The organism is Mesobacillus boroniphilus JCM 21738, from assembly GCF_000517385.1.
GTDB classification, from domain to species: Bacteria; Bacillota; Bacilli; order Bacillales; family Cytobacillaceae; genus Mesobacillus; species Mesobacillus boroniphilus.
Map to the genome: position 1 here is coordinate 57,672 of NZ_BAUW01000002.1, position 57,671 is coordinate 115,342.

The 57,671-nt window shown below is 42.4% G+C and carries 48 protein-coding genes and 13 pseudogenes (1 of these 61 only partly in view); all 61 read left to right on the forward strand.

The annotated features are described in order from the left end of the window. Window positions 1–2 precede the first annotated feature (2 nt). Window positions 3–632, forward strand: coding sequence for a flagellar hook assembly protein FlgD (gene flgD / locus JCM21738_RS01185; protein WP_023614889.1), 630 nt, complete (start codon window positions 3–5; stop codon window positions 630–632). 17 nt (window positions 633–649) lie between these two features. Further along, window positions 650–1,039 carry a TIGR02530 family flagellar biosynthesis protein gene (locus JCM21738_RS01190; RefSeq protein WP_023614888.1) on the forward strand — a complete coding sequence of 130 codons (390 nt, stop codon included), beginning with the start codon at window positions 650–652 and terminating at the stop codon, window positions 1,037–1,039. Between the two features lie 81 nt (window positions 1,040–1,120). Continuing rightward, window positions 1,121–2,287 carry a flagellar hook protein FlgE gene (locus tag JCM21738_RS01195; RefSeq protein ID WP_035208727.1) on the forward strand — a complete coding sequence of 389 codons (1,167 nt, stop codon included), beginning with the start codon at window positions 1,121–1,123 and terminating at the stop codon, window positions 2,285–2,287. 62 nt (window positions 2,288–2,349) lie between these two features. Beyond that, complete coding sequence (locus tag JCM21738_RS01200; RefSeq protein WP_023614886.1) at window positions 2,350–2,571, forward strand: flagellar FlbD family protein; 222 nt, start codon at window positions 2,350–2,352, stop codon at window positions 2,569–2,571. Next, window positions 2,561–2,989, forward strand: coding sequence for a flagellar basal body-associated protein FliL (gene fliL, locus JCM21738_RS01205; RefSeq protein ID WP_023614885.1), 429 nt, complete (start codon window positions 2,561–2,563; stop codon window positions 2,987–2,989). The genes JCM21738_RS01200 and fliL overlap by 11 nt, the downstream gene beginning before the upstream one ends. A 42-nt stretch (window positions 2,990–3,031) precedes the next feature. Further along, window positions 3,032–4,030 (forward strand): flagellar motor switch protein FliM, encoded by a 999-nt coding sequence (gene fliM / locus JCM21738_RS01210; RefSeq protein WP_023614884.1) that lies wholly within the window; start codon window positions 3,032–3,034, stop codon window positions 4,028–4,030. Then, a pseudogene (gene fliY / locus JCM21738_RS22070) lies at window positions 4,020–5,290 on the forward strand (flagellar motor switch phosphatase FliY). Before fliM ends, fliY begins: the two are co-directional and overlap by 11 nt. Window positions 5,291–5,308: 18 nt before the next feature. Next, window positions 5,309–5,671, forward strand: a complete 363-nt coding sequence (locus tag JCM21738_RS01230) for a response regulator (protein ID WP_023614882.1) — start codon at window positions 5,309–5,311, stop codon at window positions 5,669–5,671. Between the two features lie 30 nt (window positions 5,672–5,701). After that, window positions 5,702–6,115 (forward strand): hypothetical protein, encoded by a 414-nt coding sequence (locus JCM21738_RS23715; protein ID WP_148296034.1) that lies wholly within the window; start codon window positions 5,702–5,704, stop codon window positions 6,113–6,115. Continuing rightward, window positions 6,082–6,354 (forward strand): hypothetical protein, encoded by a 273-nt coding sequence (locus JCM21738_RS23720; protein WP_243462834.1) that lies wholly within the window; start codon window positions 6,082–6,084, stop codon window positions 6,352–6,354. The genes JCM21738_RS23715 and JCM21738_RS23720 overlap by 34 nt, the downstream gene beginning before the upstream one ends. Further along, window positions 6,347–7,012 carry a flagellar type III secretion system pore protein FliP gene (gene fliP, locus JCM21738_RS01240; RefSeq protein WP_023614880.1) on the forward strand — a complete coding sequence of 222 codons (666 nt, stop codon included), beginning with the start codon at window positions 6,347–6,349 and terminating at the stop codon, window positions 7,010–7,012. Before JCM21738_RS23720 ends, fliP begins: the two co-directional genes overlap by 8 nt. A 14-nt stretch (window positions 7,013–7,026) precedes the next feature. Then, complete coding sequence (fliQ, locus tag JCM21738_RS01245) at window positions 7,027–7,296, forward strand: flagellar biosynthesis protein FliQ (protein WP_023614879.1); 270 nt, start codon at window positions 7,027–7,029, stop codon at window positions 7,294–7,296. A gap of 4 nt (window positions 7,297–7,300) precedes the next feature. Continuing rightward, window positions 7,301–8,077 carry a flagellar biosynthetic protein FliR gene (gene fliR / locus JCM21738_RS01250; protein WP_023614878.1) on the forward strand — a complete coding sequence of 259 codons (777 nt, stop codon included), beginning with the start codon at window positions 7,301–7,303 and terminating at the stop codon, window positions 8,075–8,077. Next, window positions 8,078–9,163, forward strand: a complete 1,086-nt coding sequence (gene flhB, locus JCM21738_RS01255) for a flagellar biosynthesis protein FlhB (protein WP_023614877.1) — start codon at window positions 8,078–8,080, stop codon at window positions 9,161–9,163. It begins immediately after the preceding gene. Between the two features lie 37 nt (window positions 9,164–9,200). Beyond that, window positions 9,201–11,236, forward strand: a pseudogene (gene flhA / locus JCM21738_RS01260) (flagellar biosynthesis protein FlhA). Further along, a complete protein-coding gene (gene flhF, locus JCM21738_RS01265) occupies window positions 11,233–12,408 on the forward strand; it encodes a flagellar biosynthesis GTPase FlhF (RefSeq protein ID WP_023614875.1) in 1,176 nt (391 codons plus the stop codon). Before flhA ends, flhF begins: the two are co-directional and overlap by 4 nt. Beyond that, window positions 12,401–13,105 carry a MinD/ParA family protein gene (locus tag JCM21738_RS01270; protein ID WP_243462828.1) on the forward strand — a complete coding sequence of 235 codons (705 nt, stop codon included), beginning with the start codon at window positions 12,401–12,403 and terminating at the stop codon, window positions 13,103–13,105. Before flhF ends, JCM21738_RS01270 begins: the two co-directional genes overlap by 8 nt. Then, window positions 13,102–13,266 (forward strand): hypothetical protein, encoded by a 165-nt coding sequence (locus JCM21738_RS24975; RefSeq protein ID WP_243462829.1) that lies wholly within the window; start codon window positions 13,102–13,104, stop codon window positions 13,264–13,266. Before JCM21738_RS01270 ends, JCM21738_RS24975 begins: the two co-directional genes overlap by 4 nt. Before the next feature lie 7 nt (window positions 13,267–13,273). Next, a complete protein-coding gene (locus JCM21738_RS01275; protein WP_023614873.1) occupies window positions 13,274–14,362 on the forward strand; it encodes a protein-glutamate methylesterase/protein-glutamine glutaminase in 1,089 nt (362 codons plus the stop codon). 19 nt (window positions 14,363–14,381) lie between these two features. After that, the gene (locus JCM21738_RS01280) at window positions 14,382–16,439 is read left to right on the forward strand and encodes a chemotaxis protein CheA (protein WP_023614872.1); all 2,058 of its coding nucleotides are present in this window, start codon (window positions 14,382–14,384) and stop codon (window positions 16,437–16,439) included. A 39-nt stretch (window positions 16,440–16,478) separates the two neighbouring features. Beyond that, the gene (locus tag JCM21738_RS01285) at window positions 16,479–16,940 is read left to right on the forward strand and encodes a chemotaxis protein CheW (RefSeq protein ID WP_031307880.1); all 462 of its coding nucleotides are present in this window, start codon (window positions 16,479–16,481) and stop codon (window positions 16,938–16,940) included. A 17-nt stretch (window positions 16,941–16,957) separates the two neighbouring features. Then, window positions 16,958–17,578, forward strand: a complete 621-nt coding sequence (locus JCM21738_RS01290) for a chemotaxis protein CheC (RefSeq protein WP_035208736.1) — start codon at window positions 16,958–16,960, stop codon at window positions 17,576–17,578. 12 nt (window positions 17,579–17,590) lie between these two features. Beyond that, the gene (locus JCM21738_RS01295; protein WP_023614869.1) at window positions 17,591–18,088 is read left to right on the forward strand and encodes a chemotaxis protein CheD; all 498 of its coding nucleotides are present in this window, start codon (window positions 17,591–17,593) and stop codon (window positions 18,086–18,088) included. A gap of 61 nt (window positions 18,089–18,149) precedes the next feature. Further along, window positions 18,150–18,911 carry a FliA/WhiG family RNA polymerase sigma factor gene (locus JCM21738_RS01300; RefSeq protein WP_023614868.1) on the forward strand — a complete coding sequence of 254 codons (762 nt, stop codon included), beginning with the start codon at window positions 18,150–18,152 and terminating at the stop codon, window positions 18,909–18,911. A gap of 19 nt (window positions 18,912–18,930) precedes the next feature. Then, entirely contained in the window at window positions 18,931–20,313 is a 1,383-nt protein-coding gene (locus tag JCM21738_RS01305; RefSeq protein WP_023614867.1) for a flagellar assembly protein A, read from the forward strand. A gap of 1 nt (window position 20,314) precedes the next feature. Further along, window positions 20,315–20,629, forward strand: coding sequence for a hypothetical protein (locus tag JCM21738_RS01310; RefSeq protein WP_243462830.1), 315 nt, complete (start codon window positions 20,315–20,317; stop codon window positions 20,627–20,629). A gap of 9 nt (window positions 20,630–20,638) precedes the next feature. Continuing rightward, window positions 20,639–20,914 (forward strand): hypothetical protein, encoded by a 276-nt coding sequence (locus tag JCM21738_RS01315; RefSeq protein WP_052019530.1) that lies wholly within the window; start codon window positions 20,639–20,641, stop codon window positions 20,912–20,914. 212 nt (window positions 20,915–21,126) lie between these two features. Continuing rightward, window positions 21,127–21,222: pseudogene (locus JCM21738_RS27830) on the forward strand (DUF6115 domain-containing protein); the annotation flags it as partial. Between the two features lie 144 nt (window positions 21,223–21,366). Further along, a complete protein-coding gene (gene rpsB, locus JCM21738_RS01325) occupies window positions 21,367–22,077 on the forward strand; it encodes a 30S ribosomal protein S2 (RefSeq protein ID WP_023614864.1) in 711 nt (236 codons plus the stop codon). A 149-nt stretch (window positions 22,078–22,226) separates the two neighbouring features. Beyond that, entirely contained in the window at window positions 22,227–23,111 is an 885-nt protein-coding gene (tsf, locus tag JCM21738_RS01330) for a translation elongation factor Ts (RefSeq protein ID WP_023614863.1), read from the forward strand. 129 nt (window positions 23,112–23,240) lie between these two features. Then, window positions 23,241–23,966 carry a UMP kinase gene (gene pyrH, locus JCM21738_RS01335; RefSeq protein WP_023614862.1) on the forward strand — a complete coding sequence of 242 codons (726 nt, stop codon included), beginning with the start codon at window positions 23,241–23,243 and terminating at the stop codon, window positions 23,964–23,966. Beyond that, on the forward strand, window positions 23,966–24,523 hold the full coding sequence (gene frr / locus JCM21738_RS01340; protein ID WP_023614861.1) for a ribosome recycling factor: 558 nt from the start codon (window positions 23,966–23,968) through the stop codon (window positions 24,521–24,523). The genes pyrH and frr overlap by 1 nt, the downstream gene beginning before the upstream one ends. 422 nt (window positions 24,524–24,945) lie before the next feature. Then, window positions 24,946–25,721 (forward strand): annotated as a pseudogene (uppS, locus tag JCM21738_RS01345) (undecaprenyl pyrophosphate synthase). A 19-nt stretch (window positions 25,722–25,740) separates the two neighbouring features. Continuing rightward, window positions 25,741–26,529, forward strand: a pseudogene (locus JCM21738_RS01350) (phosphatidate cytidylyltransferase). A 108-nt stretch (window positions 26,530–26,637) separates the two neighbouring features. After that, window positions 26,638–27,778 (forward strand): annotated as a pseudogene (gene dxr / locus JCM21738_RS01355) (1-deoxy-D-xylulose-5-phosphate reductoisomerase). Window positions 27,779–27,829: 51 nt separating this feature from the next. Beyond that, window positions 27,830–29,092, forward strand: a complete 1,263-nt coding sequence (gene rseP / locus JCM21738_RS01360) for an RIP metalloprotease RseP (protein WP_023614857.1) — start codon at window positions 27,830–27,832, stop codon at window positions 29,090–29,092. Window positions 29,093–29,170: 78 nt separating this feature from the next. Beyond that, a pseudogene (gene proS / locus JCM21738_RS01365) lies at window positions 29,171–30,091 on the forward strand (proline--tRNA ligase); the annotation flags it as partial. 331 nt (window positions 30,092–30,422) lie between these two features. Beyond that, window positions 30,423–34,745 (forward strand): annotated as a pseudogene (locus tag JCM21738_RS22075) (PolC-type DNA polymerase III). Between the two features lie 202 nt (window positions 34,746–34,947). After that, window positions 34,948–35,417: pseudogene (gene rimP / locus JCM21738_RS01390) on the forward strand (ribosome maturation factor RimP). A 200-nt stretch (window positions 35,418–35,617) separates the two neighbouring features. After that, window positions 35,618–36,727, forward strand: a complete 1,110-nt coding sequence (gene nusA / locus JCM21738_RS01395) for a transcription termination factor NusA (protein ID WP_023614853.1) — start codon at window positions 35,618–35,620, stop codon at window positions 36,725–36,727. Between the two features lie 16 nt (window positions 36,728–36,743). Then, on the forward strand, window positions 36,744–37,025 hold the full coding sequence (gene rnpM / locus JCM21738_RS01400) for an RNase P modulator RnpM (RefSeq protein WP_031307877.1): 282 nt from the start codon (window positions 36,744–36,746) through the stop codon (window positions 37,023–37,025). Beyond that, complete coding sequence (locus tag JCM21738_RS01405; protein ID WP_023614851.1) at window positions 37,025–37,327, forward strand: YlxQ family RNA-binding protein; 303 nt, start codon at window positions 37,025–37,027, stop codon at window positions 37,325–37,327. Before rnpM ends, JCM21738_RS01405 begins: the two co-directional genes overlap by 1 nt. A gap of 19 nt (window positions 37,328–37,346) precedes the next feature. After that, window positions 37,347–39,626, forward strand: a complete 2,280-nt coding sequence (gene infB, locus JCM21738_RS01410) for a translation initiation factor IF-2 (RefSeq protein ID WP_023614850.1) — start codon at window positions 37,347–37,349, stop codon at window positions 39,624–39,626. Continuing rightward, entirely contained in the window at window positions 39,626–39,907 is a 282-nt protein-coding gene (locus JCM21738_RS01415) for a DUF503 domain-containing protein (protein WP_023614849.1), read from the forward strand. The genes infB and JCM21738_RS01415 overlap by 1 nt, the downstream gene beginning before the upstream one ends. Window positions 39,908–39,926: 19 nt before the next feature. Then, window positions 39,927–40,307, forward strand: coding sequence for a 30S ribosome-binding factor RbfA (gene rbfA, locus JCM21738_RS01420; protein WP_023614848.1), 381 nt, complete (start codon window positions 39,927–39,929; stop codon window positions 40,305–40,307). 334 nt (window positions 40,308–40,641) lie between these two features. After that, complete coding sequence (gene truB, locus JCM21738_RS01425) at window positions 40,642–41,559, forward strand: tRNA pseudouridine(55) synthase TruB (RefSeq protein ID WP_023614847.1); 918 nt, start codon at window positions 40,642–40,644, stop codon at window positions 41,557–41,559. Between the two features lie 87 nt (window positions 41,560–41,646). Then, entirely contained in the window at window positions 41,647–42,600 is a 954-nt protein-coding gene (ribF, locus tag JCM21738_RS01430; RefSeq protein WP_023614846.1) for a bifunctional riboflavin kinase/FAD synthetase, read from the forward strand. A gap of 122 nt (window positions 42,601–42,722) precedes the next feature. Continuing rightward, window positions 42,723–42,992: a 30S ribosomal protein S15 gene (rpsO, locus tag JCM21738_RS01435; RefSeq protein WP_023614845.1), complete on the forward strand. Its 270-nt coding sequence runs from the start codon at window positions 42,723–42,725 to the stop codon at window positions 42,990–42,992. A 454-nt stretch (window positions 42,993–43,446) separates the two neighbouring features. Beyond that, window positions 43,447–45,558: a polyribonucleotide nucleotidyltransferase gene (gene pnp, locus JCM21738_RS01440; RefSeq protein WP_023614844.1), complete on the forward strand. Its 2,112-nt coding sequence runs from the start codon at window positions 43,447–43,449 to the stop codon at window positions 45,556–45,558. A 264-nt stretch (window positions 45,559–45,822) separates the two neighbouring features. Beyond that, window positions 45,823–46,814, forward strand: a pseudogene (locus tag JCM21738_RS01445) (polysaccharide deacetylase family protein). A 58-nt stretch (window positions 46,815–46,872) separates the two neighbouring features. Beyond that, the gene (locus JCM21738_RS01450) at window positions 46,873–48,105 is read left to right on the forward strand and encodes a M16 family metallopeptidase (protein WP_023614841.1); all 1,233 of its coding nucleotides are present in this window, start codon (window positions 46,873–46,875) and stop codon (window positions 48,103–48,105) included. Between the two features lie 283 nt (window positions 48,106–48,388). Next, window positions 48,389–48,634, forward strand: a complete 246-nt coding sequence (locus JCM21738_RS01455) for a YlmC/YmxH family sporulation protein (protein ID WP_023614840.1) — start codon at window positions 48,389–48,391, stop codon at window positions 48,632–48,634. A 220-nt stretch (window positions 48,635–48,854) separates the two neighbouring features. Further along, entirely contained in the window at window positions 48,855–49,757 is a 903-nt protein-coding gene (gene dpaA, locus JCM21738_RS01460; protein WP_031307873.1) for a dipicolinic acid synthetase subunit A, read from the forward strand. Next, window positions 49,754–50,350, forward strand: coding sequence for a dipicolinate synthase subunit B (gene dpaB / locus JCM21738_RS01465; RefSeq protein ID WP_023614838.1), 597 nt, complete (start codon window positions 49,754–49,756; stop codon window positions 50,348–50,350). Before dpaA ends, dpaB begins: the two co-directional genes overlap by 4 nt. A gap of 615 nt (window positions 50,351–50,965) precedes the next feature. Next, window positions 50,966–52,014, forward strand: a pseudogene (gene asd, locus JCM21738_RS01470) (aspartate-semialdehyde dehydrogenase). 41 nt (window positions 52,015–52,055) lie between these two features. Next, window positions 52,056–53,342, forward strand: coding sequence for an aspartate kinase (gene dapG, locus JCM21738_RS01475; RefSeq protein WP_023614836.1), 1,287 nt, complete (start codon window positions 52,056–52,058; stop codon window positions 53,340–53,342). Window positions 53,343–53,348: 6 nt separating this feature from the next. Continuing rightward, the gene (dapA, locus tag JCM21738_RS01480) at window positions 53,349–54,215 is read left to right on the forward strand and encodes a 4-hydroxy-tetrahydrodipicolinate synthase (protein WP_023614835.1); all 867 of its coding nucleotides are present in this window, start codon (window positions 53,349–53,351) and stop codon (window positions 54,213–54,215) included. A 450-nt stretch (window positions 54,216–54,665) separates the two neighbouring features. After that, window positions 54,666–55,946 (forward strand): annotated as a pseudogene (locus JCM21738_RS01485) (ribonuclease J). Window positions 55,947–56,068: 122 nt separating this feature from the next. Then, the gene (locus tag JCM21738_RS01490; protein ID WP_023614832.1) at window positions 56,069–56,809 is read left to right on the forward strand and encodes a ClpP family protease; all 741 of its coding nucleotides are present in this window, start codon (window positions 56,069–56,071) and stop codon (window positions 56,807–56,809) included. Further along, window positions 56,806–57,015 (forward strand): YlzJ-like family protein, encoded by a 210-nt coding sequence (locus tag JCM21738_RS01495; RefSeq protein ID WP_023614831.1) that lies wholly within the window; start codon window positions 56,806–56,808, stop codon window positions 57,013–57,015. The genes JCM21738_RS01490 and JCM21738_RS01495 overlap by 4 nt, the downstream gene beginning before the upstream one ends. Before the next feature lie 266 nt (window positions 57,016–57,281). After that, window positions 57,282–57,671, forward strand: a pseudogene (locus JCM21738_RS01500) (DNA translocase FtsK) (it continues 1,945 nt past the right edge of the window).

Here is a 57,671-nt window from a genome sequence, read left to right on the forward strand (position 1 = left end):
CCATGGTGAATAGTATTAATTCTTCATATCTGCTGTCGAATCTTCAAAAGGACAGGAAAGCCGGTTCAGATATTCTTGGGAAGGATGATTTTCTAAAAATCCTGATGACCCAGCTCCAGAACCAGGATCCTTTGAATCCAATGCAGGATAAAGATTTTATAGCCCAGATGGCAACATTTTCGACACTTGAGCAAATCACGAATATGGGGAAATCAATCGACCGGTTTGTACAAGCTGAACAGCAAAATAAAATGATTTCCTATAGCCAGTTTGTGGGCAAGGATGTCACATGGCATAAGATTGAAACAGCAAATGGCGAGGAAACCATTAAACAGGGAAATGGGAAGATAGCCTCTGTGCAGTTCAAGGAAGACACCGTTTCATTTGTGCTTGAAGATGGCACGACCCTGGAACCGGCGAACATTTCTCAAATCAATGAGTTATCCAGTGAAAATCATATGTTGCAGGCGAGTATGCTGATTGGGAAAACAATTACCTATCTTGATGAAAATAAGCAAGAAAAATCAGCTAATGTCCTGTCTGTTTCTTTTAAAAATGGCAAAACATCTTATTTACTCGATGATGAGAATAAAACAAGCATCATTTCTTCACAGATCACCAAAATTCAATAACGTAAGGAAGTGATGTAATGGATAAGACAAACTTTCATCCACTTCATTCACTGCCTGTTAACAGGACACACAATAAACCTGTAAAAGCCAATAAGTTAACACCAGCACCTTTTTCCTTGCAATTGCAAAGTGCTATCCAATCAAAGAATGGACTAACAATAAGTAAGCATGCAACTGAACGGCTGGAGCAAAGGGGAATCAATATTTCCCAGGAGCGCTGGAACAGGATTGAGGAAAAAGTTAGTCAGGCTAAGGCCAAGGGCGTGAGTGATTCACTCGTTCTGCTAAAGGATGCGGCACTGATTGTCAGTGCAAAAAACAACACCGTCATTACCGCGATGGGAAGGCAGGAAGCGGCGGAACAAATATTCACCAATATAAATGGAACGATTGTTATGGAAAATTAAAATAAAAAAGGCTGGACCTTCACGGAGGCCTGGGCTGTGGACCGATTGAAGCAGCCCCCAAATCGAAAGGAGTTTAAAAAAATGCTTCGTTCAATGTACTCAGGAATCAGCGGGATGAAAAACTTCCAAACAAAACTTGATGTGATCGGAAACAATATTGCCAATGTAAATACATACGGCTTCAAAAAGGGCCGTGTTACTTTTAAAGATACTATGAATCAAACAATCTCGGGCGCAAGTGCTGCTACAGAGAACAAGGGCGGAAAGAACCCAATGCAGGTAGGACTGGGCTCCACGATTGCGACGATTGATACAATAGATACACAATCCAGCTTGCAAACGACGGGACGTTCTCTTGACTTAGCAATCTCAGGGGATGGTTACTTTGTAGTTAAGCAGGGTGGTGCCGAATTTTACACACGCGCTGGGAACTTTTATCTTGATGAAGATGGGACTTTAGTTAATGGAGATGGATATAAAGTTCAATCTTATGATAAAGGTGTCTTAAAGGATATTAAAATAGATGTAAACTCTATTCTTCCGGCACAAAAAACTACTAATATAACTATAGATGGGAATTTCCCTTCAAATATTGCAGGAGCTACAGAACAACTGCAGCAATTAAAAATAGTCGATAATGATGGTAATGATCATACAGTTGAAATGACATTGAAAAATCTAAATGCTAATGAATGGCAAATGACACTTCAAGATAGAAGCTTGACCCCATTAGTTCCTTTTGTCGTGAAATTTAATACAACGACCAAAGAATTTACAATGCCAAATCCAAATAATGGACTTAAATTAAGTAGCGGTGATATTCCATTATCATTTATTGCTGGTGAAGTTACATCAAATGGTAACAATTTGAATGCATTATTTAATCCAGACGGATCAACTCAAGGTGCAATTGAAAGCTTCAGTATCGGTCAAATGGGAGAAATTAGTGGGGTGTTTTCAAATGGTCGCGTAGAAAATCTTGGCACAATTGCGCTTGCCAAATTTAGCAATAATGCTGGTCTTAGTAAGGTTGGAAATAATATGTTTCAGAATTCGGTTAACTCAGGAATTCCGAATATTGGTGCACCTGGCAATGGATTTGGAACAATAGCAGCTGGTGCCCTTGAAATGTCCAATGTTGACCTTTCAGAAGAATTTACCGAAATGATCACGGCTCAGCGTGGTTTCCAGGCAAATACAAGAATTATTACAACCTCGGATGAAATACTTCAAGAATTAATAACTTGAAACGTTAGACATAGAGAGGAGCAGGGCTGAAAGGGAAATCCTTTTAGCCCCTGTGAATTATTATGATTAAAGTAACTAAATTAAACGGTAAATCATTTAGAATTAATTCATTATTTATCGAAGTGGTTGAAGCTTTTCCGGACACAACGATTACTTTAACCAATGGGCGAAAGTATGTCGTAAGGGAAAGTGAAGATGAAGTGAGCAAATTAATCCGGGAATTTTATCAGAGTGTCGGCCTTCTTGGAGGGCGAGTGTTGGAGGAACTGAATCATGAAGAATAATAAGCTGGTAATGATTATGTCGGTCATGCTGGTAGCCATATTGCTCGTAGGGACTATAGCTGTTGTAGCGGTTATGAAGCTTAGTGCTGAAGATGTCGAAAAAGAACCAAGCATTGATGAGGTGCTGGAAGCTTCCGTAGACATCCCCGAGGTAACGACGAACCTGGCATCGAATGATTTTATTAAGATTTCTTTTAAAATTGAAACAGACGGCAAAAAAGCAAAAGAAGAGTTGCAAAAGAGAGATTTCCAGGTGAAAAACCTGATTATTTATGAACTATCCGAGAAAAAGGCGGAAGAGCTGCAAGGCAAGGAAGGCAAGATGAACCTTGAAGAAACCCTCAAAGCGAAGTTGAATGACCTGATGCAGGATGGAAAAATCAATAAGGTCTATATAACGGGTTCTCTCCTCCAATAACAGTTTGAATTAAATTACCGTAACTACATGGAGGTGAAGAGAATGTCGGGAGAGGTATTATCGCAAAGCGAAATAGATGCTTTGTTATCCGCTTTATCAACAGGAGAAATGGATGCGGATGAATTAAAGAAAGAACAAGTAGAAAAAAGGGTTAAAGTATATGATTTTAGAAGAGCTTTGCGTTTCTCGAAAGACCAGATCCGCAGCCTTACCCGAATTCATGAAAACTTTGCCCGGCTATTGACGACCTTTTTCTCAGCTCAGTTAAGAACGTATGTCAATATTAGTGTCGCGTCAGCTGACCAGATTCCTTATGAGGAATTCATCCGGTCCATTCCCAAGATGACAATCTTGAATGTATTTGATGTAGAACCTCTGGAAGGCAGAATCCTGATGGAGGTCAATCCGAATATTGCCTACGCGATGATGGACAGGCTGCTGGGAGGAAAAGGGACCAGTCATAACAAAGTCGATAGCTTGACTGAAATAGAAACCAGGATCATGTCAAATATGTTCGAGAAAGCTTTTGAAAATTTCCGGGAGGCATGGAGCTCGATTTCTGATATCGATCCGCAGCTTTCAGAATTCGAAATCAATCCGCAGTTCTTGCAGATGGTTTCGCCAAATGAAACCGTCGTGGTCATTTCACTGAATACCACGATCGGAGAAGCAAGCGGAATGATCAATATCTGTATTCCTCACGTGGTCCTTGAACCGATCATTCCTAAGTTGTCAGTGAAATATTGGATGCAGTCCGATAAGAAACAAAGCTTGCCAATCGAAAATTCAGTATTGCAGAGTGAAATCCAGAAAGCTGATGTTTCAATTACAGCTGAAATTGGTTCATCTGAAATATCGATCCAGGACTTCTTAATGCTTGAGATCGGCGACGTGATTGAATTGAATCAGCAGATTGATAAACCATTACTGATAAAAGTCGGAGATATCCCTAAATTTGTAGGACAGCCAGGGAAAATCAACAAAAAGTTAGCCATTCAAGTGTTTGATACATTTAAGGGGGGAGACGATGATGGTGAGTGATGACATGTTATCTCAAGATGAAATTGATGCGCTTCTAAGAGGAACCTCTGATGAAGCTGAAGAAACAGAAAGTACCATTAATGTAGATGACTATTTTTCTTTTATGGAAAGAGATGCGTTAGGAGAAATAGGCAATATATCATTTGGCAGCTCAGCTACCGCACTATCAACTTTATTGAACCAGAAGGTGGAAATTAATACCCCTACGGTTACAGCTGTGCATAGGTCAAAACTTGAAGAAGCTTTTCCAGATCCTTATGTGGCCGTACAGGTTTATTACACAGAAGGATTTACCGGCAGCAATATGCTTGTTATTCAGCAAAATGACGCTGCGATTATCGCTGATTTAATGCTGGGTGGCGATGGATTGAACCCAAGGGAATTACTTGATGAGATTCAGCTGAGTGCCGTACAAGAGGCAATGAACCAGATGATGGGATCTGCAGCAACCTCCATGTCGACAGTGTTTAGCAAGAGAGTGGATATTTCACCTCCGAATATCAATCTGTTGAATGTGGTTGAAGGTGAAGGCACTGATTCGATTCCTGAAGATGATATTTTAGTGAAGGTATCATTCTCGTTAAAGATTGGCAATTTGATAGATTCGAATATTATGCAGCTTTTGCCAGTCACTTTCGCCAAAAGTCTGGTTGATGAATTATTGAATCCAGGTGGATCGCCGTCACCATCACCGTACCTGAAACACAGGCACCGATAATCCCGCAAAAAAATCAGGCGGAAATAAATAATTCAAATGCAATTCATGAACAGCAGGATTACGCTCAATATCAGCAAGTCCAGCAACCGCAATATCAGGGGCATCAAGAGCAAGTTTATTATCAGCAGCAAACGAGTCAGGGAGTTCCACAAGGACATGGCTATTCTCAGCCAATGCAATCAGGACCACAGCATATAGGAAATGTGATGCCAGGTGCGCAGCCAACGGTTCAACCTGCAGTATTCTCTAGTTTTGAGACAGTACAGACACAGCAGGCGGAGACAAAGAACCTGGATATGCTGCTTGATATCCCGCTGCAGGTGACTGTTGAACTGGGCAGAACGAAACGTTCGGTTAGGGACATCCTTGAGCTGGGGTCGGGTTCCATTATCGAACTAGACAAATTAGCTGGAGAACCAGTCGATATTCTTGTCAACAATCGCCTGATTGCACAGGGTGAAGTAGTTGTTATTGATGAGAATTTTGGAGTCCGTGTTACGGATATAATCAGCCAGAGCGATCGCATTAAAAAATTGAAATAACCTACAGGAGGAATTCCAATGGCAAACAAGATTTTAGTCGTAGACGATGCGGCTTTCATGAGAATGATGATTAAGGACATTTTGACAAAGAACGGCTTTGAAGTTGTCGCAGAAGCTGCGGATGGTGCACAGGCACTTGAGAAATATAAAGAATTCCAGCCTGACCTTGTTACAATGGATATCACAATGCCGGAAATGGACGGCATCACTTCACTAAAGGAAATCAAAAAAATCAATCCTAACGCTAAGGTCATCATGTGTTCTGCAATGGGCCAGCAAGCGATGGTCATCGATGCAATCCAGGCAGGAGCCAAAGATTTCATCGTAAAACCATTCCAGGCAGACCGCGTTATCGAAGCGATTTCAAAAACATTAGCTTAGTGAACTATTATCATTTAGAGGGTGCGGCAATTGTTAAAATTAATCCGAACTGCCTCGACAATTCTTTTCTTATTAGCTGCTCTGTTCAGTCCGATTGGCTTGGCGAGCGCAGAGCAGCTAAATAAAAGTGTGAAGGATTGTTTGAAAGATCAGTCGTGTGATGAGGAACAGGCAGATACTACAACAAACATATCAGACGATAAAAAATCACAGGTAGGGGTCAGTTTCCTTGATTTCGTCAGGATGATCCTTGCTACCGCCTTTGTAGCAGCATTAATCTACTTCCTCCTTAAATTCATCAATAAAAGGAGTATGTTATATAAAAGCTCGCAGCTTGTAGAGAACCTTGGAGGCACAAGCTTGGCGCTAACAGGTCGGTACAGATCGTCAAAGCGGGCAATAAGCTGCTCATTGTTGGTGTGGGAGAAAACATACAGCTATTAAAAGAAATAGACGACCCGGAAGAGTACAGCCAAGTCATTCAGGAATATAACAATAAAATGGAGCAGCTTGTACAGCCAAGCGAGATTGTGACAAAGTTGCTTAAAAGAGCGAAGAAAGATGGCGGCAATCAGCATTCAGAATTTTCCGCGTTACTGAAGAATCAAATGAGTGATATGGCGAGCGGAAGAAAGAAAATGCTTGATGAGATACAAAAGAAAGGGTCAGAAAAAGATGAATGAGTTTATGGAGTTTTTCAACAGCAGTACTCCTGAGAGTGTTTCGACATCCGTAAAGTTGATGCTCCTGCTGACTATACTTTCTATTGCGCCAGGCATCCTGATTTTAATGACAAGTTTTACACGGATCATCATCGTTCTTTCCTTTGTCAGAACGGCGCTTGCAACACAGCAAATGCCGCCCAATCAAGTGTTGGTCGGACTTGCGATGTTCCTGTCATTCTTCATCATGGCCCCTACTTTCCATGAAGTGAATGAACAAGCTCTGACGCCTTTATTCAATGAAGAAATCAATTTGGAGCAAGCATATGAGAGGGCATCGATCCCTTTTAAGGAATTCATGAGCGCTCATACGAGGCAGAAGGATTTAGAGTTATTTCTTGAATATTCAAAGGCTGACACGCCTGAATCCATTCAGGATATCCCTCTGACAGCCCTTGTCCCTGCATTTGCTATAAGTGAAATCAAAACAGCATTCCAAATCGGGTTCATGATATTCATCCCTTTTCTGGTGATCGATATGGTGGTGGCAAGTGTCCTGATGTCGATGGGAATGATGATGCTGCCGCCAGTCATGATATCACTTCCATTTAAAATTTTGCTTTTTGTCATGGTAGACGGATGGTATTTAGTCGTGAAATCATTATTACAAAGTTTTTAAGCAGGTGAATAAATATGACATCAGAAGCGGTTATTTCGATAGCTGAACGAGGAATTTATACAGTTTTAATGATTTCAGGGCCTTTGCTGATATTAGCGCTGGTGGTTGGTTTGATCGTCAGTATCTTTCAGGCAACCACGCAAATCCAGGAACAGACACTGGCTTTTGTCCCAAAGATTGTGGCCGTCCTGGTCGGAGTCGTTTTCTTTGGTCCGTGGATGTTAAGTTATATGTTGAGCTATGCGAGTGAAATATTTTCAAATCTTACAAGGTTTGTAGGCTGATGAGATGCTAGATTTTATTCCATCGTTTCCGGCATTCCTGCTGATTTTTGTTAGGGTGACGTCCTTTTTCTTGATGATGCCTTTATTTTCATATCGGACGATACCTGCATCACATAAAGTAGGGCTTGGATTCATGCTTTCTATCATCATGTTCACAGCAATAGGAGCTCCAGAAATCGCAATAGATAGCACATATTTCATGCTGGTCATCAAAGAGGCAATGGTTGGGTTAATCATAGGCTTCATTGCGGCGTTAATGATGGCTGCCATCCAGATTGCCGGGGGACTCATTGATTTTCAGATGGGGTTTGCGATTGCGAATGTTATCGATCCACAAACAGGGGCACAAAGTCCTCTGATGGGACAGTACTTGTATATAATCTCTCTGTTGTTTTTGCTGACCGTCAATGGCCATCATTTGCTGCTGGATGGAATTTTTTACAGTTATAATTTCATCCCGATCGATCAGGTATTGATTCCATTTGGGAATTCGAACATTGCCGAATTCATCATCCTTTCATTCAATAAAATGTTCATCATTGCCTTCCAGATGTCCATGCCTGTCGTCGGCAGTCTGTTCCTCGTCGATGTAGCACTGGGGATTACAGCGAGGACTGTGCCGCAATTGAATATTTTCGTTGTTGGGATTCCGGTTAAAATAGGTGTCAGTTTTCTTATCATGTTTGCAGTTATGGGCGTCCTGATGATGGTGGTAACAGATCTCTTTTCCACTACCCTTCTTACAATGAGAGGATTGATGGAATTGATCGGGGGAGCTTAAATGGATTTTTTGACATTAGACCTGCAGTTTTTTGCTGGCGAAAAAACAGAAAAAGCGACTCCTAAAAAAAGGCAGGATGCCCGAAAAAAAGGGCAGGTTGCCAAAAGTCAGGATGTCAATACAGCTATTGTCCTCCTTGCTGTCTTTTTGTTCTTAATGTTTTTTGGCAGTGTGATGATGGAGAGACTTATCGGAATTCTTCGCCATTCCCTGCAAAACTATATGTTGATGGATTTGACGGCGAACAACATTGAATCCATAGTAATTGAAATTTTGGGTGAACTGGTCATTTTCCTTGGCCCGGTCATGATCATTGCGTTGATCGCAGGGATGGCTGCCAACTACATCCAGGTTGGCTATATGTTTTCTACTGAAGCAATACAAATGAAACTTGAAAAAATTAATCCGATCAGCGGCTTCAAGAGGATTTTTTCCATGAGGGCAATCGTTGAATTGCTAAAATCAATTCTCAAAATCACCTTCGTAGGAGTGATTGCATTCTCAGTCCTGTGGCTGAGATTGGACGAAGTACTGCTGCTCGCTAATAAGAGTGTTGGTGCTGCAATTGCCACTATTGCCGGGCTGACGCTCCAAATGGGCCTTTTTGCTTCCGGAGCATTGCTATTTTTATCATTATTGGACTATCTGTACCAAAAATATGATTATGAGAAAAGTATCCGCATGTCAAAGCAAGACTTGAAAGATGAGTATAAAAATATCGAAGGTGACCCTCTGATCAAGTCGAAAATCAAACAGAAGCAAAGAGAGATGGCAATGCGGCGGATGATGCAAGAAGTCCCAAAAGCGGATGTAGTCATTACAAACCCGACCCATTTTGCGATTGCGTTAAAGTATGACGAACAGAAGTCTGATGCCCCCATTGTTTTAGCAAAAGGTGTCGATTTTGTCGCACAGAAGATTAAATTGATTGCCAAGGAAAATGATATTATTTCTGTCGAGAACCGTCCGCTGGCAAGGGCTTTATACAGCCAGGCTGAAATCGGTGATGCCATTCCTGAGGAATTTTTCAAAACGGTGGCAGAAATCCTGGCCTATGTGTATCAAACAAAAAATAAAGTGCTGTAATTCTTAGGTATGCAGTGTTTAGGAGGAGAGAAGTACAATGTCAGCAAGAGACCTGTCCGTCCTGCTTAGTGTCATATTAATCGTAGCCATGTTGATCATTCCTTTTCCGCCATGGCTATTAAGTGTACTAATCATGGTAAACATCTCAATTGCACTTCTGGTGCTGTTGAACACAATGAATATGACCGAGCCGCTCCAGTTTTCTGTTTTTCCTTCACTGCTGCTGTTGTTAACTTTATTCAGGCTAGGACTGAATGTATCAACAACACGATCGATTTTGTCAAAAGGTGAAGCTGGAGGGGTGGTTGAAACATTCGGTACCTTCGTTGTCGGAGGGAATGTTGTTGTCGGGATGGTTGTATTCCTGATCTTGATCATTATCCAATTCATTGTCATCACGAAAGGTTCAGAGCGTGTTTCAGAGGTTGCTGCAAGGTTTACCCTTGATGCGATGCCAGGTAAGCAAATGAGTATCGATGCTGATTTGAATGCCGGGATGATCTCTGAGCAGCAAGCGCGGGAACGACGCGAAAAAGTAAGCCGTGAAGCCGATTTTTACGGTGCGATGGACGGTGCGAGTAAATTCGTAAAAGGAGATGCGATAGCGGGAATCATCATCGTTCTGATCAACTTGATCTTCGGGATTGTCATCGGTATGACTCAATTAGGGTTAAGCATTGGAGATTCAGCTGAGAAATTTTCGCTATTGACAGTAGGAGATGGGATTGTCAGTCAAATACCGGCACTGCTGATTTCAACAGCGACGGGTATAGTGGTTACTCGTGCTGCGTCTGACGGAAATCTTGGAATTGATATTACCTCACAGTTACTTGCTTATCCTAAAATGCTATATGTTGGAGCAGCAACGATTTTCCTGTTAGGGCTGTTTACGCCAATTCACGATATGCTTACGATTCCAATCGCGGCACTGATGGCTATAGGCGGGTACTCTTTCTCCCGTGTTCCAGAGCAGGATAAGCAGCAGCTGCAGGAAATGGAAGAAGACATTCAGATGGACGAGATGAAAAGTCCTGAAAGTGTTGTCAATCTATTGAATGTTGATCCGATTGAGTTTGAATTTGGTTATGGCTTGATCCCCCTCGCAGACGCTAACCAGGGAGGAGACCTTCTTGACCGGATTGTCATGATCAGAAGGCAACTGGCCATTGAGCTGGGACTGGTCATTCCCGTGGTCAGGATCCGGGACAATATCCAGCTCCAGCCGAATGAATACAGACTGAAAATCAAGGGGAATGAAATGGCCAGGGGAGAATTGCTTCTCGATCATTATCTGGCAATGAGTCCTGGTATAGATGATGACTCAATTGAAGGAATCGATACAATCGAACCAAGTTTTGGATTGCCTGCTAAATGGATCACAGAAGAAATGAAGGAACAGGCTGAAATCTTTGGTTACACCGTTGTCGATCCTCCTTCAGTTGTGTCGACCCATATTACCGAAGTGATCAAGCTAATGCACACGAACTGCTGGGAAGACAGGAAACGAAGCAGTTGATCGATCATCTTCGTGAAAGCTATCCAATCCTTGTCGAGGAAGCAACACCTAATCCATTATCCATTGGTGAAATTCAAAAAGTACTTGGCAAGCTGCTTAAGGAGAATGTATCAATCAGGAATTTGCCGATTATCTTCGAAACACTTGCAGATTACGGAAAAGTAACAACAGATACAGACATCCTTGCTGAATACGTGCGCCAGGCACTCGCAAGGCAAATTACGAACCAGTATTCACGAAATGGAGAAACCCTGAAGGTTATAACACTATCAGGACGAGTAGAAAAGGTTATAGCGGAAGGTGTACAGCAAACTGAGCACGGTAACTACTTATCTCTTGACCCGGCAGTTTCTCAAGGGATACTGGAATCTGTGGCAAACCAGGTAGAGCAATTGAGCATAATGGAGCAAACACCGATCATATTATGCTCACCTGCGGTCAGGATGTATGTGCGCCAATTGACGGAAAGGTATTTTGCACAGATTCCTGTATTGTCTTATAACGAACTTGAAGCAAATGTTGAAGTCCAAAGTGTCGGAGTGGTGAATGTAGAATGAAAGTGAAAAAGTTTACAGCTTCATCCATGCCGGAAGCAATGAAACTAGTCAGAGGGGAACTGGGAAGTGATGCAGTAATCTTGAATTCTCGTGTCGTCCATACAGGAGGGTTCATGGGGCTTTTTAAGAAAAATAGCATTGAGGTAATTGCCGCCATTGACCCAGACACTGAAGGAAGTCCCAATCCTGACATTATGGATAAGCCAAATAAATATAAGCCGTCCGTAAAAAATGATGAATCTAAAAAGGATGCACAAACTGTAAGGATGAATCCTATAACGGAAACACCACGAAAAGCTGACAAGGATCTTCTAAAAGAAATTTCACAGCTTAAGGAAATGTTAAAGGGAACTGGTAAATCCGAAGGAGTCTCTTTGCCAGAACCAGTGAGCAAGCAAATCCAATGCTTGAGAGATCAGGAAGTCGACCATGAGATCATTGATGAACTGGCTGCGGTCCTTCTTGAAAAGTGGTACCTTGGCGGATCGAAAGCAAGTGATGAGGAAATTACCGAATGGATTGGCACAGCTATTGGATCCAGGCTTTCTCCACTTACATTTGAAGGTGTTTCTTTTGAAAAGAAATTTGTCAATGTGATTGGACCGACTGGCGTAGGGAAAACGACAACGCTGGCAAAGGTTGCTGCTGAATGTGTATTGAAGCACCAGAAAAAGGTGGCTTTTATTACGACAGACACCTATCGAATTGCGGCAATTGAGCAGTTGAAAACATATGCAAAAATCCTCGATGTCCCAATCGAAGTTTGTTACAACCTGGATGATTTCAAGGCTGCAACAGATAAATTCTCGGACTATGACCTTGTCTTTATTGATACAGCCGGACGGAATTTCAGGAATCAAAAATATGTAAACGATTTGAAAAATGTGATTGATTTTGGCAAGAACATGGAAACCTACCTTGTCCTCGCTTTGACGGCAAAACAAAAAGATATGGAAGACATCCGCAAGCAATTTTCGCTGATCCATATTGATCAATTCATTTTTACTAAATTGGATGAAACGGCGGTTTACGGGTCGATGCTAAATATGGCAATAAAGTTCTCGACAGGAATTGCCTATTTGACCAATGGACAAGATGTGCCAGATGATCTGATTGAGGCAAATCCTGAAATGATAGCAAATACTATTCTTGGAGCAAGCACCTATGAATGACCAGGCAGAAAAATTAAGAAACCGTCTTAAAATGGATACTCCAGTGAAGGAAGCGAAAACACTTGCAGTGGTCAGCGGTAAGGGTGGAGTCGGCAAATCGAATTTTTCACTTAACTTCTCAATTTCTCTGGCCCAAAAGGGCTTCAAGGTATTGCTGTTTGATCTTGATATTGGAATGGGGAATATCGAGATTTTAATGGGTAAAAATTCTTCCCTCTCCATTGCCGATTTCCTTTCGGGCAAATCATCGATGGAGGAAGTTATTTTTCAAGGGCCGCATGGCGTTGAATATATTTCAGGCGGTACAGGTTTAAGCCAGCTGGTCAGGATGGATCGTGATAGCGTTGAATATTTTACTTCGAGCTTAAGTGAAGTACTAAGGAAGTATGATTATCTTATTTTTGATATGGGAGCAGGATTGAACGAAGAAACTTTATCAATCCTGCTGTCTGTCAACGAAATATTCGTAATCACTACGACTGAACCAACTTCATTGATGGATGCATACGCCACCATGAAATACATCCATCTTGCAGATTCAGAATCGCCTTTCTATTTAGTGGTCAACAGGGCGGGTTCTGCTAAGGAGGGCAATGACACGATGACAAGGCTCGAAGATGTTCTCGTTAAATTTTTGGGCAGGACGCTACCAAGCTTGGGATACTGCCAGATGATAAAACAGTCCAGGAAGCTGTGAAACGCCAAATACCTTTTACAATGTTCAATGAAAGGTCACAAGCTTCTAAAGGAATGGCAGCGATTATCGAAAAATATATCAATAAAGAGAGCTACAATGCCGAAAAGAGAGATAACAGGAGTTTTACAGCAAGATTGAAGCAATTCCTTTTCGAAAGGTAGTGGTCGAGTGGCAAAAATTAGAGTTCTCATCGTAGATGATTCGGCTTTCATGCGTAAGCTGATCAATGACTTTCTATCAGAACATCCAGAAATTGATGTTATTGGCACGGCTCGTAACGGAGAGGATGCCATTAAAAAATGGCGGGAATTACGTCCTGACGTCATCACACTTGATGTCGAGATGCCGAAATTAAATGGGTTAGAAGTTCTGAAGATGATTATGCAAGAACAACCGCTTCCGGTTGTCATGCTTTCAAGCACCACAAAAGAAGGCGCAGACACTACTCTGCAGGCGATTCAAGCGGGGGCTGTAGATTTTGTTGCAAAGCCATCGGGGTCCATTTCTATTGATTTACATAAAATTAAAACGGAGTTAATCCAGAAAGTTTTATCTGCCAGTAAAGCTAACTTATCTAAAATAAACTTTCCTGAAGACTCCAAATTTTTTGGAAAGAAACAGAACAGTTCAATAGATTCAGAGTTAAATGCAGCTGGACCTGTAATAACCAGGGGATTTACCCGTGAATCCAAAAAGATTGTCTGCATAGGAACATCTACCGGGGGCCCGAGGGCATTACAGCAGGTTTTAACTTCATTGCCAAAAGATTTTGATGTACCTGTACTTGTCGTCCAGCATATGCCTCCAGGTTTTACAAAGTCCCTTGCCAATCGACTGGATTCCTTAAGCCAGATCAGAGTCAAAGAAGCGGAAGAAGGGGAGCTTTTACAAAAAGGGACGGCTTATATAGCTCCTGGTGGATTCCATATGGAGGTTAAGCATTTAGGATTGACGCTGGCAGTCAGCCTTACCCTATCACCGCCGCGAAATGGCCATCGACCTTCTGTTGATGTGATGTTCGAGTCCATCAGTAGAGTTAAGAACTACTCTAAAATCGCTGTTATCATGACAGGAATGGGTTCAGATGGTTCCAAAGGACTGGTAGAGATGAAAAAAAGCGGAACTGTTAAAGCGATTGCCGAATCGCAGGATACATCAATCGTTTTCGGGATGCCGAAAGCAGCGATTGCAACGAATATGGTTGATGTGGTAGCGAATGTAGAAAACATCGCTCAATCAATCATGAATAATATTTGAGGCCGGAGGTGCTGAGCACATGGAATTGAATCAATATCTTGAAGTCTTTATTGAAGAAAGTAAAGAACATTTACAGGCCTGCAATGAACAGCTGTTGGAATTAGAGAAGAACCCCCAGGATTTATCGATCATAAATGAAATTTTCAGGTCAGCCCATACCCTTAAAGGGATGTCAGCGACAATGGGTTACGAGGATCTGGCAAGCCTTACTCATCAAATGGAAAATGTATTGGATGCAATACGGAATAACAGATTGATAACAACACCTGAAATTGTCGATGTTATTTTCATGGCTGTCGACCACCTGGAAGATATGGTTCAGTTGATCGCGTCCGGTGGCGATGGCAAAAAGGACGTTACTGAAACAGTGGAAAAGTTGAAATTAATTGAAAAGGGGGAACCGCTCTCAGGTTCTGCCAGGAATGAGGCAGTTGCTACAGCAGTTATAGAAGCAGGTCAACAATCCCACTATGATGAATTTGAATGGACCGTGTTAAAGCAGTCCAAAGAACAAGGATTCGGTGTATATGAAATTGCCATCGCTCTGCGCGAAGATTGCTTACTGAAAGCCGCCCGTGTCTATATGGTTTTTGAGGTACTGGAGAAGATCGGGGAAGTAATCAAAGCGAATCCATCAGTAGAGCAGCTGGAGGATGAACAATTCGACCATGAATTTACTGTAACAATTGTCTCAAAAGATGATCCAGAGCATATTAAAGGCAAGATCATGAAGGTGTCTGAAGTTGTCAAAACTGACTTAAGATCCTTAGAGTTTGATGAAGAAATTAATGAAGCAACTATTGAAGCTTTGGATAATTCAAAAGCTCCAGGTGAATCCAAATCTCCTGTCCGTGAAAAATCAGAATCAATTGCATCTGAAGTTTCTCCGGTTATTGATAAAAAAGGCAGTGTCAAACAGCAAAGTAATAGCAGCAAAACGATAAGGGTAAACATTGAACGTCTTGATATTTTAATGAATTTATTCGAAGAGCTTGTAATCGACCGCGGCAGATTAGAGCAAATTTCCAAAGACCTTGATAATGGTGAACTTACAGAAACGGTCGAAAGGATGTCCAGGATCTCCGGTGACCTGCAAAATATCATTCTGAATATGCGGATGGTCCAGGTAGAAACGGTATTCAACCGCTTCCCGAGAATGATTCGTCAGTTATCGAGAGACTTAAATAAGAAAATCAATCTCGAAATCGTTGGTGCCGAAACAGAATTGGATCGTACCGTAATTGATGAAATTGGCGATCCGCTTGTACATTTATTGAGAAACTCTGTTGACCATGGCATTGAATCACCTGAAGTGCGCAGGGCAAAGGGCAAGAATGAAGAGGGTACTGTGGTGCTTCGTGCTTTCCACAGCGGCAATCATGTATTCATTGAAATTGAAGATGATGGTGCTGGAATCAATAGGGATAAAGTTTTAAAGAAAGCAATCAGCAAGGGCATCATTACCGAACAATCCGCTGCTGGCTTTACTGATAAACAGGCGTATGAATTAATTCTTTCATCTGGCTTCTCTACCGCTGAAACAATATCAGATATTTCCGGACGCGGGGTAGGGTTGGATGTTGTAAAGAATACGATCGAGTCATTGGGAGGATCAATCTCTATCGATTCAAAGGAAAATGAGGGAACTATTTTCTCGATTCAGCTTCCGCTGACACTATCGATCATTTCTGTAATGTTAGTCGAAATCCAGAAAGAAAAATTCGCTATTCCTTTGTCTTCAATCATTGAGACAGCCATAATCAAAGACTCTGACATCATGAATGCGCATAATCAAAAGGTGATTGATTTTAGAGGCAAGGTCGTGCCGCTGCTGTTCTTAAAGGATATCTTTAAGGTTCCGTCAGAGCAAGTTGATGATCAATTCCACTCTGTCATTATCGTTCGAAAAGGAGATAAAATGGCTGGTTTGATTGTAGATTCATTCATCGGCCAGCAGGAAGTAGTCCTTAAATCACTAGGGAATTATTTAACGAATGTATTTGCGATTTCCGGAGCTACGATCCTTGGAGATGGACAAGTAGCTTTGATTGTGGATTGCAATGCCTTAATTAAATAGAATCCTGCTTAATGCAATGACGATGATATTTTAGGAGTGATGAAAATGGCTGAAAATCTGGTTTCAGACTTGAAAGTAATCGTGTTCCAGCTGAATGATAAAGAGTATGGTGTTCCAGTAAGCCAGGTGAAATCTATTGAAAAAATCATGCATATCACAAGGGTCCCTCACACAAATCCTTTTATAAAAGGGGTAATGAACCTTCGAGGCGTAGTGACTCCGCTTTTGGATTTGCGTGTCAGGTTTGGCATGGGGGAACAAGCATACAACGAAGGTACTCGTGTAATCATTGTTTCAATGGAAGATAAAGAAGTTGGCTTGATTGTAGACGGCGCAAATGATGTCATTGATATCCCAACAAGCGCAATTGAACCACCGCCTGAAGTCGTGGGTTTAGCAGCTGAAGGTTTTATTGATGGAGTAGCCAATCTGGATAAGAGGTTATTGATATTAATAGACTTGAACAAAATCCTTGAGTCCGACGAAGTTAAAGCTTTGTAATTGAAGGGAATATAACTATGACTTTTCTAAAAAGCATTTCGGACATTCACCTTGATATATTAAAAGAGGTAGGAAATATTGGGGCAGGACATGCTGCAACGGCTTTATCAACTTTATTGAATAAAAAAATTGATATGAAAGTGCCCAGTGTCAGGATCGTATCCTTTGACGAAGTGATGGACCTCGCCGGTGGACCCGACAATGTGGTAGCAAGCGTTTTTCTACGGATAGAGGGCGATGCTCCAGGGAGCATGTTCTTTATCCTCCCGCTTCCACAGGCGGAGAAATATATCGGCCAACTTACAAAAAACCAATCATTCTCGTTTTCCGATGAAGAAGATAATGAACTGGCATTGTCAGCTCTCCAGGAATTAGGCAATATTTTATCAGGGTCTTATTTAACTTCTCTTTCGGATTTTACGAAACTGAGCCTGTATCCTTCGGTTCCGGCTTTAAGTATAGATATGGTAGGAGCAGTTATCAGTTTCGGACTGCTGGAATTGTCTCAGGTGAGTGATTATGCAATCGTGATCGATACGGCTTTGGATGAAGAAGAAGCTCAGTTGCCTGACAGTGTGAATGGCCATTTCTTTCTATTGCCAGACCCGGATTCGTTCCATATCATTTTTCTGCACTAGGAGTAAGGGTTGATGCATAAAACAGCAGAAATCATCAAAGTTGGCATTGCTGATATGAATATCGTTAAGGTTCCGGATTTAATACGGACTACGGGTCTTGGTTCTTGTGTTGGTGTGGTATTGTATGATCAGGCAAGGGATATCGCTGGTATGGCACATATTATGCTGCCAGATTCATCATTATCCCGAGCGGAGCCGCTGAATAAAGCCAAATTCGCTAATACTGCCATTAAGGAACTGCTGAATTCCTTGATAAAAATAGGAGCAAGATCTTCGGGATTAAAGGCGAAGATTGCTGGCGGCGCGCAAATGTTCCAGTTTTCAGGAAACAGCGACATGATGAGAATTGGACCAAGGAATGTAGAAGCAGTTTTACAGGAATTGAAGGAACTCAGGATTCCGGTTATAGCCCAGGATGTAGGCGGGAATAGCGGAAGGACAATTGAGTTCGACCCTAAAACCGGTTTGTTGCAAATCAGGACTGTTAATAAAGGGAATAGTGAAATTTAATGGAAGTTGCTTATGTAATAGCTTCAAAGAATAATGCGTAATGCGCGTGAGGAGGATTACAATGGTACGAGGATCCACTTCGGAAGAACAGGTAACATGGGATAAATGGATACAGTTCCGTGATCCGGATGCAGGTAATTTGCTGATAAAAAAATATATGCCACTTGTTTCCTACCATGTGCAAAGAATTTCAGTAAGTCTTCCGAAAAGTGTGTCTAGAGATGATCTAAAAAGTCTGGGAATGATTGGGTTATATGATGCTCTAGAAAAATTCGATCCAAACAGAGATTTGAAATTTGATACATATTCTTCATTTCGAATCCGCGGAGCGATTTTAGATGGATTAAGAAAGGAAGACTGGCTTCCAAGAAGTACCCGGGAAAAAGCCAAAAAAATTGATGCAGCGATCGAGCGGCTTGAACAGCGATTTATGAGAAATGCGACGATTGAAGAAATTGCCAGCGAACTGAACATGGATGAAGCAGAAATTTACACAACAATAAATGAACATTTCTTTGCGAATGTACTTTCCATAGATGAGCATCCAAGTGAAAATGATGAACGTGATAACCAGTCATTTGTGATCAAGGATGAAAAAGCTGAAATTCCTGAAGATAAACTTATTAAGTCTGAATTGCTGGATGAGATAGCTGAAAAAGTTTCAAAATTAAATGATAAAGAACAACTCGTATTGAGTTTGTTTTATAAAGAAGAATTAACATTAACAGAGATCGGACAAGTCATGAACCTATCTACATCGAGAATCTCACAAATTCATTCTAAAGCGATATTTAAACTGAGAAAATGGTTAGAGACAGCTTAACAGAAGGCGGGAGATCAACTTGGCGACGGAATATAAGGTGAAGTTATCACATGACAGGCTTACAGCAGAATTGATTCTGGATATCCGAAGTGAAGAAAAGGCTTATTCTGTAGACGAATTAATGAATATTTTAAAAGAAGAAAAGATCGTATTCGGGGTAAAGCTGGATGTTGTAGCGAAAATCTCAGAAGATCCTAATTCTATCGAGTATCCGATTACTATTGCTGCAGGAGAACCAAAAGTGGATGGTGAAGATTCATATTTGCGGAACGAACTCCAACAAAATCATCCTGATGACCATAAAGTCTTTAATTTTCGTGCTGTCATCCATATTCCCTCAGTTAGAAAGGGGCAGTTGTTGGCATCTATAGTCCCGCCAACGATTGGCCGGCATGGGACAGATGTCACTGGAAAGACCATTCCCGCCAAGCCCGGACGTCCCCTTAGGGTGAAGCCAGGGAATAATGTGGTTCTTGAATCCGGACAGTTCTTTGCAGCATGTGATGGGCAGGTCAGCATTACTCAAATATCAATCTCGGTCAATCCTGTATTCGAAGTCAAAGGTGATCTTGATTTACGGACAGGGAATATTGAATTTGTGGGAAACATCTCCATTAGAGGGAATGTGCCTAGCGGATATGAGTTGAAAGCTGGTGGAGATATCATTGTGGATGGCCTTGTTGAAGCAGCCAACCTCCTTTCAGAAGGCAATATCATCATCAAGGGTGGTGTAGCCGGAGCGATGAAGGGTAAGGTGTCAGCGGGGGGAAGTGTACTTGCGAATTACCTGAACCAGGCCAATGTAATAGCAGGACAGGATATTATCGTGAAGTCCTCCATACTGCATAGTAAACTTACTGCTGCAGGTAATATTGAATGCCGTACAGGAACAATCATCGGGGGGACAATCTCTGCTGGCCGAAATATTTCTGTCAAGGAATTAGGCAATGAGCTTTTTACCAAAACCGAATTAGCCGTTGGCTGGGATCCTTTACTGAAAAAAGCTGAGCTCGAAACTCTCCAATCAATTGAAACAGCAAAAGCCAATATTAGAAAACTCACTGAGATAGAAGTGAAACTTGCTGAAATTGGCAATCGGTCAGGTGCACTTACTTCTGAACAAAAACAGACGATTGCGAAACAGCGAAATACAAGGCGGAATGTTGAAGCAGGTTTAGCTGAATTGCTGTCTGAACTCGAGTTTTTACAAATTGAAAAACAGGATAGACTACACTCATCCTTGTTTGTATTTGACAAAGTATTCCCGAATACAAAGGTGTTTTTCGGAAAGTATGCCTTCTTGACGAACCAGGTTTACAAGAAAGTTAGTTTCCATCTCGATAATAGTGAGATTTCAATATCTCCAATCATTGATACAGCAAGTCCACTAGTTAGGAAGTGACATGATGAGCCTCAAAGCAATCGAAATGCAGATTGCGCTTCCGAGGACACATGATGCCGGCAAGATTCAGGAACAACTTCAGCAGCGGGGACAGCATCTTCAGGAGCATGCGGCACAAAGTGTGACAAAGGAAGATGATTTAAAGCGCAAGACAGTGGTTAAAAATAACCAAAAGCAAGAAGCCCGCCTGAATCAGGAGGGAAGCCATTCAGGCCACCAGGAGCAAAATGGCAGGGGAGATAAAAGGAACAAGAATGACCAGCCTGCAAAGCACCACCACCCTTATAAAGGGAAGGTGATTGATTACAGCGGATAGAGGGATGTTATGACCACTTTTTTACTACTTTTAAGCCTCATTTTAAACGGTGCAGCAATCTTCGCAATTATCCTATTATATTTACGTCAAAATCGGCTTGTAGAAGCAGAGAAAAAACAGGAAAAAATCATCAAAGAAATTGAAGAGGTATTTTCAGCTTATCTCTTTGAATTAAAAGAGGAAAATGATAAGTTTCTCGAATTGATGACAAAAACTAGAGTTGAAAAACAACCTGGCGATAAAGACACGTCTGCCTCGAGGCGTCAGATATGGAGCAGGAAATAGGCTCCGATCATATAACACAGCAAAAACAGCCGAATCGGCTGGGCAAAGGCATTGCCTACCATGCTGCAAGAAAGGCGTACCAGCAAAACCATGAACCAGTATCAACTGATTTGCATTTGGCTGAGAATGATATAATTGCAGTGGATTCACAGGAAAATAACGTTGAATTAAAACAATTAAGTTTTATTGACCAGGTTCTGAACATGAAAAAACAGGGATTGACAATTGAAGAAATTGCCCGGGACCTGGATAAAGGGAAAACAGAAATAGAACTTTTGCTTAAATTTCGGCAAAAAACACAAGAATAACTTGAATGTCAGTTTTATTTATGCTATATTATTTCATGGTGTTAATACACACGTTCATTGATTCGGCCAGAGGGTGCTGTTTCGTCAGTTCCTGGCTGAAGATGATTTGAGCGGAGGAAATCAAAACCATTAGGAGGAAACACAATGTCAGTAATTTCTATGAAGCAACTGCTTGAAGCTGGTGTACACTTCGGTCACCAGACTCGCCGTTGGAACCCTAAGATGAAGAAATATATCTTCACTGAGCGTAACGGCATCTACATCATCGACCTTCAAAAGACTGTTAAGAAGGTTGAAGAAGCATACAACTACGTGAAAGAGCTAGCTGGTAATGGCGGTACTGTTCTTTTCGTAGGTACTAAGAAACAAGCTCAAGATTCTGTTAAAGAAGAAGCAGCTCGTTCTGGCATGTACTATGTTAACCAACGCTGGTTGGGTGGAACTCTAACTAACTTCGAAACAATCCAAAAGCGCATCTCTCGTCTTAAGAATATCGAAAGAATGTCTGAAGACGGAACTTTTGAAGTTCTTCCTAAGAAAGAAGTAGTTCAATTGAAGAAAGAGCAAGAGCGTTTAGAAAAGTTCTTGGGCGGAATCAAGGACATGAAGGGCCTTCCAGATGCTCTTTTCATCATTGACCCGCGCAAAGAGCGCATCGCTGTTGCTGAAGCACGCAAATTGAACATTCCTATCGTTGGAATTGTTGATACAAACTGTGATCCAGACGAAATCGATGTAGTTATCCCTGCGAACGATGACGCGATCCGCGCTGTTAAATTGTTAACTTCTAAAATGGCTGACGCTATTATCGAAGCTAAGCAAGGTGAAGAAACTGCAGAAGCTGTAGAAGCTTAATTTAAAATAAGGTGATATAGGGAAGCACCCTTTATCACCTTTTTTTAAGACTTATATTCCAAATAAATCCCAGTGGGGTTTATATTGGCGAAATCAAGTTAAAATAAAGTATAGTTACATATAACCAAGATTTTAGGAGGAATTTCATTATGGCAATTACTGCACAAATGGTAAAAGAATTACGCGAAAAAACTGGCGCAGGTATGATGGATTGCAAAAAAGCACTTCAGGAAACAAATGGTGATATGGACCAGGCGATCGATTTCCTTCGTGAAAAAGGTATTGCGAAAGCTGCTAAGAAAGCTGACCGCATCGCTGCTGAAGGTACAACTTACATCCTTGCAGAGGACAATGAAGCTGTAATCCTCGAAGTGAACTCTGAAACAGACTTCGTAGCAAAGAATGAAGGTTTCCAGGTACTAGTTAAGGAAATCGCTGAGCACCTGCTAAAGAACAAGCCGGCATCTGTTGAAGAAGCTAACGCTCAAACAATGGTAAATGGCGAAACAGTAGAAACTCGCATCAACAATGCAATTGCTAAAATCGGTGAGAAGCTTTCACTTCGCCGCTTCGAAGTAAAAACTAAGACTGATAGCGATGCATTCGGTGCTTACCTTCACATGGGCGGTCGAATTGGCGTTCTTACAGTTCTTGAAGGAACAACAGACGAAGCTGCTGCTAAAGATGTTTCCATGCACATCGCTGCATTGAACCCTAAATATGTATCACGTGACGAAGTATCTCAAGAAGAAGTTGAGCATGAGCGTCAAATCCTTACACAACAAGCTCTCAACGAAGGCAAGCCGGAAAATATCGTTGCTAAAATGGTTGAAGGCCGCCTAAGCAAATATTTCGAAGATGTTTGTGTTCTTGACCAGCCATTCGTTAAGAACCCTGATCAAAAAGTACGCCAGTTTGTTGAATCAAAGGGCGGAACAATTCGCGAGTTTACTCGTTACGAAGTAGGCGAAGGCATCGAAAAGCGTGAAGATAACTTTGCTGAAGAAGTAATGAACCAAGTGAACAAGAAATAATTTTTACTAGACTATGTAATTGCAGGGAACACTCTTGTGTTCCCTGTTTTTGGACATAGCTTTAATGCGGCTTTTACTTAAGCATACCATTGCCTTTGAGAGGCCTTAAATTACATATGGAGGTACCCTATGACGAGCCCTAAATACAAAAGAGTTGTTTTAAAGTTAAGTGGAGAAGCATTAGCCGGAGAACAAGGATTTGGCATCAATCCGTCGGTTATCAAAAATGTTGCAGACCAGGTGAAGGAGATTGCGGAACTAGATGTGGAGGTCGCTGTTGTAGTAGGCGGAGGAAATATCTGGAGAGGCAAAATCGGTGAAGAAATGGGAATGGACAGAGCGACGGCAGACTACATGGGCATGCTCGCTACCGTCATGAATTCCCTGTCTTTACAGGACAGCCTGGAACAAGCGGGAATCGAGACAAGGGTTCAAACTTCCATCGAAATGCGCCAGGTTGCAGAGCCGTACATCAGAAGAAGGGCAATCAGACACCTGGAGAAGAAGCGCGTCGTCATTTTTGCAGCCGGAACAGGAAATCCGTACTTCTCAACGGATACGACAGCTGCATTGCGTGCTGCCGAGATCGAAGCAGATGTAATCCTTATGGCAAAGAATAATGTTGATGGCGTTTATTCTGCAGATCCGCGTGTTGATAAAAACGCAACGAAATATGATGAACTTTCATACCTGGATGTGTTGAAGGAAGGTCTTGCTGTCATGGATTCAACAGCTTCTTCCCTGTGTATGGACAATGATATCCCGTTAATTGTATTCTCTGTTATGGAAAAAGGTAATATTAAACGAGCAGTAATGGGTGAAACAATCGGAACAATCGTGAGGGGGAAACACTAATGCCAAAACAAGCAATTGCTAATGCAAAAGAAAGAATGTCAAAAGCAATCCAAGCTTATACCCGCGAACTTGCCAGTATCCGAGCAGGAAGAGCAAGCGCCTCTCTATTAGACAGAGTACAAGTGGATTATTATGGAGCACCAACTCCAGTCAATCAACTTGCTGGTATTTCTGTACCGGAAGCGCGTCTTTTGGTTATCCAGCCATATGATAAGACAATCCTTGGTGAAATTGAAAAAGCAATCTTAAAGTCTGATCTTGGACTGAATCCTTCAAACGATGGATCAATCATCAGAATCGCAATTCCTCAGCTAACTGAAGAGCGACGCAAGGAGCTTGCAAAGCAAGTTAAAAAGGAAGCTGAAGAAGCGAAGATCGCTATCCGTAATATTCGTCGCGATGGCAACGAAGATCTGAAGAAGCTAGAGAAAAATGGAGAAATCACAGAAGATGACCTCCGTGGATACTCTGACGATATTCAAAAGCTAACGGATGAACATATCACAAAAATCGATCAGATTACAAAAGACAAAGAAAAAGAAATCATGGAAGTGTAAGGCTTCTAATGCAGTCAACATCGAAAACCCTCTGTTTTCCAGGGGGTTTTTTTTCTATACATATACAGCGTTAATAAAAGTTTTAGAAAACAAAGAGTTTACGAAAACAGCCTGAATGATAGAATATAATAATATTGGCTGGTGTATTCTGTTTTACTGGAAAACAACATATTCTGTATATAAGGCTCCTTGTGTTTAGGAGCAGGCCGGTATTGTAGAATATTAAGATGCAGTCCAACGGTTTATAGAGATATCTTTTTTCTTTTTTGGTATGATAGTGGCATATGGAATTGAAAGAGAGAAGAAAAGGATCGCTTTTAATGAGCAGTCCGGCTTCAGCGCCAAACGAATGCCAGGCATAGTCAGCGCCTGGATGTATGACTCATTGGAGCTAAAGATAATCTTTTGGGGGAGCTGTCTCAATGTTAAATAAAATGAATCCGTGGAAGAAGGATCAAAATCCTTCCAGTTTCGGTGATCGCGTACTTCAAATTAAAGACCATGAAGTCCCTTCCCATGTTGCCATTATCATGGATGGTAATGGGCGCTGGGCCAAAAAACGCGCTTTGCCCCGGGTTGCTGGCCATCATGAAGGCATGAAGGTTGTCCGCAAAATAACCAAGCTGGCCAATGAGCTTGGTGTTAAGGCACTAACTGTCTATGCTTTCTCTACTGAAAACTGGAAAAGGCCCAAAATGGAAGTTGATTTCCTGATGAAGCTGCCAGAAGAATTCCTTGGCACTTTCCTTCCTGAATTAATAGAAGAAAATGTCCGTGTTGAAATGATTGGATATATGGATGAACTTCCAGAGCATACGAAAAGGGCAGTTGGAAAAGCGATGGAAGATACAAAGAATAATACCGGCCTTGTCCTGAACTTTGCCCTTAACTATGGCAGTCGGGCAGAAATCATTGACGGTGTTAAAAGAGTCATGGATGATGTTAAAAATGGTAATATTACGAGAGTGAGCTGAACGAGGAAGTCTTCTCTTCTTATCTCATGACAAAGAATTTGGATGATCCTGACCTGTTAATCAGGACAAGTGGTGAAATCCGCTTAAGCAATTTTATGCTTTGGCAGCTGGCATACACTGAGTTCTGGTTTACTGATGTATTGTGGCCGGATTTTGATGAAGAACATTTTGTCGAAGCAATTGAAGCATTCCAGGGCCGACAACGGCGTTTTGGAGGAGTATAAAGAAGGTGTGAATAATTAGATGAAGCAGAGAGTCATTACAGCAGTCATAGCAGCGGCTGTTTTTCTTCCAATCGTTATTTTGGGAGGCTGGCCATTCATTGCAATGGTTTACCTAATAGCTTCCGTAGCTTTATATGAAGCACTCAAGATGAAGCAATTAAAGCTCTTCTCCGTTCCGGGGATCCTTTCTTTGTTATTATTATGGATTTTCTTGATTCCCGATCAATATAGTGGCTTTCTCAATGAAATAGATTATACAAAACTGGATTTTTTTCTTTCTTGGAGTTCTTTTATTTCTGACGTATACGGTCATAACTAAAAATCGCTTCACTTTTGAGGAAGTTGCTTTTTCAATCATGTCTACACTTTATGTCGGACTTGGTTTTATTTCTTCATTGAAACTAGAGAATCTGGCCTAATATATGTATTTTATTCGCTATTCATAATATGGGCTACCGATTCAGGAGCCTATTTTATCGGACGGGCAATTGGCAAACATAAGCTTTGGCCAGAAATCAGTCCGAACAAGACAACAGAAGGCTTTTTTGGAGGAATAGTTTCTGCACTTATAGTAGCCGTGCTGTTCAGCGTGTTGGGAGATATGAAAGTACCGACATTAATCCTGCTTATGGCGACAGCATTTTTGTCTGTGTTTGGCCAAATAGGAGACCTTGTTGAGTCAGCACTAAAACGACATTACAATGTTAAGGATTCAGGGAACATTCTTCCGGGCCATGGAGGCATGCTTGACCGCTTTGACAGCCTGTTGTTTGTCTGGCCATTAATTCATTTATTCCATTTGTTATAATGGAGCCGTCAAGGTTGTTATTCATAGGTCAAAAACTGATAAAACCACTGAATTTTGATTATACCGGGTACATACCGTTTCCCGTTAGAGATATTAGGAGTGAAATTTGTGAAAAGAATCAGTTTGTTAGGAGCGACAGGATCGATTGGAATCCAAACGCTTGATGTTATTAGGGAGCACCCTGAGGAGTTCAAGCTAGTATCAATGTCTGCTGGCAGGAACGTGGAACTTACCAGGAAAATTATATCTGAATTTTTGCCAGAACTGGTTTCTGTGCAAGAGAAAGACGATGCTGAACGGTTAAAGTCAGATTTTCCACAGGTGAAGATTGTATACGGACAAGAGGGACTCAAAGAAGCAGCAGTTTTTCATAAGTCGGATATACTGGTAAATGCAGTTCTTGGAAGTGTTGGGTTAAACCCGACGCTAGAGGCAATCAGATCCGGAAAGACGATTGCGATTGCGAATAAGGAAACGCTTGTCACTGCTGGCCATATCGTGATGGAAGAGGCAAAGCGTCATAACGTGCCGATCCTTCCAGTTGACAGTGAGCACTCTGCGATTTTTCAGGCCTTGCAGGGTGAAAAAGAAAAAAATATTGAGAGACTGATACTCACGGCATCGAGGAAGCTTCAGAGATAAGACCAGGGAAGAACTTCAGGGCGTTACCAAAGCAGATGCATTGAACCACCCTAACTGGTCGATGGGAGCAAAAATTACGATTGATTCCGCATCGATGATGAATAAAGGATTAGAAGTCATAGAGGCGCATTGGCTATTCTCTCTCCCTTATGAAGATATTTCTGTCATCCTCCATCGCGAAAGTATCATTCATTCGATGGTAGAATTCCATGACACGAGTATTATGGCCCAATTAGGAACACCAGATATGAAAGTGCCAATTCAATACGCTCTTACATACCCAGACAGGCTTCCGATAGTTTCGGGAAAAAGACTGAATTTGGCGGAAGTTGGCCGTCTTCACTTTACAGAAATGGATTTCGACCGGTTTCGCTGCCTGAAGTTTGCTTATGAAGCTGGTCGGGCGGGTGGCACAATGCCTGCGGTAATGAATGCAGCTAATGAAGCAGCGGTAGCCGCCTTTTTGGACGACAGAATCACTTTCCTTCAAATTGAAGACTTGATAGATAGAGCATTGGAAAACCATAGCATCATAGAAAATCCTGACCTTGAAACGATTCAAGAGGTTGACAAAGAGACAAGAAGGTATGTAAAGTCACTACTATAAATTTAAGTCTCAAGAGTGGATTCTTATCCTATTAAAAGGTGGTTAGAAAATTTGAATACAGTTATTGCCTTTATCGTCATTTTTGGCGCCCTGGTATTCTTTCATGAACTTGGGCACTTGATTTTCGCCAAACGAGCAGGTATTCTCTGCCGTGAATTTGCAATTGGATTTGGTCCAAAGGTCTTTTCTTTCAAGAAAAATGAAACGACTTATACCATCCGCCTCCTTCCAATCGGAGGGTTTGTCAGAATGGCTGGCGAAGATCCTGAAATGATTGAGATCAAGCCAGGGCATAGAATAGGATTGCTTTTTAACAAGAGTGAAGAAGTTCAAAAAATCATTCTGAATAATAAGGAAAAGTATCCTGATTCACGTATAGTTGAAGTGGAAAGAGCCGACATTGAACGCGAACTTTTTATTAAAGGTTATGAAGAAGGGGAGGACGACAGCAAGCTGACAACCTTCCCAATCAGTAAAACAGCGGTTCTTGTCGAGAACGGGGTAGAGACCCAGATTGCACCATTTGACCGGCAATTCGGTTCCAAAACGCTCGGACAAAGAACAATGGCAATCTTCGCTGGGCCGATGATGAATTTCATCTTGGCAATGGTCATTTTCATCATCCTTGCTTTGTTCCAGGGAATCCCTTCGAACGAACCTGAGTTAGGTAAGCTTACTCCAGATGGAAGTGCGCTCAAGGCAGGACTTCAAGAAGGGGATGTTGTCAACAGCATTGAAGGATCAGAAGTCTCGACCTGGCAGGATGTTGTTGAAATTATCCGCAAAAACCCAGGAAATGAACTGAACTTCTCGATTGTACGTGATGGAGAGAGTATGGAGGTTCCGGTTACACCAGTGACACAAGATGTTGAAGGGGAGAAAATCGGATTGATCGGTGTATACAACCCGGTGGAAAAATCACCGCTAAAGTCACTTACCTACGGTGTGAAGGAAACTTATTTCTGGACAATAGAAATATTCTCAATGCTAGGGAAATTGTTGACCGGCCAATTTTCGATAGATGCATTATCAGGACCGGTGGGCATTTATGTCTCAACTGACACGGTTGCCAAATCCGGTATCTTCTATCTTATGAAATGGGCCGCGATCTTAAGCATCAACCTGGGAATCATGAATCTCCTGCCATTCCCGGCACTTGATGGCGGCAGGTTGACCTTCTTTGCGGTTGAAGCGCTAAGAGGAAAACCAATCGACAAACAAAAGGAAGGAATGGTCCACTTTGTTGGCTTTGCATTATTAATGCTGCTGATGCTGGTGGTCACCTGGAATGATATTCAAAGATTCTTCTTGTAAGTAATCATATTCGTCGTTGGCAAAATTAACTTCCTGCCCGGACTGCATCGGGCAGGAACATTGTTTATACATACATGCTCCATTGAAGAAGTTTCTTCCTTCCTCAATGTAGAGTCTAAAGATTGCATCGAATCTTTGCTTTTCAAAGAAGATGATCGCTATGTGCTTGTATTAGTGCGTGGAGACCATGATGTGAACGATATAAAATTGAAGAATCACTTTGAGGCTTCAGTTGTTGAACTTGCAGATACAAGGACGACGAAGGAGGTTCTGGGCTGCTCAGTTGGCTCTATTGGGCCGGTCGGAGGAAATAGCGTTGAGGTAATCGCAGACAATGCCGTGCAGGCAGTGGTCAATGGAGTTTGCGGAGAAAATGAAGAATATTACCATTTTACAAATGTCAATCCTGAACGCGACTTCAAGGTTTTAGCCTATACCTACCTGCGCTTCATCAAAGAAGGAAATCCTTCTCCAGATGGGCTGGGAACAATTGTCTTCGCCAAAGGCATTGAAGTCGGACATGTATTCAAGCTTGGCATTAGATATAGTAAGGCAATGAATGCCGAGATCCTTGATGAAAATGGAAGAAAAAAGCCGATGATCATGGGCTGCTATGGAATTGGCGTATCCCGGACAATGGCTGCTGTAGCAGAACAATTCAATGATGAAAACGGCCTAGTATGGCCAACCAACATTTCACCATTCGATGTCCATCTCATTGCGGTGAACATGAAAGACAGCGCCCAGGCAGAATTGGCTCAAGAGCTTTACACAAGCCTGCAGGCAGCAGGAATGGAAGTACTCATGGATGACCGCCAAGAAAGACCTGGAGTGAAATTCGCAGATTCAGACCTGATTGGTTTGCCTGTAAGAGTTACAGTCGGCAAGAAAGCCGGCGAAGGAATCGTCGAAGTGAAAATCCGTAAAAACGGCGAAATGCAGGAAGTGCAAAAAGACGATTTGGCAGTTATTTTGAAGAATATTTTAAAAGAACTATAATTTTAGACAGCGGATCCTAACAGGGTCCGCTTTTTTGGCGATTTTCAAATCCACCTGATTTATAGTCGCATAAAAATTAATAATGCGCCCATAAACAAGAAATCCTCCAAGTTATCGTCATAATAAAGTTCACGATGGAAATTCCTTAAAAGTGTTATCGGCACGTATGCATCGAATTCGCCTTAAATGGTAATATCAAACACAGGTAACGGGACATTCATTTTATGTTATAATAACCTTTGCTATTAATCACGTTTTGATACAATTAAACAAACGGGCAATTTGGCCCGATAGATAGAATTTAAGCTTTTCAGATGGGAGAGAAATAACCATGGGTGATCTTTCTTCAGGGAAAAAAGAAAGATTTCAGCTCCTGCTGCAACAGCTGCAGCTAACAGAAGATGTAATTGTCACTCATTTTCAAAATGCTGAAATTGACAGGGTAGTGATTGAAAAACAGGCAAGGAAATGGCATTTCTTTTTTCAGTTTGAAAGAATCGTTCCTTGTCAGCTGTATAACACATTCAGAGGCAAGCTGGAACAAACTTTCTCACATATCGCGAAAATATCATACTCGGCAAGAGTACTTGAACAGGCAATCAGTGACCAGGAAATCCTTGATTACTGGAAATCTTGCATCAAAGAAATAGATGGCATCGCGCCTCCATTGTTAAAGCTCCTGAATGAACAAGTTCCACAAATACAGGGAACAAAAATCATTTTAACAGCAAGAAATGAAGCTGAAGGACTTGCGCTTAAGCGTAAATACGGAGGCGTTATTGCTGAAATCTACCAAAGCTTCGGTTTTCCGTTGCTGACGATTGATACGGTCGTAAGTGAAGAAAGCTCTTCAGATGAATATGAAAAATTCATGAAGGCAAAAGAGAAGGAAGACCAGGAACGCGGTCTGATGGCAATGATCGAGATGCAGAAGAAGGAAGCTGAACAAGCAAGGGAGATGGATCTCCGCAGGATGGCCCTGTTAATATTGGGCTTACGATTAAGGACGATGCTGACTTCCGCAAACTTGAAGACATCGTTGATGAAGAACGCCGCGTAGCCGTTGAGGGCTATGTATTCTTTGCCGAAACGAAAGAACTTCGCAGCGGCAGGACTCTTTTAACATTTAAAATTACTGATTACACAAGCTCTATCATGGTAAAAATGTTCTCGCGCGATAAAGAAGACGCTGCTATTTACCAGCGTGTTTCAAAAGGAATGTGGCTAAAGGTAAGAGGAAGCATCCAGAACGACACATTCGTCCGCGATCTTGTCATGATTGGAAATGATGTAAATGAAATCAAACCTAAAGGAAGAATTGATTCAGCGCCTGAAGGCGAAAAAAGAGTCGAACTTCACCTTCATTCACCAATGAGTCAAATGGACGCGGTGACTCCTGTCAGCGCACTGGTTGCCCAGGCAGCAAAGTGGGGTCACAAAGCTGTGGCCATCACGGACCATGCAGTCGTGCAATCCTATCCGGAGGCCTTTGGGGCAGGAAAGAAAAATGATATTAAGATTCTGTACGGTGTGGAAATAAACCTTGTTGATGATGGTGTGCCGATTGCCTATAATGACGCGCACAGAGTGCTGGCAGACGATACGTATGTCGTATTCGACGTCGAAACAACAGGTCTGTCAGCTGTATACGATACCATCATTGAACTTGCGGCTGTTAAAATCCGCGGCGGAGAAATCATCGACCGGTTCGAGTCATTCGCAAACCCGCATCACCGTTTGTCCGCGACGACCATCAACCTTACCGGGATTACCGATGACATGGTCCGTAATGCACCCGAAGTAAGTGAAGTGCTGCAAAAGTTCCATGAATGGACAGGCGATAGTGTCCTTGTTGCCCACAACGCATCATTCGATATGGGCTTCCTGAATGTAGGCTATAAGAAAATTGGATTTGGCAAAGCGCCAAATCCGGTTATTGATACACTCGAACTTGGCCGTTTCCTTTATCCAGACCTGAAGAACCACAGATTGAATACTCTGGCCAAAAAATTCGATATTGAATTGACACAGCATCACCGTGCGATATACGATGCCGAGGCTACTGGTTATCTATTGCTCCGGATGCTGAAGGATGCTGCTGAAAAAGGGCTTGAATATCATGACCAGCTGAATGACAATATGGGCCAGGGTAAAGCCTACCAGCGCGCGCGTCCTTACCATGCAACATTGCTGGCTCAGAATGAAGTTGGCATGAAAAATATCTTCAAATTAGTATCAATAGCACATATTGATTACTTTTACCGAGTGCCACGAATCCCGAGGTCTGTTCTAAATAAACACTGTGAAGGCATCTTGATAGGATCGGGCTGTGACAAAGGTGAAGTTTTTGAAGGCATGATGCAAAAAGGGCCAGAAGAGGTCGAAGAAGCAGCACAGTTTTATGACTATCTCGAAGTCCATCCCAAGGCTGTTTACGCACACTTGCTCGAGCTGGAACTAGTGCGGGACCAGAAGGCACTTGAGGATATCATTAACAATATCGTCAAGCTCGGGGAGAAGCTGGAACTGCCAGTAGTTGCTACAGGCAATGTTCACTACCTGAACGAAAATGATAAAATATACCGCAAAATCCTGGTCAATTCCCAGGGCGGCGCCAACCCGCTGAACCGTCATGAGCTTCCTGATGTGCATTTCAGGACAACAAATGAAATGCTTGATGCCTTTAAGTTTCTTGGAGAAGAAAAGGCAAAAGAGATTGTTGTGGAAAATACAAACAAGATTGCTGACATGATCGATGTCATCAAGCCAATCAAGGATGATCTTTACACGCCGAAAATTGAAGGCGCAGATGAAGAAATGCGCAGCATGAGCTATGGAATGGCCCGGAGTATTTACGGGGACGACCTTCCCGGAATCGTTGAGGCGCGTCTTGAAAAAGAATTGAAAAGTATAATAGACAACGGGTTTGCGGTTATCTACCTGATTTCTCATAAACTTGTAAAAAAATCATTAGATGACGGCTATCTTGTAGGTTCACGTGGATCGGTAGGATCTTCCTTTGTAGCGACAATGACGGAAATCACCGAGGTTAATCCACTTCCGCCGCACTATGTATGTCCTAAGTGCAAAAAATCAGAGTTCTTCAACGATGGATCAGTCGGTTCAGGATTTGACCTTCCCGACAAGGACTGTCCGGATTGCGGAATTAGATATAAAAAAGACGGCCATGACATTCCGTTTGAGACCTTCCTTGGTTTCAAAGGGGACAAGGTTCCTGATATCGATTTGAACTTCTCGGGTGAATATCAGCACGTGCACATAACTATACAAAAGTATTGTTCGGGGAGGAATATGTTTACCGCGCGGGAACGATTGGCACTGTCGCAGATAAGACGGCCTATGGGTATGTGAAAGGTTACCAGGGCGATAATAACCTGCAGCTTCGCGGTGCAGAAATCGACCGTCTTGCATCTGGCTGTACCGGTGTAAAACGGACGACTGGCCAGCACCCCGGCGGAATCATCGTTGTTCCGGATTACATGGACATTTTTGATTTTTCGCCAATCCAGTTCCCTGCAGACAGCAGCACATCCGAATGGAAAACAACCCATTTTGATTTCCATTCAATTCACGATAACTTGTTGAAGCTGGATATTTTAGGGCACGATGATCCAACAGTGATCAGGATGCTTCAGGATTTAAGCGGGATCGACCCAAAGACAATCCCGACTGACGACCCTGAAGTCATGAAGATTTTCAGCGGGACAGAATCTATTGGTGTGACTGAACAACAAATCATGTCGAAGACTGGTTCATTGGGTATTCCGGAATTCGGTACGCGATTTGTTCGCCAGATGCTTGAGGATACCAAGCCAACGACATTCTCGGAGCTCGTACAGATATCGGGTCTTTCCCATGGTACGGATGTTTGGCTCGGAAATGCGCAGGAATTGATCCATAATAATATCTGTAACCTTAGCGAAGTAATCGGCTGCCGTGATGATATCATGGTATATCTGATTTACCAGGGACTTGAGCCGGCATTTGCTTTTAAGATCATGGAATCGGTCCGTAAAGGTAAAGGCCTCACAGATGAAATGGAAGAAGAAATGCGCAAGAATAAAGTGCCGGAATGGTATATCGATTCTTGTAAAAAGATCAAGTACATGTTCCCTAAAGCCCACGCGGCTGCTTATGTTTTGATGGCAGTGAGGATTGCGTATTTCAAAGTGCATCATCCGCTTATGTATTATGCGGCATACTTCACGGTCAGGCAGATGACTTCGACGTCGATGCAATGGTCCGTGGTTCAGAGAGCATCCGGGCAGTAATTGAGGAAATCAACGCTAAGGGTCTTGAAGCTTCAACCAAAGAGAAGAACTTGATGACCGTCATGGAACTTGCGCTGGAAATGTGTGAGCGTGGATTTGCCTTCGCTAAAGTCGATCTTTACAAATCGAGCGCGTCGGAATTCATCATCGAAGGCGATAAGCTGATTCCGCCGTTTAATGCGATACCAGGACTAGGGACTAACGCGGCGATTAATATCGTTAAAGCGCGTGGGGAAGGAGAATTCCTGTCTAAGGAAGACCTTCAGCAGCGCGGTAAGATCTCAAAAACTATTCTTGAATACCTGGACAACCATGGCTGCCTTGAGGGCATGCCAGACCAGAACCAGTTATCATTGTTCTAATTTAACTTTTGGAAAGGTAAGCTAGAACTGCCGTTTGTTTGCAATAAATATCTGGTTATGTTATATTTTTATTGGAAATACTAAGGATATCTCTGGCAGATGAGAGTGGGGCAACCCGCTCTTTCTTATTTGTTAGGCACTTTTACGGGGTTAAAAACCAAATAGTGATTAAGTAATGAGGTTGTGTCAAAGGAGGGATTTTATGAGCAAGGTTACCGAAGTTGTGGAAGAGCTAGTAACTCCCATCTTAAATGAAAACGAACTAGAATTGGTAGACATCGAATATGTCAAAGAAGGAAAGAACTGGTTCCTGCGCGTATACATTGATAAGGACAACGGAATTGATATCGAAGAATGCGGCATCGTCAGTGAGCGCCTTAGCGAAAAGCTCGATGCCATTGATCCAATCCCGCATAACTACTTTTTGGAAGTCTCCTCACCAGGTGCAGAACGTCCGCTGAAAAAGGAGAAAGATTATCAAAAAGCAATCGGAAAGAATGTCTTCATTAAGACCTATGAACAATCGATGGGGAAAAGGCTTTTGAAGGGGTCTTGACTGATTACAATGGGGGAACTGTCACTGTCGAAGTGAAGATAAAAACTCGCAAGAAAACAGTCGTCATCCCATTTGATAAGATTGCAAGCGCGAGACTCGCCGTCACTTTTTCATAATCTGTCCAGAAAATATCTTCTAGTTAATTAATCGAAGGATCGTTTCGGACCTGTTGTTTTTAAGCGAAAGTTCAAGCACGCTTAAACATATTCCTTCCCTTTGTGCAGGTGAAAACTTTTAAGGTTTGACTGGTGGACGAGGCAGAGTTTCGAAAAGAGCCTTACAAAGTAGGGTAGTAAAAAAGGGGGATTTATATCTCATGAGCAGCGAATTGATGGATGCTCTTACGATTCTTGAAAAAGAAAAAGGAATTTCCAGGGACATCTTAATTGATGCAATCGAGGCAGCACTTATTTCAGCGTATCGCCGTAACTTTAATCAGGCGCAAAACGTCCGTATTGATTTAAACCTTGGCAATGGTTCCATGCGCGTTTTTGCAAGGAAAGAAGTAGTTGATGAAGTTTTTGATCCGCGTTTGGAAATCTCTTTAGAAGATGCACAGAATATTAATCCGAATTACGTGGTTGAAGATGTAGTTGAACTTGAAGTCACTCCTAAGGATTTCGGAAGGATTGCTGCGCAGACTGCCAAGCAGGTAGTTACTCAGCGTGTCCGTGAAGCAGAGAGAGGAATCATCTACTCTGAGTTCATTGACCGTGAAGAAGATATCATGACAGGTATCGTTCAGCGTCAGGATCCTAAGTTCATCTATGTAAGCTTGGGGAAAATCGAGGCGATCCTGCCAGCGAATGAACAGATGCCGAACGAACATTATAAGCCTCACGACCGCATCAAAGTATTTATCACCAAGGTTGAAAAAACCACTAAAGGTCCACAAATCTTCGTTTCCAGAACCCATCCGGGACTGTTAAAGAGACTTTTCGAGATTGAAGTTCCTGAGATTTATGATGGAACTGTTGAAATTAAATCAGTCGCTCGTGAAGCAGGGGACCGCTCCAAGATCTCTGTTCACTCAGACAATTCAGAAGTGGATCCAGTTGGTTCATGTGTCGGACCTCGTGGAAATCGTGTCCAGGCTGTCGTCAATGAGCTGAAGGGTGAAAAAATCGATATCGTAAAATGGTCTGAAGACCCAGTTGTATTTGTTGCCAATGCGTTAAGCCCATCGAAGGTTCTTGATGTTATTGTCAACGAAGAAGAAAAAGCGACTACGGTTATTGTCCCTGATTACCAGCTGTCGCTTGCAATCGGAAAGCGCGGGCAAAATGCGCGTCTGGCTGCTAAGTTGACTGGTTGGAAAATTGATATCAAAGCAGAAACTGAGGCAAGGGAGACCGGGATTTATCCTCGTGACAATGAGCCGCTTTTAACTGCAGATGACTATTATGAAGATGAAGACATCGATTAAGGTGAGGTGAATGATCGTGAACAGCCGCAAAAAGGTTCCTATGCGAAAATGTGTCGCTACCGGTGAAATGAGACCGAAAAAAGAACTAGTTCGCATCGTTCGCTCCAAGGAAGGGGAAGTCTCCATCGACCTGACAGGCAAGAAATCAGGCCGAGGCGCTTATCTTTCTAAAGATAAAGAAGCAGTGCAATTAGCAAAGAAACGAAATATATTGTCCAAACAGCTTGAAACTCAAGTGGACGATGTAATATACGATGAGTTGAATGACCTCATCGAAAAGGAGAGCAGACTATCCTGATGAACTCAAATCAATGGATGTCATTGCTTGGCTTAGCCAATCGAGCACGGAAAATTATTTCAGGGGAAGAGCTTTCCGTCAAAGAAATCAGAAGCGGGAAGGCGAAGCTCATTTTGCTTTCTGCGGATGCATCCGCAAATACTACAAAAAAGATTACCGACAAGTGCAAATCCTATCATGTGCCTTACAAAGTGGTCCCGGACCGTTACCAGCTTGGCCAGGCGATCGGCAAGGAAGCACGTGTTGTAGTAGCCCTGTTGGACGAGGGTTTTGCAAAAAAACTGTTGACGTTGCTCGATTAATTCTAGCGGGGGTGAAAATATGAGTAAAACACGCGTTTATGAATATGCAAAGAAGCATAATTTATCGAGTAAAGACGTGATTATAAAATTAAAAGAAATGAATATTGAGGTTTCTAACCACATGACTGCCATGGAAGATGAAACGGTGAAGAAGCTTGACGCTATCTATAATAAAAAAGTAGAGAAGCCGCAGCAGCAGAGCCAGCAAAAAGCTCCACAGGGACAGAAACAAGCGCAGAACCGCAATCAAGGCCAAAAACCTAATCAGGGTCAGAATCGCAATCAAACCCAAAATCAGCAAAAAAACAACCAGGCACAGCCGAAAGCCCAGCTTAAGACAACAGCTAGCGCTTTTTCAGACGACGAGCGTCGTGCCACAACTCCTGAAAAGGTGAAAACTTCAGCAGTTGCTAAAAAGCCTGGGAACTCCCAGCCTTTCAACAAAAACAACAAGAACAAGCAAAATAAGAATAGAAACCAGCAAAATCAGAATAAAGGCAGACAGAATCAACAGCAGGCTCCACAACAGCCTAAGAAGGTTAAAGAGCTTCCTTCAAAAATTACTTTCAGTGAATCCTTGACAGTGGCTGAATTAGCCAAAAAGCTTAACCGTGAGCCGTCTGAGATTATCAAGAAGCTCTTTATGCTTGGTGTCATGGCTACGATCAACCAGGATCTTGATAAGGATGCAATTGAACTGATTGCAACTGATTATGGGGTTGAAGTTGAAGAAGAAATCAAGATTGACACAACTGACCTTGAGGTTTACTTCACAGAAGATGATGAAGCATCAATAGTTGAAAGACCATCAGTTGTAACAATTATGGGTCACGTTGACCATGGTAAAACAACCTTGCTTGATTCCATCCGCAACACGAAAGTGACTGCAGGAGAAGCAGGCGGCATCACTCAGCATATCGGTGCTTACCAGGTTGAAGAAAAAGGCAAAAAAATCACATTCCTTGATACACCTGGTCACGCGGCTTTCACAACAATGCGTGCTCGTGGTGCAAAGATTACCGATATCACTATCCTTGTTGTTGCTGCTGATGACGGTGTTAAGCCACAGACTGTAGAAGCATTGAACCATGCAAAAGCTGCCAATGTACCTATTATCGTAGCTGTTAATAAAATGGACAAACCAACTGCAAATCCGGATCGTGTTATGCAGGAGCTAACAGAATACGGACTTGTTCCAGAGGCATGGGGCGGCGAAACAGTTTTTGTTCCTATTTCTGCCTTAACAGGAGAAGGTCTCGATAACCTGCTGGAAATGATTTTGCTAGTTGGTGAAGTTGAAGAATATAAAGCAAATCCTAATCGAAATGCTATCGGTACTGTAATCGAAGCGCAGCTTGATAAAGGCCGTGGATCCGTTGCTACATTGCTTGTCCAGAATGGTACACTGAAGATTGGTGACCCAATCGTAGTCGGAAATACTTTCGGCCGAGTACGCGCAATGGTCAATGATCTTGGCCGCCGTGTCAAGGAAGCTGGCCCTTCAGCTCCTGTAGAAATCACAGGCTTGAACGATGTTCCTCAAGCAGGCGATCGTTTTGTAGTATTCAATGATGAAAAGACAGCCCGCCAGGTTGGAGAAATCCGTTCACAACAGGCTGTACAGGCACAAAGAAGCGAAAAAGCGCGCGTCAGCCTCGACACTTTGTTTGAACATATGAAACAAGGGGAAATGAAAGACCTAAATCTAATTATTAAAGCCGACGTCCAAGGTTCAGTTGAAGCACTTGCAGCAGCATTGCAAAAACTGGAAGTGGAAGGTGTAAATGTAAGAATCATTCACACTGGTGTTGGTGCGATCAATGAGTCTGACATCACGCTTGCGGCAGCTTCTAATGGTATCGTCATCGGTTTCAACGTCCGTCCGGACAATAATGCGAAGCGTGCTGCAGAGTCAGAGAGTGTCGATATCCGACTACACCGCATTATTTACAAAGTGATCGAAGAAATCGAATCTGCAATGAAGGGTATGCTTGATCCGGTTTATGCCGAAAAGGTCATCGGCCAGGCTGAAGTCCGCCAGACTTTCAAGGTATCTAAAATCGGAACGATTGCCGGTTCATATGTTACTGATGGTAAAATCACCCGTGACAGCGGCGTTCGTTTGATCCGAGACGGAGTCGTCATCTTTGAAGGGGAAGTCGATGCATTAAAACGTTTCAAGGATGATGCCAAGGAAGTTGCGCAGGGCTATGAATGCGGTATAACCATTAAAAACTTCAAAGATGTCAAGGAAGGCGACGTCATTGAAGCATATATCATGGAAGAAGTGGAACGTTAATGGTAGTAGGCTTAGCAGCCTGTGAGTGCATCATCTATGATGCTCATTCTCTAAAAGAAAAGAGAGCTGTGCTGCAGCGAATCATCACAAGGCTGAAGCAGAAGTACAATATTTCTGTTTCTGAAGTTGATCATCATGATGTCTGGCAGCGGGCAACAATCGCAGTTGCAGCCGTATCGGCATCGAAGGTGTCAACTGAAAGAGAGCTTCAGAATGCCTTGAAAATGATTGATTCTTTTCCGGAGATCGAACGTACCATCACCGAAATAGAATGGCTTTGATAGAACGAGGTGATTGAAAATGGGTCATAGAGTAAATCGTGTTGGCGAACAAATGAAGAAAGAATTAGGCGATATCATCAGCCGTAAAATCAAGGATCCGCGAGTAGGTTTCGTAACAGTAACGGATGTCCAGGTTACAGGGGATCTTCAGCAGGCAAAAGTGTATATCTCTGTTTTAGGCGACGAACAACAGAGGGAAGACACTCTTAAAGGACTAGCGAAGGCCAAAGGCTTCATCAGGACAGAAATTGGCCAGCGAATCCGCCTGAGAAAGACTCCTGAACTGATCTTTGAATTTGATGAAACGATGGCTTATGGTAATCGTATCAATTCGCTAATCCATGAGTTGCATAGAGAAGAGCAGCCTGGAGAAGACGAGCAAAAAAAGGACAATGATTAAACGGATAGACATAATTGTCTGAACAGTTGATCTTGATATGAAAAATGGATAGACACTGTTGTCTATCCATTTTTTTCGATAAGCTTCGTAAAGACGAAGACGAATAATACATGGCTGTTTTCGTAAAGGTTGTTGTTAAAATCCTAAAGCTGATTTTAAAGTGATAAAAAGCTATTTTGCAGGTCGGTATTAAGTTTGCAAGCTCTTTTTTCATAAAATGCTTTAATTTTTTGTGAAGAAACATAGGTCATTCAATCCTATTTTGCAGCCAATAGCAACAAAGTTTGAGAAAAAAGCCCAATACATATACATGAAAGAATCGAGGTAAAAGAAGATGGAAGGGATTCTGCCTCTATTTAAACCAGCGGGAATGACTTCGCATGATTGTGTGTTTAAACTCAGGAAACTTTTAAGAACGAAGAAGGTCGGGCATACAGGCACACTTGATCCTAATGTGACTGGAGTATTGCTAATTTGCGTTGGCAAGGCGACAAAAATTGCCGAATACATTACAGATGCAGGAAAGGCATATGAGGGTGAAGTCACCCTTGCTTTCACGACCACTACCGAAGATGCTTCAGGCGAGAAGGTTGAGGAAAAGCAAGTGGACAGGACCATAACAAGAGAAGAGGTCCTACAGGTCCTTCAGTCGCTGGAGGGTGAAATTGAACAGACACCACCAATGTATTCAGCTGTAAAAGTAAATGGAAAAAAATTATACGAATACGCGAGGCAAGGGATCGAAGTTGAAAGGCCAACCAGGAAGGTCACTATTTATGGCATAGAGCTCCTTGATGACAGGGGTTCGTTCGAAGGGGAGCAGATTAGTTTTAAATTCCGGGTATCATGCAGCAAGGGCACGTACATCAGGACATTGGCAGTGACAATTGGGGAAAAGTTAGGCTATCCCGCTCATATGTCTTCCCTTGTAAGAATACAATCCGCTGACTTCACTATTGAGGACTGCTATACTTTTGAACAGCTAGAAGAATTGGCTCAAAAAAGCGAGCTGGAAACTGCTCTGCATCCATTGGAAGCAGGTATTTCTTATTTGCCGAAATATCGCATAAATGATAAAGTAGCAGAGAAAGTGAAAAATGGGGCATTGCTTACTATCCCGCAGGATTTTAAGGGAATTGACGGTCCTATTGTAGTAGAAACAGAAGACGAAAAAGCGCTCGCGATCTACAGGGCACATCCAACTAAACTTGGGATGATGAAGCCTGATAAAGTACTAAGAAATGAGCTTTAGACTATCTTTTGCTTATTTTTACAGATAAGCGATTATTGCAATTGTCTTGATAAATGAGCAGCTGGGTCAGAAAAGGTGAGTAATATCGTGGAATTGATTAAGCTAAACCATCCTCATGAATATAAAAGAGAAGACTTTCCAGCGCTGGCTATGGCACTGGGCTATTTTGACGGAGTGCATTTAGGGCATCAGCAAGTCATCAAAGAAGCAAAAAAAGTGGCTGAAGCTAAAGGCCTGAAGAGTGCGGTCATGACATTTGACCCTCATCCTTCTGTAGTTCTTGGCAAGAGCGTCCAACACATAGAATATATAACACCCTTGGATGATAAAACTCGACTAATTGAGGATATGGGGGTGGATTACTTGTTTATTGTCAACTTCTCAATTGTATTTTCAAGTCTTTTGCCCCAGGAATTTGTCGATCAATATATCATCGGTTTGAATGTACACCATGTCGTTGCAGGGTTTGACTATTCTTACGGCAAAATGGGGAAAGGGAATATGGAGACAATCCAGTTCCATTCTAGAGGTAAATTCGATTTTACAGTAGTATCAAAGCTGTCCGCTCAAGAAGAAGAAAAGGTTAGCTCAACATTGATCCGTACCTTTTTAAGGGACGGAAAGGTGGAAGAGATGCCAGCATTGCTAGGGAGATTTTACACCACTAAGGGAACAGTTATAAATGGAGAACGCCGCGGACGCACAATTGGTTTTCCGACGGCGAATGTTCGGATGGAAGACCTGTACATTCTTCCTCCTACAGGAGTTTACGCTGTTAAGATCCAGGTTGAAGGAGCATGGCATGAAGGTGTCTGCAATGTCGGCTACAAACCAACCTTCCACAAGGAGAAAAAGGACAAACCTTCAGTGGAAGTCCATATCTTCAATTTTAATAAAGAGATCTACGGCGAGTCAGCAGCAATAGAGTGGCACCTCCGTCTTAGAAGTGAACGTAAATTCGAGGGAATACAGCAGCTTGTGGCCCAAATCGAAAAAGATAAACAAGAAGCAGTGCTGCACTTTGAAAAAAACAAGGGTTAGACTTGCTTTTTGTGGTAAAAAGATGTATTCTTATTAACGTATCAAAAAAGAACCTTTTCTTGGCAAGTCGAGTCACCGACGCTTGCTCGGTAACAGGGGATTACTAATTGGAGGTGAAACGGATGGCAATCACAAAAGAACGTAAAAATGAACTTATCAACGAATTCAAGACTCACGAAAGTGATACTGGATCTCCAGAAGTTCAAATCGCTGTCCTTACTGCAGAAATCAACACATTGAACGATCACTTGCGCGTTCACAAGAAGGACCACCACTCACGTCGCGGTCTTTTGAAAATGGTAGGTAAGCGTCGTAATCTTTTGACTTACCTTCGTAACAAGGATGTTGCTCGTTACCGCGAGTTAATCAACAAGCTTGGTCTACGTAGATAGTCTGTTAAAGCGGGATTTATCCCGCTTTTTTATTACTTTATAAGAAAGTATAAAACTTTTTACTTAGAATAGTGTCTAGCTCCAGCGCCTAGCCCCTCGAGTCGCTTCGGTCCGCCCAATGAAGTCAAAGGACGACTTCACCGGTCGGCCCTCCACCGCTTGTCAGGGCTGACCAAGGCGCCTGCGTTTTTCTTAAGTGAATTTTTTGAGTTTACATAACAATATATTGATATTAAGCGCTGTGTTTTGGCGCATACTATAACATAAAAGTCTTCTCCTGAAGCAGGACAGGCAATTTAAAACGATGTCTGATTAACACCAGACTCATCTTATGTGTTTTAATATTTTTTATAAAGGTATATTTGTTATAAGACAGGCACTGGTGCCGTTTTTAAATAATTTTCCCAGATAGTAAATCTGGATGGATTTTCATGTTAGAGAGGGGCTTAAATGTATGGAACAAGAAAAACAAATTTTTTCCTTTGACTGGGCAGGACGCAAGCTTACTGTTGAAATTGGACAGCTTGCAAAGCAGGCAAATGGTGCAGTCTTTGTCCGTTACGGAGATACTGCTGTATTAAGTACAGCGACTGCGTCAAAAGAACCGAAGAATTTAGACTTCTTTCCTTTGACTGTCAATTATGAAGAAAGACTATATGCTGTCGGAAAAATTCCTGGCGGTTTTATTAAACGTGAAGGACGTCCAAGTGAAAAGGCTATCCTTGCCAGCCGCTTGATTGACCGTCCAATCCGTCCGTTATTCGCTGATGGTTTCCGTAATGATGTCCAGGTAATCAGCATCGTCATGAGTGTTGATCAAAACTGTTCGTCAGAAATGGCAGCGATGTTTGGTTCTTCACTTGCACTATGTGTATCAGATATTCCATTTGAAGGACCGATCGCTGGTGTGACAGTTGGAAGAATTGATGGGAAGTTCATTATCAATCCTTCTGTTGAAGAGACAGAAAAGAGTGATATGCATCTTATTGTTGCAGGTACAATGGATGCGATCAACATGGTTGAAGCAGGTGCTGATGAGGTTCCTGAAGAAGTAATGCTTGAAGCGATCATGTTCGGACATGATGAAATCAAGCGTCTGATTGCTTTCCAACAGGAAATCGTTGCACAGGTTGGCAAAGAGAAGCGTGAAATTGTTCTCTTTGAAATAGACAAAGAGTTAGAAGCGGAAGTTCGCGGAATTTGCGAACAAGACATGCTGGCTGCAATTCAGGTGCAAGAAAAGCATGCACGCGAGGACGCAATCAAAGAAGTGAGAAATTCCATTGTTGCTCGATATGAAGAGCAGGATGCAGATCAGCTAAAAATGGTAAAACAAATCCTTGATAAAATCGTCAAAGGCGAAGTGCGCCGCTTGATCACGGAAGAGAAAGTACGTCCAGACGGCCGTGGAGTCGACGAAATCCGCCCACTTTCTTCAGAGGTAGGCTTGCTTTCGAGAACTCATGGTTCCGGTTTGTTCACAAGGGGACAAACACAGGCTTTGAGCATTTGTACGCTTGGAGCAATGGGTGATGTTCAAATCCTTGACGGACTTGGAATCGAAGAGGAAAAACGCTTTATGCACCATTACAACTTCCCATTATTCTCTGTAGGTGAAACTGGACCGATCCGTGGGCCAGGCCGACGAGAAATTGGGCATGGTGCGCTTGGCGAACGTGCGCTTGAACCTGTTATCCCTAATGAAAAAGACTTCCCATATACAATCCGCCTTGTATCCGAGGTACTAGAATCAAATGGTTCAACTTCACAGGCGAGTATTTGTGCAAGTATATTAGCGTTGATGGATGCTGGTGTGCCTATTAAAGCACCGGTAGCTGGTATTGCTATGGGTCTGATTAAATCAGGTGAGCATTACTCAATCCTGACTGATATCCAGGGGATGGAAGACCATCTGGGCGATATGGACTTTAAAGTAGCTGGAACGGCAAAAGGTGTTACAGCATTGCAGATGGATATCAAAATCGATGGGTTATCTCGTCAGATTCTTGAAGAAGCATTGCAGCAGGCAAAAAAAGGCCGTATGCAAATCCTTGAATCAATGCTCGCGACTATCAAGGAACCACGTGAACAGCTTTCACAATATGCTCCGAAAATCATTACGATGTGGATCAAGCCGGATAAAATCCGCGACGTCATTGGACCAAGCGGAAAACAAATCAATAAAATCATTGAAGAAACAGGCGTGAAGATTGATATCGAACAAGATGGTACGGTGTTTATCGGTTCAGTAGATGAAGAAATGATCCAAAAAGCTAAGAAAATCATCGAAGATATCATACGTGAAGTCGAAGTCGGAGAGATGTATCTTGGCAAAGTCCGCCGCATTGAAAAGTTTGGTGCGTTCGTGGAAATCTTCCCTGGAAAAGACGGTTTGGTACACATTTCCGAGCTTGCTGAAGAGCGGGTAGGAAAAGTGGAAGATGTTCTCAAACTGGGAGATGAACTTCTGGTTAAAGTTACTGAAATCGACAAGCAAGGAAGAGTCAATCTTTCACGCAAGGCTGTATTGAAAGAACAGCGTGAAAATGCTGAAAAACAATCTTAATAATCGTAAAGGCCGGGGGCAATCCCGGTCTTTTTGTTTTTTTCTCTCAAATCATTTTCTACTATCCAAGCTCGTCTGCCGCTTGCTTTACACAAGCAAGTAGTCATCTCCATCTCTTTTCTTTGTTGGCTCACAAATGACTTTCGTTCTATCTTGTCCTTCTGTTTCATAAAGTAAAATAGGGCCCTTTTCATGCTTACAATAGAAATTATTGATTAAAGTTGATTATACATAGAGGCCTTACCAGAAGAGGAGGCACATCAAATGAGAAAGTTTATATTAATTTCTGTCATGCTGATTGCGGGCTGGTCCATGGTGAATAATCCATTCTCTAATACATATGTAACAGGCTAAAAGCCGGAACACTTGCGGTGACAGGGAATGAGAATTCATTGATGTCAGAAATCGAAATGAAAGCAAAAGAATATGAAGTTGAACCTTCGGATGCCAGGAAAGATCCTGTCTGGAAGGTGATCCCCGGCTACAACGGTCTAAAAGTTGATGTGAAAAAATCATATAGCAAGATGGAGAAGGAAGGGAAATTTGATCCGGAAAAGCTGGTCTTTGAACAGGTCCCTCCTGAAATCCATCTGAGTGATTTGCCGCCCATGGCAATTTACAAGGGACATCCTGAAAAGCCAATGGTGAGCTTTATTATCAATGTAGCATGGGGAAATGAGTATTTGTCCGGAATGCTGGCGACATTGAAGAGGCATAATGTAACCGCAAGTTTTTTTCTTGAAGGCAGATGGGTAAAGAATAATCCCGGTATGGCGAAAATGATTGCTGATGCAGGCCATGAGATAGGAAACCATTCATTTACGCATCCAAACATGAAGCAGCTTCCTGCTCCTAAAATCAATGAAGAAATTAGGAGGACAAATGAAGTTATTGAAGCAGTGACCGGGGTGAAAAGCAAATGGTTCTCTCCACCAAGCGGGTATTACAGGGACGAGGTAGTTGAGATTGCCGCAGCCCATAAGTTAGGGACTGTCATGTGGAGTGTTGATACAATCGACTGGCAAAAACCATCGCCAGAAAGAATGATCAGCAGGGTGATGGGGAAGGTTCATAACGGCGCAATGATTTTAATGCATCCAACAGAGTCGACGGCTGCCTCGCTCGACCAATTAATCACACAAATAAAAGGTAAAGACCTGCAAATTGGTACTGTATCAAATATGTTGAGTGAAAATCGGGTAGTATCTGCAAAAAAAAATGAAAGAATAGCATTGTATTTGGAAAAAGTAAGATAAATGGACTATACTAAGTAAATGCAGAAGTTTTAGCAGCAGGTTCCAGAGGAGGAATATAATGATAAAGAAATATACATGCCAAAACGGTGTAAGAATCGTACTAGAACAAATCCCAACTGTCCGTTCTGTCGCAATAGGAGTATGGATTGGAACGGGCTCCCGTAATGAAAACCCAGAGAATAATGGGATTTCCCATTTCCTTGAGCATATGTTCTTCAAAGGCACTAAAACAAGATCTGCCAGAGAAATCGCAGAGTCCTTTGACAGCATTGGCGGCCAGGTGAATGCATTCACCTCCAAGGAATATACCTGCTATTACGCTAAGGTGTTAGATAATCATGCACAATATGCACTTGAAGTTTTAGCGGATATGTTCTTTAATTCTACCTTTGATTCAGAGGAGCTTAACAAAGAGAAGAACGTTGTAAATGAAGAAATCAAGATGTATGAAGATACACCTGATGATATCGTGCATGATTTGCTTAGCCGGGCTGTTTATGGTGACCACCCACTGGGGTACCCAATTCTTGGTACGGAAGAAACGCTCCAAAGTTTTACAGGAGAAAAATTGGAGCAGTATATGCATGATTCGTACAGACCGGAAAACGTGGTAATTTCCATTGCTGGGAACGTTCCGGAATCTTTCATTAATAATGCTGAAAAGTTCTTTGGCTCATATGATGCGAGTAAAGAGAAGATGGAATATGAGAAACCTGCATTCTACGCAACACAGGCTTCCCGAAAAAAAGAAACTGAACAAGCACATCTGTGCCTGGGGTTTGAAGGATTGCAAATTGGCCATTCAGCCGTTTATAGTCTGATTGTCTTGAACAATGTACTGGGGGGCAGCATGAGCAGCAGGTTGTTCCAGGAGGTGCGTGAACAACGCGGCCTTGCTTATTCTGTATTTTCCTATCACTCCGCTTATCGCGATAGCGGAATGGTGACTATTTATGGCGGAACCGGCGCAAATCAGCTGGGCGTCTTATATGAAACAATCCAGGACACACTCTCGAAGCTGCGCGCAGAGGGAATTACGGAGAAAGAACTCAACAACAGCAAAGAGCAGCTTAAAGGCAGCCTGATGCTAAGCCTTGAGAGCACAAACAGCCGTATGAGCAGAAACGGAAAAAATGAACTACTGCTAGGAAGGCACCGTTCCCTAGATGAAATCGTCAAACAAATTGACCAGGTGACTAAGGACAGCGTCGACGGCATGGCCAATAGTATCTTCACAGACAAATACTCTGTTTCGTTGATCAGTCCAAATGGCGAACTGCCAAACCTATAAAATCGTCCCACCGACAGCAGCTTCCAAGTGAAGCTGCTGTTTTTGAACCATTCTGTAACGAGCTCCGCAATAACGCTGGAATCATGACAACTTCAGCCTCTACACCTGAAAAGCTGTCAAGAAAACGAAGGAATCAATACAGCTTGAGCTTCTACTGCTGAAAGGCTGAAAAATAACAGTAGCTTCTTGACACCAAATCCGCCTTTTTTCCCGGATATGTATTCTAAAAAACTCCCCGGATTGATACATATAGAATAAGGATAAAGTGACAGGGGGAGGCCTCATGAAATTAAGTGAACTTGGAGGAAAAGAAATCGTCGATGTAAAAAGGGCAGAAAGACTGGGCGTACTTGGACAGACAGATTTGGAAATCAATGAAAGAACCGGTCAAATAGAGGCCTTGATCATTCCGTCTTTAAAATGGTTCGGCCTCCGCAAACAATCAGGAGAAGTAAGAGTTCCATGGAAGCATATCAAAAAAATAGGTTCGGACATGATTATCATTGATATCCCTGATGACGAAGAGTAAATGCGGGCCAAAAGCCTGCTTTATTTTTTGCCTTTAATTAGGCTTTGTTGATATAAAATCAATCCTTCTATTCAATGAATTTTCAGCGCTGGCCAATGGCCGGCGCTTTTCTTTTATGGAAAACTCACCTATTCCATGTCTGATACATATGATGTTGAAGTAGTTCAAATTGAATGAAATATATATTCCAGGATTAATGGAAAAGAAGGTGATTGTTCTCATGCTGACAGAAATGCAAATCGCGGTTATCGGCGGTGATGCGAGACAGCTGGAGATTATTCGCAAGCTGACAGAGCTTGATGCAAAGCTTTCTTTAATAGGCTTCGAGCAGTTGGATCATGCTTTTACAGGTGCCTCAAAAGAAAAGATAGATGAAATTGATTTTTCCGTACAGGATGCTTTGATCCTGCCTGTTCCAGGTACTAGTATGGAGGGCCAGATCGAGACCATTTTCTCGAATGAAAAAGTAGTCCTTATAAAAGAAATGCTTGAAAAGACTCCTGAACATTGCACAGTTTATTCAGGCATCAGTAATTCCTATTTAACCGGAATTACAAACCAAGCCAACAGGAAACTCGTACAGTTATTCGCTCGTGATGATGTTGCAATATATAACTCGATCCCGACGGTAGAAGGAACGATCATGATGGCAATCCAACATACGGATTTCACCATCCATGGCTCAAAGGTAGCTGTTCTCGGCCTTGGAAGAGTTGGGATGAGTGTCGCGAGAACCTTCCATGCCCTTGGAGCAAAGGTGAAGGTAGGAGCCCGGAAAAGCGAACACATTGCAAGGATAGCGGAAATGGGATTAGAGCCGTTCCTTTTATCCGATATAGGCAAGGCGGTCTCGGATTCGGATATTTGCATCAATACGATTCCTTATCATATCGTTACTGCCTCCGTCATTTCGAGGATGCCTGCTCATACTTTGATCATCGACCTTGCATCCAAACCAGGTGGAACGGATTTTCGCTATGCGGAAAAACGTGGAATCAAAGCATTGCTTGCACCTGGATTGCCAGGAATCGTTGCCCCGAAAACAGCGGGGCAAATTTTGGCGAATGTTCTTTCTCAGCTGCTTATGGAAGACTTTATAAACCGAAAGGAGAAAGAAGTATGAGTTTAAGAGGTAAGAAGATTGGTTTTGGATTAACAGGCTCACACTGTACGTACGATGCTGTTTTTCCGGAAATTGAAAAGTTAGTGAATGCAGGCGCTGAAGTGTTGCCTGTTGTCACATTCACTGTTAAAAATACAGAAACACGTTTTGGAAAAGGTGAAGATTGGGTACAGCGGATTGAGGAGCTTACAGGTAATAAAGTGATTGATTCGATTGTAAAGGCAGAACCTCTAGGTCCAAAAATCCCTCTTGATTGCATGGTCATCGCGCCGCTGACTGGTAACTCCATGAGCAAGTTTGCAAATGCCATGACTGATTCGCCAGTTTTGATGGCTGCGAAAGCAACATTAAGGAACCAAAAGCCAGTTGTCCTTGGTATTTCCACTAATGATGCTTTGGGGCTTAACGGCGTAAACCTTATGAGGCTGATGGCAACCAAGAATATTTACATGATTCCTTTTGGCCAGGATGATCCTGTGAAAAAGCCAAATTCAATGGTTGCAAGAATGGAGAAGCTTTCCGAAACAATCGTTGAAGCAATGAATGGAAAACAGTTGCAGCCGGTATTAGTCGAGCGTTACAAGGATAACTAATGCAAATTTCAAGCTCTTTCTAAAAACATTGTTGCTTGTTGGAAAAAAGTGAATTTTACAAACAAAGCCTTAACTGTTCAGCGGCCACTTAGAAAAGAGCCTGGAAGCTGATAAGAGGCAAGGCTTCAACGGAATATACCGATTGCAACAATCAATGCGAAAAGATTCTTTTTCACTTAAAAAGCAACACTAACATAGCAAATTTTAATTTGGAAATGCTTTTCTTCGGCAGTGAAGCAAAATGTTTCTCTTATTAATGATTGATTATGATAAAATATAGGATAATATACTAGGCGGTTATTTTAACTTTATAAGAAAGTATAAATTTTATTCACTTAGATTAGTGTCTAGCTTCAGCGCCTAGCCAGTTTTCATCCCCGAGAGTGCTTCCTCGAGTATCTTGCGATAAGCGTTAGCTTTGAGCAGCTCGAGTCGCTTCGGTCCGCTCAGGTGAGTCAAAGAGCGACTTCACCGGTCGGCCCTACAACGCTTGTCGGGGCTGAACAAGGCGCTTGCGCTTTTCTTATTGACCGCCGCTTTATACTTATGGTTCAAACAACCTCAGCTAAAATGCGGGGTATTAAAACGATAATGGTAGTGGAAGGGGAAACAGCAATGTCAGAGAGAAAAGGTTACCGTGTAGCAGTAGTTGGAGCAACAGGAGCAGTAGGACAGCAGATGATCCATACGCTTGAAAGCAGGGATTTCCCTGTGTCTGAGCTATTATTGCTATCATCTTCAAGATCAGCTGGTACAAAGGTCCAATATAAAGGCAAAGAGCTGACAGTACAGGAGCTAAGCCAGAAAGCTTTGAAGGTGTAGATATCGCCTTGTTCAGCGCTGGTGGAAGTGTTTCCAAGGAACTGGCACCAGAAGCAGTCAAACGCGGCGCTATCGTGGTGGATAACACAAGTGCATTCCGCATGGATGAGAACACGCCACTAGTCGTTCCTGAAGTAAATGAAGAGGATCTGCATTCACATAATGGGATCATAGCTAACCCGAACTGCTCGACGATCCAGATGGTCGTAGCATTGGAGCCATTACGAAAAAAGTTCGGCCTGGAAAAGATTATCGTATCCACGTACCAGGCAGTATCTGGTGCAGGTGCTGCTGCTGTTGAAGAATTGGAGCAACAGACTCAGGCAATCCTGAACGGTGAAGATTACGAACCGAAGATTCTTCCAGTTAAATCAGCTAAAAAGCACTACCAGATTGCATTTAACGCCATTCCACAAATCGATACATTCGTTGATAATGGTTTTACGTTTGAGGAAATGAAAATGATCAATGAGACTAAGAAAATCATGCACATGCCTGAGCTGCAGGTTGCGGCAACATGTGTACGTCTTCCGGTTGGCACGGGTCATTCGGAATCGGTGTATATTGAAATAGGCCAGGGCGGTGTTTCCGCAGCAGAAGTAAAAGAACTTTTGACTGACGCACCAGGAATTGTCCTGCAAGATGATCCTGATCAGCAGCTTTATCCAATGCCTGCATTCTGCGTTGGTAAAAATGACGTTTTTGTCGGCAGAATCAGGAAGGATTTAGATTATGACAAAGGCTTCCATATGTGGGTCGTTTCTGACAATTTGTTAAAAGGTGCTGCATGGAACTCAGTTCAGATTGCTGAAAGTCTTGTAAAGACTGGAATAGTAAAGTAATCACATAATTGATTTAATGACAGAATTTCTGAGGTGTTACGATGAAAATAATCGTTCAAAAATTTGGCGGTACATCTGTCCGAGACGAACATAGCCGCATCCAAGCGATGAGTCATATTAAGAAGGCTATCGCGGATGGGTACAAAGTAGTTGTAGTTGTTTCTGCGATGGGCAGGAAGGGAGATCCGTATGCTACTGACACTCTCCTCAGCCTGCTGGGAGGAAGTGACAGCAAGATCAGCAAGCGGGAGCATGATCTATTGCTATCGTGCGGAGAAACGATATCCAGTGTCGTTTTTACCAATATGCTGCTTGATAATGGCATTAATGCGACTGCGCTTACAGGTGCCCAGGCGGGATTCAGGACAAATAGCGAGCATACGAACGCAAGAATACTTGATATGAAGTGCGACCGATTGCTTAGAGAACTGGATCAGGTCGACGCTGTTGTCGTGGCAGGATTCCAGGGCGCTGCAAAAAATGGAGACGTGACAACAATAGGCAGGGGCGGCAGTGACACATCGGCTGCAGCACTTGGTGCAGCGTTAAACGCAGAGTGGATTGACATCTTTACCGATGTCGAGGGAATCATGACAGCTGATCCGCGAATTGCTGAAAACGCACGGCCACTTTCTGTGGTAACCTATACGGAAGTTTGCAATATGGCTTACCAAGGGGCAAAGGTAATCCACCCTCGCGCGGTTGAGATAGCCATGCAGGCAAAAGTTCCGATCAGAATCAGGTCCACCTATTCGGAAGGCCTTGGCACACTGGTTACTACCCTTAATCGTGAAAATAAAGGAACTGACATTAAGGAACGTTCTGTAACAGGAATTGCGCATGTATCAAATGTAAGCCAAATAAAGGTTTTTGCTAAAAAAGACCAATACAATCTCCAATCTGAGGTTTTTAAGGCTATGGCCAATGAAGACATCAGCGTAGATTTTATTAATATTTCTCCAAATGGAGTGGTCTACACTGTCCTGGACGAAATGACCGACCGGGCAGTTAAAGTATTAGAAGGATTGGGACACACTCCGCAAATTGAGAGACATTGCGCGAAGGTATCAGTTGTCGGGGCAGGAATGGCTGGAGTCCCAGGTGTAACCTCAAAAATTGTTATAGCTTTATCTGAAAAAGGCATTCGTATTCTTCAATCTGCTGATAGCCATACAACCATTTGGGTATTGGTCAAACAAGATGATTTAGGGAAAGCAGTAAATGCCTTGCATGATGCCTTTCAGCTCGAAGAGGAAACAGCAGAATTTGAGCGTCGAGATATTTTGCTTCCAGCCTCTGAAGCCGGAAGCTTTTCAGAAGAGGAGTGAACAGGAATGGTTCAATTCGGAAAAGTATCCACAGCAATGGTGACCCCATTTGACCACAAAGGTCACATTGATTTCAATAAAACGACCCAGCTAGTAAACCATTTGATTGATAACGGGACAGATTCACTTGTTGTTGCAGGGACAACAGGTGAATCCCCAACTCTATCAAAAGAAGAGAAAATTGCATTATTCAAGCACATCGTGAAGATTGTAGACAAGAGGGTTCCTGTCATTGCCGGAACGGGCAGCAACAACACATATGCTACCATCGAACTGACTAAAAAAGCAGAAGAGATTGGTGTGGACGCGATCATGATTGTAGCGCCATATTATAATAAGCCAAACCAGGAAGGTCTTTATCAGCACTTTAAAGCTGCAGCAGAAGCTACTTCTCTTCCTGTGATGGTTTATAATATTCCTGGCAGGTCAGTGGTCAACATTCTGCCAGAAACAATCATCAGGCTTGCTGAAATTCAAAACATTGTTGCTGTAAAAGAAGCGAGCGGCGACTTGAACGCCATGACGAAAATCATCGCAAATACACCGGACGATTTCCTACTGTACAGTGGAGATGACGGATTGACTCTGCCAGTGCTTGCAATTGGCGGTACTGGAATTGTATCTGTTGCTTCGCATGTAATAGGCAATGAAATGCAGGCAATGGTCGATGCATTCTTCAGCGGAAGGAATGCGGACGCAGCAAAGCTGCATCAGCGACTGCTTCCAATCATGCAAGGACTATTCGCAGCTCCAAGCCCAGCACCAGTCAAAACCGCATTGCAGCTAAAAGGACTCGATGTCGGTTCCGTACGTTTGCCAATGGTGCCATTGACAGAACAGGAAAGATCCGCAGTAGCTAAACTATTTCAATAAACTGTGTAGGGCCAACCTTTTAGGGTTGGCCTTTAATATGTAAAAAAACAATAGTTGATCTATAGAATTCCGAAATGGCATTATGACTTACTTATTGCACTTATAGAATATGCTCAGACTTGAAGATGTCTAATAAAAGCAGTTTCCTGGACATTTTGACTGTGCTCAAGCTCTAAAATGTCTATTAAGTTCAGTTATTTAGACATTTTGCCACCCTCCTGACCATTTAACGTCTCCGCTCTCTGGTCTACATCCACTTTTGACCTCTAAATGTCCATTAAACACTAAACCCAGGTTCAAGATGATAAAGGCAGATTAATAAAAAATCGAGTTCCTTTCGGCCGATAAATAGCTAATGTATTAAGTTGTCAAGATTTTCTGTCATCAAGTATAATGTTATTTATTAATTAGTCACGGTCGGAGATAAAACAACATAGGAGGAGCGTAGACTTGAATACGAAGAAAAATGAAAATATAAAAATCATCGCGCTTGGTGGAGTAGGGGCAATCGGTAAGAATATGTACGTCACCGAAGTGGACGGTGATATTTTTGTTGTTGATGCGGGATTGATGTTCCCTGACTATACAGGCCTGAGATAGGCAAGATGGCCGCAATTGGTGTAAAAGGTGTTCTCTGCCTGCTATCTGACAGTACAGAAGCTGAAAGTCCAGGATATACTCCATCGGAATCAACCGTGGCTGCTGAGCTTTCTAATGTATTTTATAATGCACACGGCAGAATCATTGCTGCCTGCTTTGCCTCTGACTTAAACAGAATCCAGCATCTCTTTGACAGTGCTGCTGCAAATGGCCGCAAAGTAGCAGTGGCAGGGAAAAGCCTGAAACGTGTCTATGGTATAGCGTTACAACTAGGCTGCCTACAGGTTGAAGAGGACTTGATTATATCGGTAAATGACTTAAAGAATCACGAAGATGATCAGGTTGTTATTTTAACCACGGGAAGCCAGGGCGAGCCGATTGAAGCTTTGCAGAAAATGGCGAAACAAGTGCATCCCCAGGTGAATATTCAGCGAGGGGACACAGTCTTGTTTGCAGCTTCTCCATTGCGGGGAAGTGAAGTTTTTATTTATAAGACAATGGATATGCTTTACCGAGCTGGTGCAAATGTAGTATCAAGCAAAAAAGGTGTTCAGGTTTCAAGCCATGGAAGGCAGAAAGAACTGAAATTCATGATCAATTTGATGAACCCAAAATTCTTCATTCCAGTTCACGGTGAATACAAAATGCTCAAGGCCCACAAAAGGTTAGCACAGACATGCGGAATTTCGGAAGAGAATATCTTCATCCCGGACCGCGGTGACGTTATTGACATTTCTGGAGGAAAACTAAAGTCCACAGAGAAGGTACAGGCAGGGAATACGTTGATTGACGGTAACGGAGTAGGAGATGTAGGCAATATTGTTCTCCGTGACCGCAGGCTGCTCTCGCAGGACGATGTTTTAATTGTAGTCGTCACACTGAATAAAGCAGACAGGAAAATTGCTGCCAGCCCGGAAATTATATCACGCGGTTTCGTCTATGTACGTGAATCCGAAAAGCTGATGGCAGAATCCTCAACTCTGGTAAAAGAAACCGTGGAGAGAAACAAATAAAGAGTCATTCGATTGGAACAGTTTAAAACAAGACATGCGTGATTCACTGAGCCAATACTTATATGAAAAAACAAAACGCCGACCAATGATCATGCCAATAATAATGGAGGTTAAATAAGCACGAAAAGTACTGGCTAAATGCCAGTGCTTTTTTCAAATCTTTATGTCACACTTCGCTATGGAATGAAATTGACGATGATGTTCATACTAAAATTATCATGCCTGAAGGGAGCATAAAATATGAATAAATTCAGTTCAGAAAACCAGGAAGGCCAGCAAGGGGATAAGGAGAGCAAACCATCTGGTCTTCTTGAGAAAATCCAGCAGCTAGGCCAGACCAATGTACCCCAGCTGTCTCAGGATTCAAAAATACATTGTTTGACGATTGTCGGTCAAATCGAAGGGCATATGCAGCTTCCGCCCCATAATAAAACGACAAAGTATGAACATTTAATTCCACAAATTGTCGCAATTGAACAAAACCAGAATATTGAAGGTTTGCTTGTCATCTTGAATACAGTTGGCGGGGATGTGGAGGCAGGATTGGCTATATCGGAGATGCTTGCTTCACTTTCAAAGCCGACAGTTTCAATTGTACTGGGCGGCGGCCATTCCATTGGAGTGCCAATAGCGGTTTCCTGTGATTATTCGTTCATTGCGGAGACGGCCACAATGACAATTCATCCGATCAGGTTGACTGGACTCGTCATTGGCGTTCCGCAAACTTTTGAATATCTCGATAAAATGCAGGAAAGAGTCGTTAATTTTGTTACGAAACACTCCAATATCTCTGAAGAAACATTTAAAGAGCTTATGTTTACAAAAGGAAACCTGACAAGGGACATCGGAACGAATGTTGTCGGCCATGATGCAGTTGAGACTGGCCTGATCCATGAAGTAGGCGGCATAGGACAGGCGATGAAGAAGTTGAATGAATTGATAGATCTGAATAAACAAAAGTCTGAAGTGATTGTACAATGATCCTTTATACTATGATGCCGCATGAACAGGTATTTCCCCCCGAAGCGGGAGCCGTAAACCAGGTCATGATTAGCTATAACGGTATCCCAATCATGGCAGAAATGACCGAGAATCACGAATATCGTGTAGTCAGGGTAATGAGTACTGATCCAAACCACTATATGGAACCTTCATGTTTGCCTGGTTCTACAATCCCTCTCTTATAGATACTCATTGCGTACACTTTTATTTGCACCGCTATAGTAATGCTGGCACGCAGGATACGTAATCGACCCATACCAGCACCGCTAAAAGAGTACCGATCTTGGCTATTTAAAAAATCGATTGTGCCGTTTCTACTGGCAAATATGATATAATATGGATACACTAAAGCATCAGCAGCCGAATAGGGCTGCTTTTCTTCTTACTGAAGTTTGAAGATTGGAGTCATTGATTATGCTGATAGTGAAGCTATAAATATTCAGGTGATAAAATGGGCAAAAAGAAAAGACGGCAATCGAGAAAGAAGAGTACTCTGAAAACAACAGTTCAATACGAACTTGCCGGGTTAGCAATGCTCGCATTGGCTATCATAGCGATGGCAGATTTGGGTGCCGCAGGAAGGGCGGTCGTGATGTTTTTCCGCTTTTTCTTCGGTGAATGGTATATGCTCAGTCTCGTAGGGCTGGTTGTGTTCAGTATTTATATTATGTGGAAACGCAGTCTCCCGTTTATATTCCATACCAAATTGCTTGGTACATATCTAATTGTTGGTGCAATTTTGTTATTAAGCCACGTGACGTTATTCGAACTGTTATCCAATGGAGGCAAGTTCGAGGATCCAAGTGTCATTAAAAATACCTTTGATTTATATGTCATGGAG

Excerpts from the sequence above, each read along its gene's own strand:
- flgD (WP_023614889.1), top strand. The coding sequence starts at position 3 with ATGGTGAATAGTATTAATTCTTCATATCTGCTGTCGAATCTTCAAAAG.
- JCM21738_RS01190 (WP_023614888.1), top strand. The coding sequence starts at position 650 with ATGGATAAGACAAACTTTCATCCACTTCATTCACTGCCTGTTAACAGG.
- JCM21738_RS01195 (WP_035208727.1), top strand. The coding sequence starts at position 1,121 with ATGCTTCGTTCAATGTACTCAGGAATCAGCGGGATGAAAAACTTCCAA.
- JCM21738_RS01200 (WP_023614886.1), top strand. The coding sequence starts at position 2,350 with ATGATTAAAGTAACTAAATTAAACGGTAAATCATTTAGAATTAATTCA.
- fliL (WP_023614885.1), top strand. The coding sequence starts at position 2,561 with ATGAAGAATAATAAGCTGGTAATGATTATGTCGGTCATGCTGGTAGCC.
- fliM (WP_023614884.1), top strand. The coding sequence starts at position 3,032 with ATGTCGGGAGAGGTATTATCGCAAAGCGAAATAGATGCTTTGTTATCC.
- JCM21738_RS01230 (WP_023614882.1), top strand. The coding sequence starts at position 5,309 with ATGGCAAACAAGATTTTAGTCGTAGACGATGCGGCTTTCATGAGAATG.
- fliP (WP_023614880.1), top strand. The coding sequence starts at position 6,347 with ATGAATGAGTTTATGGAGTTTTTCAACAGCAGTACTCCTGAGAGTGTT.
- fliQ (WP_023614879.1), top strand. The coding sequence starts at position 7,027 with ATGACATCAGAAGCGGTTATTTCGATAGCTGAACGAGGAATTTATACA.
- fliR (WP_023614878.1), top strand. The coding sequence starts at position 7,301 with ATGCTAGATTTTATTCCATCGTTTCCGGCATTCCTGCTGATTTTTGTT.
- flhB (WP_023614877.1), top strand. The coding sequence starts at position 8,078 with ATGGATTTTTTGACATTAGACCTGCAGTTTTTTGCTGGCGAAAAAACA.
- flhF (WP_023614875.1), top strand. The coding sequence starts at position 11,233 with ATGAAAGTGAAAAAGTTTACAGCTTCATCCATGCCGGAAGCAATGAAA.
- JCM21738_RS01270 (WP_243462828.1), top strand. The coding sequence starts at position 12,401 with ATGAATGACCAGGCAGAAAAATTAAGAAACCGTCTTAAAATGGATACT.
- JCM21738_RS01280 (WP_023614872.1), top strand. The coding sequence starts at position 14,382 with ATGGAATTGAATCAATATCTTGAAGTCTTTATTGAAGAAAGTAAAGAA.
- JCM21738_RS01285 (WP_031307880.1), top strand. The coding sequence starts at position 16,479 with ATGAAAATGGCTGAAAATCTGGTTTCAGACTTGAAAGTAATCGTGTTC.
- JCM21738_RS01290 (WP_035208736.1), top strand. The coding sequence starts at position 16,958 with ATGACTTTTCTAAAAAGCATTTCGGACATTCACCTTGATATATTAAAA.
- JCM21738_RS01295 (WP_023614869.1), top strand. The coding sequence starts at position 17,591 with ATGCATAAAACAGCAGAAATCATCAAAGTTGGCATTGCTGATATGAAT.
- JCM21738_RS01300 (WP_023614868.1), top strand. The coding sequence starts at position 18,150 with ATGGTACGAGGATCCACTTCGGAAGAACAGGTAACATGGGATAAATGG.
- JCM21738_RS01310 (WP_243462830.1), top strand. The coding sequence starts at position 20,315 with ATGATGAGCCTCAAAGCAATCGAAATGCAGATTGCGCTTCCGAGGACA.
- JCM21738_RS01315 (WP_052019530.1), top strand. The coding sequence starts at position 20,639 with ATGACCACTTTTTTACTACTTTTAAGCCTCATTTTAAACGGTGCAGCA.
- rpsB (WP_023614864.1), top strand. The coding sequence starts at position 21,367 with ATGTCAGTAATTTCTATGAAGCAACTGCTTGAAGCTGGTGTACACTTC.
- tsf (WP_023614863.1), top strand. The coding sequence starts at position 22,227 with ATGGCAATTACTGCACAAATGGTAAAAGAATTACGCGAAAAAACTGGC.
- pyrH (WP_023614862.1), top strand. The coding sequence starts at position 23,241 with ATGACGAGCCCTAAATACAAAAGAGTTGTTTTAAAGTTAAGTGGAGAA.
- frr (WP_023614861.1), top strand. The coding sequence starts at position 23,966 with ATGCCAAAACAAGCAATTGCTAATGCAAAAGAAAGAATGTCAAAAGCA.
- nusA (WP_023614853.1), top strand. The coding sequence starts at position 35,618 with ATGAGCAGCGAATTGATGGATGCTCTTACGATTCTTGAAAAAGAAAAA.
- JCM21738_RS01405 (WP_023614851.1), top strand. The coding sequence starts at position 37,025 with ATGAACTCAAATCAATGGATGTCATTGCTTGGCTTAGCCAATCGAGCA.
- infB (WP_023614850.1), top strand. The coding sequence starts at position 37,347 with ATGAGTAAAACACGCGTTTATGAATATGCAAAGAAGCATAATTTATCG.
- JCM21738_RS01415 (WP_023614849.1), top strand. The coding sequence starts at position 39,626 with ATGGTAGTAGGCTTAGCAGCCTGTGAGTGCATCATCTATGATGCTCAT.
- rbfA (WP_023614848.1), top strand. The coding sequence starts at position 39,927 with ATGGGTCATAGAGTAAATCGTGTTGGCGAACAAATGAAGAAAGAATTA.
- truB (WP_023614847.1), top strand. The coding sequence starts at position 40,642 with ATGGAAGGGATTCTGCCTCTATTTAAACCAGCGGGAATGACTTCGCAT.
- rpsO (WP_023614845.1), top strand. The coding sequence starts at position 42,723 with ATGGCAATCACAAAAGAACGTAAAAATGAACTTATCAACGAATTCAAG.
- pnp (WP_023614844.1), top strand. The coding sequence starts at position 43,447 with ATGGAACAAGAAAAACAAATTTTTTCCTTTGACTGGGCAGGACGCAAG.
- JCM21738_RS01450 (WP_023614841.1), top strand. The coding sequence starts at position 46,873 with ATGATAAAGAAATATACATGCCAAAACGGTGTAAGAATCGTACTAGAA.
- JCM21738_RS01455 (WP_023614840.1), top strand. The coding sequence starts at position 48,389 with ATGAAATTAAGTGAACTTGGAGGAAAAGAAATCGTCGATGTAAAAAGG.
- dpaA (WP_031307873.1), top strand. The coding sequence starts at position 48,855 with ATGCTGACAGAAATGCAAATCGCGGTTATCGGCGGTGATGCGAGACAG.
- dpaB (WP_023614838.1), top strand. The coding sequence starts at position 49,754 with ATGAGTTTAAGAGGTAAGAAGATTGGTTTTGGATTAACAGGCTCACAC.
- dapG (WP_023614836.1), top strand. The coding sequence starts at position 52,056 with ATGAAAATAATCGTTCAAAAATTTGGCGGTACATCTGTCCGAGACGAA.
- dapA (WP_023614835.1), top strand. The coding sequence starts at position 53,349 with ATGGTTCAATTCGGAAAAGTATCCACAGCAATGGTGACCCCATTTGAC.
- JCM21738_RS01490 (WP_023614832.1), top strand. The coding sequence starts at position 56,069 with ATGAATAAATTCAGTTCAGAAAACCAGGAAGGCCAGCAAGGGGATAAG.
- JCM21738_RS01495 (WP_023614831.1), top strand. The coding sequence starts at position 56,806 with ATGATCCTTTATACTATGATGCCGCATGAACAGGTATTTCCCCCCGAA.